At 67.2% G+C, this 54651-nt stretch carries 61 protein-coding genes and 3 tRNA genes (1 of these 64 only partly in view); 42 read left to right on the top strand and 22 right to left on the bottom strand.

The window, feature by feature from the left end:
• From KBZ14_RS11640 to KBZ14_RS11630, 3 genes are all read right to left on the bottom strand, one after another.
• Positions 1-217, bottom strand: partial view of an AbrB family transcriptional regulator gene (locus tag KBZ14_RS11640; protein WP_255118496.1) — the 5' portion only. It extends 152 nt beyond the left edge of the window; only the first 217 of its 369 coding nucleotides appear in the window; the start codon lies at positions 215-217; the stop codon falls past the left edge of the window.
• 75 nt (positions 218-292) lie between these two features.
• Positions 293-661, bottom strand: coding sequence for an AbrB family transcriptional regulator (locus KBZ14_RS11635; protein WP_255118495.1), 369 nt, complete (start codon positions 659-661; stop codon positions 293-295).
• 80 nt (positions 662-741) lie between these two features.
• Complete coding sequence (locus KBZ14_RS11630) at positions 742-2145, bottom strand: TolC family protein (protein WP_255118494.1); 1404 nt, start codon at positions 2143-2145, stop codon at positions 742-744.
• A 133-nt stretch (positions 2146-2278) separates the two neighbouring features.
• Between KBZ14_RS11630 and KBZ14_RS11625 the strand changes: the two genes are divergently transcribed.
• The 7 genes from KBZ14_RS11625 to KBZ14_RS11600 all read left to right on the top strand — a co-directional run bounded on the left by KBZ14_RS11625 (position 2279) and on the right by KBZ14_RS11600 (position 7569).
• Positions 2279-3439 carry a hypothetical protein gene (locus KBZ14_RS11625; RefSeq protein ID WP_255118493.1) on the top strand — a complete coding sequence of 387 codons (1161 nt, stop codon included), beginning with the start codon at positions 2279-2281 and terminating at the stop codon, positions 3437-3439.
• Entirely contained in the window at positions 3436-3609 is a 174-nt protein-coding gene (locus KBZ14_RS11620; protein WP_255118492.1) for a hypothetical protein, read from the top strand. Before KBZ14_RS11625 ends, KBZ14_RS11620 begins: the two co-directional genes overlap by 4 nt.
• A 1-nt stretch (position 3610) precedes the next feature.
• Positions 3611-4714 (top strand): aromatic acid exporter family protein, encoded by a 1104-nt coding sequence (locus KBZ14_RS11615; RefSeq protein WP_255118491.1) that lies wholly within the window; start codon positions 3611-3613, stop codon positions 4712-4714.
• Positions 4714-5301 carry a potassium channel family protein gene (locus tag KBZ14_RS11610; RefSeq protein ID WP_255118490.1) on the top strand — a complete coding sequence of 196 codons (588 nt, stop codon included), beginning with the start codon at positions 4714-4716 and terminating at the stop codon, positions 5299-5301. The genes KBZ14_RS11615 and KBZ14_RS11610 overlap by 1 nt, the downstream gene beginning before the upstream one ends.
• A gap of 480 nt (positions 5302-5781) precedes the next feature.
• Positions 5782-6822 carry a DUF4912 domain-containing protein gene (locus tag KBZ14_RS11605; RefSeq protein ID WP_255118489.1) on the top strand — a complete coding sequence of 347 codons (1041 nt, stop codon included), beginning with the start codon at positions 5782-5784 and terminating at the stop codon, positions 6820-6822.
• A gap of 219 nt (positions 6823-7041) precedes the next feature.
• Entirely contained in the window at positions 7042-7242 is a 201-nt protein-coding gene (locus KBZ14_RS15995) for a hypothetical protein (RefSeq protein ID WP_488657341.1), read from the top strand.
• Between the two features lie 102 nt (positions 7243-7344).
• A complete protein-coding gene (locus tag KBZ14_RS11600; protein ID WP_255118488.1) occupies positions 7345-7569 on the top strand; it encodes a Nif11 family protein in 225 nt (74 codons plus the stop codon).
• 11 nt (positions 7570-7580) lie between these two features.
• On the opposite strand, the gene KBZ14_RS11595 is transcribed toward KBZ14_RS11600, so the two are convergent.
• Positions 7581-7841 (bottom strand): cell division protein SepF, encoded by a 261-nt coding sequence (locus KBZ14_RS11595; protein WP_255118487.1) that lies wholly within the window; start codon positions 7839-7841, stop codon positions 7581-7583.
• Between the two features lie 149 nt (positions 7842-7990).
• Here KBZ14_RS11595 and KBZ14_RS11590 point away from each other — a divergent pair, with 149 nt between their 5' ends.
• Genes KBZ14_RS11590 through hypE form a run of 13 tightly spaced genes read left to right on the top strand, consistent with a single transcriptional unit; the run spans position 7991 to position 22446 of the window.
• The gene (locus KBZ14_RS11590; protein ID WP_255118486.1) at positions 7991-8431 is read left to right on the top strand and encodes an NAD(P)H-dependent oxidoreductase subunit E; all 441 of its coding nucleotides are present in this window, start codon (positions 7991-7993) and stop codon (positions 8429-8431) included.
• Complete coding sequence (locus tag KBZ14_RS11585) at positions 8428-9999, top strand: (2Fe-2S) ferredoxin domain-containing protein (RefSeq protein WP_255118485.1); 1572 nt, start codon at positions 8428-8430, stop codon at positions 9997-9999. The genes KBZ14_RS11590 and KBZ14_RS11585 overlap by 4 nt, the downstream gene beginning before the upstream one ends.
• Complete coding sequence (hoxU, locus tag KBZ14_RS11580; RefSeq protein ID WP_255118484.1) at positions 9996-10712, top strand: bidirectional hydrogenase complex protein HoxU; 717 nt, start codon at positions 9996-9998, stop codon at positions 10710-10712. Before KBZ14_RS11585 ends, hoxU begins: the two co-directional genes overlap by 4 nt.
• A complete protein-coding gene (locus KBZ14_RS11575; protein ID WP_255118483.1) occupies positions 10700-11272 on the top strand; it encodes an NADH-quinone oxidoreductase subunit B family protein in 573 nt (190 codons plus the stop codon). Before hoxU ends, KBZ14_RS11575 begins: the two co-directional genes overlap by 13 nt.
• A gap of 12 nt (positions 11273-11284) precedes the next feature.
• Positions 11285-12739 (top strand): Ni/Fe hydrogenase subunit alpha, encoded by a 1455-nt coding sequence (locus tag KBZ14_RS11570; protein WP_255118482.1) that lies wholly within the window; start codon positions 11285-11287, stop codon positions 12737-12739.
• Positions 12736-13188 carry a hydrogenase maturation protease gene (locus KBZ14_RS11565; protein WP_255118481.1) on the top strand — a complete coding sequence of 151 codons (453 nt, stop codon included), beginning with the start codon at positions 12736-12738 and terminating at the stop codon, positions 13186-13188. Before KBZ14_RS11570 ends, KBZ14_RS11565 begins: the two co-directional genes overlap by 4 nt.
• Positions 13181-13528, top strand: a complete 348-nt coding sequence (locus tag KBZ14_RS11560; protein ID WP_255118480.1) for a hydrogenase maturation nickel metallochaperone HypA/HybF — start codon at positions 13181-13183, stop codon at positions 13526-13528. Before KBZ14_RS11565 ends, KBZ14_RS11560 begins: the two co-directional genes overlap by 8 nt.
• Complete coding sequence (gene hypB / locus KBZ14_RS11555) at positions 13529-14227, top strand: hydrogenase nickel incorporation protein HypB (RefSeq protein ID WP_255118479.1); 699 nt, start codon at positions 13529-13531, stop codon at positions 14225-14227.
• Positions 14211-16544 carry a carbamoyltransferase HypF gene (gene hypF, locus KBZ14_RS11550; protein WP_255118478.1) on the top strand — a complete coding sequence of 778 codons (2334 nt, stop codon included), beginning with the start codon at positions 14211-14213 and terminating at the stop codon, positions 16542-16544. The genes hypB and hypF overlap by 17 nt, the downstream gene beginning before the upstream one ends.
• 54 nt (positions 16545-16598) lie before the next feature.
• The gene (locus KBZ14_RS11545) at positions 16599-16757 is read left to right on the top strand and encodes a HypC/HybG/HupF family hydrogenase formation chaperone (protein WP_399211146.1); all 159 of its coding nucleotides are present in this window, start codon (positions 16599-16601) and stop codon (positions 16755-16757) included.
• Positions 16754-20344, top strand: coding sequence for a pyruvate:ferredoxin (flavodoxin) oxidoreductase (gene nifJ / locus KBZ14_RS11540; RefSeq protein WP_255118476.1), 3591 nt, complete (start codon positions 16754-16756; stop codon positions 20342-20344). Before KBZ14_RS11545 ends, nifJ begins: the two co-directional genes overlap by 4 nt.
• A complete protein-coding gene (gene hypD / locus KBZ14_RS11535; RefSeq protein WP_255118475.1) occupies positions 20341-21414 on the top strand; it encodes a hydrogenase formation protein HypD in 1074 nt (357 codons plus the stop codon). Before nifJ ends, hypD begins: the two co-directional genes overlap by 4 nt.
• Positions 21415-21417: 3 nt before the next feature.
• Positions 21418-22446, top strand: a complete 1029-nt coding sequence (gene hypE / locus KBZ14_RS11530; RefSeq protein WP_255118474.1) for a hydrogenase expression/formation protein HypE — start codon at positions 21418-21420, stop codon at positions 22444-22446.
• A gap of 22 nt (positions 22447-22468) precedes the next feature.
• Here hypE and KBZ14_RS11525 read toward each other — a convergent pair whose 3' ends face one another.
• From KBZ14_RS11525 to KBZ14_RS11510, 4 genes are all read right to left on the bottom strand, one after another.
• On the bottom strand, positions 22469-22654 hold the full coding sequence (locus KBZ14_RS11525) for a hypothetical protein (protein WP_315856148.1): 186 nt from the start codon (positions 22652-22654) through the stop codon (positions 22469-22471).
• Positions 22655-23173: 519 nt separating this feature from the next.
• The gene (gene gluQRS, locus KBZ14_RS11520; RefSeq protein ID WP_399211143.1) at positions 23174-24163 is read right to left on the bottom strand and encodes a tRNA glutamyl-Q(34) synthetase GluQRS; all 990 of its coding nucleotides are present in this window, start codon (positions 24161-24163) and stop codon (positions 23174-23176) included.
• A 48-nt stretch (positions 24164-24211) separates the two neighbouring features.
• The gene (locus tag KBZ14_RS11515) at positions 24212-24487 is read right to left on the bottom strand and encodes an HU family DNA-binding protein (protein WP_006911342.1); all 276 of its coding nucleotides are present in this window, start codon (positions 24485-24487) and stop codon (positions 24212-24214) included.
• Between the two features lie 186 nt (positions 24488-24673).
• On the bottom strand, positions 24674-25372 hold the full coding sequence (locus KBZ14_RS11510) for an MBL fold metallo-hydrolase (RefSeq protein WP_399211141.1): 699 nt from the start codon (positions 25370-25372) through the stop codon (positions 24674-24676).
• Between the two features lie 77 nt (positions 25373-25449).
• On the opposite strand from KBZ14_RS11510, the gene KBZ14_RS11505 reads away from it, so the two are divergent.
• Together KBZ14_RS11505 and KBZ14_RS11500 are read left to right on the top strand one after the other, a co-directional pair.
• On the top strand, positions 25450-27525 hold the full coding sequence (locus KBZ14_RS11505) for a glycogen debranching protein (RefSeq protein ID WP_255118472.1): 2076 nt from the start codon (positions 25450-25452) through the stop codon (positions 27523-27525).
• 393 nt (positions 27526-27918) lie between these two features.
• On the top strand, positions 27919-28152 hold the full coding sequence (locus KBZ14_RS11500; RefSeq protein ID WP_255118471.1) for a DUF2811 domain-containing protein: 234 nt from the start codon (positions 27919-27921) through the stop codon (positions 28150-28152).
• A 49-nt stretch (positions 28153-28201) separates the two neighbouring features.
• Here KBZ14_RS11500 and KBZ14_RS11495 read toward each other — a convergent pair.
• A tRNA-Gly gene (locus KBZ14_RS11495) sits at positions 28202-28272 on the bottom strand.
• An 87-nt stretch (positions 28273-28359) separates the two neighbouring features.
• Here KBZ14_RS11495 and KBZ14_RS11490 point away from each other — a divergent pair.
• The 5 genes from KBZ14_RS11490 to plsY are packed head-to-tail and all read left to right on the top strand — an operon-like array spanning position 28360 to position 32495.
• Positions 28360-29781 carry an MFS transporter gene (locus tag KBZ14_RS11490; RefSeq protein WP_255118470.1) on the top strand — a complete coding sequence of 474 codons (1422 nt, stop codon included), beginning with the start codon at positions 28360-28362 and terminating at the stop codon, positions 29779-29781.
• On the top strand, positions 29781-30551 hold the full coding sequence (locus tag KBZ14_RS11485; protein ID WP_255118469.1) for an MlaE family ABC transporter permease: 771 nt from the start codon (positions 29781-29783) through the stop codon (positions 30549-30551). The genes KBZ14_RS11490 and KBZ14_RS11485 overlap by 1 nt, the downstream gene beginning before the upstream one ends.
• Positions 30552-30553: 2 nt before the next feature.
• On the top strand, positions 30554-30946 hold the full coding sequence (locus tag KBZ14_RS11480) for a DUF3119 family protein (protein WP_255118468.1): 393 nt from the start codon (positions 30554-30556) through the stop codon (positions 30944-30946).
• Positions 30943-31857: a DUF3086 domain-containing protein gene (locus KBZ14_RS11475; RefSeq protein ID WP_255118467.1), complete on the top strand. Its 915-nt coding sequence runs from the start codon at positions 30943-30945 to the stop codon at positions 31855-31857. The genes KBZ14_RS11480 and KBZ14_RS11475 overlap by 4 nt, the downstream gene beginning before the upstream one ends.
• Entirely contained in the window at positions 31854-32495 is a 642-nt protein-coding gene (gene plsY / locus KBZ14_RS11470; RefSeq protein ID WP_255118466.1) for a glycerol-3-phosphate 1-O-acyltransferase PlsY, read from the top strand. The genes KBZ14_RS11475 and plsY overlap by 4 nt, the downstream gene beginning before the upstream one ends.
• A gap of 4 nt (positions 32496-32499) precedes the next feature.
• On the opposite strand, the gene proC is transcribed toward plsY, so the two are convergent.
• The 6 genes from proC to der are packed head-to-tail and all read right to left on the bottom strand — an operon-like array spanning position 32500 to position 37232.
• Positions 32500-33312, bottom strand: a complete 813-nt coding sequence (proC, locus tag KBZ14_RS11465; RefSeq protein ID WP_255118465.1) for a pyrroline-5-carboxylate reductase — start codon at positions 33310-33312, stop codon at positions 32500-32502.
• A 19-nt stretch (positions 33313-33331) separates the two neighbouring features.
• Positions 33332-33889 (bottom strand): cell division protein SepF, encoded by a 558-nt coding sequence (locus KBZ14_RS11460; RefSeq protein WP_255118464.1) that lies wholly within the window; start codon positions 33887-33889, stop codon positions 33332-33334.
• A 44-nt stretch (positions 33890-33933) separates the two neighbouring features.
• A complete protein-coding gene (locus KBZ14_RS11455) occupies positions 33934-34608 on the bottom strand; it encodes a YggS family pyridoxal phosphate-dependent enzyme (RefSeq protein WP_255118463.1) in 675 nt (224 codons plus the stop codon).
• A gap of 4 nt (positions 34609-34612) precedes the next feature.
• Positions 34613-34879, bottom strand: coding sequence for a PipX family protein (locus KBZ14_RS11450; RefSeq protein WP_255118462.1), 267 nt, complete (start codon positions 34877-34879; stop codon positions 34613-34615).
• Between the two features lie 24 nt (positions 34880-34903).
• Positions 34904-35836, bottom strand: coding sequence for a CbiQ family ECF transporter T component (locus tag KBZ14_RS11445; RefSeq protein ID WP_255118461.1), 933 nt, complete (start codon positions 35834-35836; stop codon positions 34904-34906).
• 31 nt (positions 35837-35867) lie between these two features.
• Positions 35868-37232, bottom strand: coding sequence for a ribosome biogenesis GTPase Der (gene der / locus KBZ14_RS11440; RefSeq protein ID WP_255118460.1), 1365 nt, complete (start codon positions 37230-37232; stop codon positions 35868-35870).
• Between the two features lie 104 nt (positions 37233-37336).
• Between der and KBZ14_RS11435 the strand changes: the two genes are divergently transcribed.
• Positions 37337-37462 (top strand): hypothetical protein, encoded by a 126-nt coding sequence (locus tag KBZ14_RS11435; protein WP_255118459.1) that lies wholly within the window; start codon positions 37337-37339, stop codon positions 37460-37462.
• 33 nt (positions 37463-37495) lie between these two features.
• Here KBZ14_RS11435 and KBZ14_RS11430 read toward each other — a convergent pair whose 3' ends face one another.
• On the bottom strand, positions 37496-37966 hold the full coding sequence (locus KBZ14_RS11430; protein WP_255118458.1) for a DUF1823 family protein: 471 nt from the start codon (positions 37964-37966) through the stop codon (positions 37496-37498).
• Between the two features lie 41 nt (positions 37967-38007).
• On the opposite strand from KBZ14_RS11430, the gene dusB reads away from it, so the two are divergent.
• Positions 38008-39018 carry a tRNA dihydrouridine synthase DusB gene (gene dusB / locus KBZ14_RS11425; protein WP_255118457.1) on the top strand — a complete coding sequence of 337 codons (1011 nt, stop codon included), beginning with the start codon at positions 38008-38010 and terminating at the stop codon, positions 39016-39018.
• Here the strand turns inward: dusB and KBZ14_RS11420 are convergent.
• Together KBZ14_RS11420 and cobI are read right to left on the bottom strand one after the other, a co-directional pair.
• Positions 39015-39635, bottom strand: a complete 621-nt coding sequence (locus KBZ14_RS11420; protein WP_255118456.1) for a DUF4079 domain-containing protein — start codon at positions 39633-39635, stop codon at positions 39015-39017. The two genes, dusB and KBZ14_RS11420, sit on opposite strands and share 4 nt — an antisense overlap.
• A gap of 4 nt (positions 39636-39639) precedes the next feature.
• Positions 39640-40404, bottom strand: a complete 765-nt coding sequence (gene cobI, locus KBZ14_RS11415) for a precorrin-2 C(20)-methyltransferase (protein ID WP_399211133.1) — start codon at positions 40402-40404, stop codon at positions 39640-39642.
• Between the two features lie 56 nt (positions 40405-40460).
• On the opposite strand from cobI, the gene KBZ14_RS11410 reads away from it, so the two are divergent.
• Positions 40461-41009: a 1,2-dihydroxy-3-keto-5-methylthiopentene dioxygenase gene (locus tag KBZ14_RS11410; RefSeq protein WP_255118455.1), complete on the top strand. Its 549-nt coding sequence runs from the start codon at positions 40461-40463 to the stop codon at positions 41007-41009.
• A gap of 44 nt (positions 41010-41053) precedes the next feature.
• Here the strand turns inward: KBZ14_RS11410 and KBZ14_RS11405 are convergent, their stop codons facing one another.
• Together KBZ14_RS11405 and aroQ are read right to left on the bottom strand one after the other, a co-directional pair.
• Positions 41054-41668 carry a MiaE family protein gene (locus KBZ14_RS11405; RefSeq protein ID WP_255118454.1) on the bottom strand — a complete coding sequence of 205 codons (615 nt, stop codon included), beginning with the start codon at positions 41666-41668 and terminating at the stop codon, positions 41054-41056.
• Positions 41665-42111: a type II 3-dehydroquinate dehydratase gene (gene aroQ, locus KBZ14_RS11400; protein WP_255118522.1), complete on the bottom strand. Its 447-nt coding sequence runs from the start codon at positions 42109-42111 to the stop codon at positions 41665-41667. The genes KBZ14_RS11405 and aroQ overlap by 4 nt, the downstream gene beginning before the upstream one ends.
• Before the next feature lie 139 nt (positions 42112-42250).
• Here aroQ and KBZ14_RS11395 point away from each other — a divergent pair.
• From KBZ14_RS11395 to KBZ14_RS11365, 7 genes are all read left to right on the top strand, one after another.
• Positions 42251-42332 (top strand) — tRNA-Tyr (locus KBZ14_RS11395).
• 10 nt (positions 42333-42342) lie between these two features.
• Positions 42343-42414, top strand: a tRNA-Thr gene (locus KBZ14_RS11390).
• Between the two features lie 82 nt (positions 42415-42496).
• Positions 42497-43057, top strand: coding sequence for a response regulator transcription factor (locus tag KBZ14_RS11385; RefSeq protein ID WP_255118453.1), 561 nt, complete (start codon positions 42497-42499; stop codon positions 43055-43057).
• Positions 43058-43071: 14 nt separating this feature from the next.
• The gene (locus tag KBZ14_RS11380) at positions 43072-45141 is read left to right on the top strand and encodes an ATP-binding protein (RefSeq protein WP_255118452.1); all 2070 of its coding nucleotides are present in this window, start codon (positions 43072-43074) and stop codon (positions 45139-45141) included.
• A gap of 102 nt (positions 45142-45243) precedes the next feature.
• On the top strand, positions 45244-46176 hold the full coding sequence (locus KBZ14_RS11375) for a hypothetical protein (RefSeq protein WP_255118451.1): 933 nt from the start codon (positions 45244-45246) through the stop codon (positions 46174-46176).
• Positions 46177-46199: 23 nt separating this feature from the next.
• Entirely contained in the window at positions 46200-47585 is a 1386-nt protein-coding gene (locus KBZ14_RS11370; protein ID WP_255118450.1) for an aldehyde dehydrogenase family protein, read from the top strand.
• An 80-nt stretch (positions 47586-47665) separates the two neighbouring features.
• Positions 47666-48745, top strand: a complete 1080-nt coding sequence (locus KBZ14_RS11365) for a LysM peptidoglycan-binding domain-containing protein (RefSeq protein ID WP_255118449.1) — start codon at positions 47666-47668, stop codon at positions 48743-48745.
• A 9-nt stretch (positions 48746-48754) separates the two neighbouring features.
• On the opposite strand, the gene KBZ14_RS11360 is transcribed toward KBZ14_RS11365, so the two are convergent.
• Together KBZ14_RS11360 and KBZ14_RS11355 are read right to left on the bottom strand one after the other, a co-directional pair.
• The gene (locus KBZ14_RS11360; RefSeq protein WP_255118448.1) at positions 48755-50275 is read right to left on the bottom strand and encodes a RecQ family ATP-dependent DNA helicase; all 1521 of its coding nucleotides are present in this window, start codon (positions 50273-50275) and stop codon (positions 48755-48757) included.
• Positions 50276-50304: 29 nt separating this feature from the next.
• Positions 50305-51348 carry a hypothetical protein gene (locus KBZ14_RS11355; RefSeq protein WP_255118447.1) on the bottom strand — a complete coding sequence of 348 codons (1044 nt, stop codon included), beginning with the start codon at positions 51346-51348 and terminating at the stop codon, positions 50305-50307.
• A 111-nt stretch (positions 51349-51459) separates the two neighbouring features.
• On the opposite strand from KBZ14_RS11355, the gene KBZ14_RS11350 reads away from it, so the two are divergent.
• The 5 genes from KBZ14_RS11350 (at position 51460) to KBZ14_RS11330 (ending at position 54500) form a co-directional block, all read left to right on the top strand.
• Positions 51460-51669 (top strand): photosystem I reaction center subunit IV, encoded by a 210-nt coding sequence (locus KBZ14_RS11350; RefSeq protein ID WP_190389246.1) that lies wholly within the window; start codon positions 51460-51462, stop codon positions 51667-51669.
• Between the two features lie 134 nt (positions 51670-51803).
• A complete protein-coding gene (locus tag KBZ14_RS11345; protein ID WP_255118521.1) occupies positions 51804-52649 on the top strand; it encodes a DNA-formamidopyrimidine glycosylase in 846 nt (281 codons plus the stop codon).
• Positions 52650-52760: 111 nt separating this feature from the next.
• Positions 52761-53381 carry a methylthioribulose 1-phosphate dehydratase gene (mtnB, locus tag KBZ14_RS11340; protein ID WP_255118520.1) on the top strand — a complete coding sequence of 207 codons (621 nt, stop codon included), beginning with the start codon at positions 52761-52763 and terminating at the stop codon, positions 53379-53381.
• Positions 53378-54106, top strand: a complete 729-nt coding sequence (gene mtnC, locus KBZ14_RS11335; protein WP_255118446.1) for an acireductone synthase — start codon at positions 53378-53380, stop codon at positions 54104-54106. Before mtnB ends, mtnC begins: the two co-directional genes overlap by 4 nt.
• Positions 54107-54110: 4 nt before the next feature.
• Positions 54111-54500, top strand: coding sequence for a nuclear transport factor 2 family protein (locus KBZ14_RS11330; RefSeq protein WP_255118445.1), 390 nt, complete (start codon positions 54111-54113; stop codon positions 54498-54500).
• Positions 54501-54651 lie beyond the last annotated feature (151 nt).

Raw genomic sequence — 54651 nt, 5'->3', positions numbered from 1 at the left:
TCAGCTTGCGACCACCCTTGCCAACGCCTTTGCCATCGCCACCACCCAGATTGAGACCCTTAGCCTCGAGCAGGGCTTCATAGAAAGCGGTGAAGTTCAGGCGCTCGCCACCGTCTTTCTTGGTGGACACGTAGCCGCAGCTGCGGACCAGATCGGATTTAGAGACGTCGCCGAGCTCCTTGACCTTGGCAAGAAGTTCAGATCCGGTGAGAGCCATGGTGCGGGAGTGATTCTGTAGAAGACCCTAGCAAGTAAGTGTCTGATTGCCAGCCCCAACCGCACACCCCCACGCTCACTCCTCCTCTTCAGACTCACCCAGCGGGACCAGGCGGATCTGCTTTTTGCCGAGCTTGATCTCAAACTCGTCGCCAGGCTTGAGGTCAAGCTGGGCGGTATAGGCCTTCCCCACCATGAGGTTGCCATTGAACTGCACCTTGGTGGTGTAGCTCAGGGAGCGGCCGCCCTTGCCGCGTCCGTTGCCAAGGCCACCCCCAAGGCTGATGCCCTTGGCTTCCAGCAGGGCTTCGTAGAACGCGGTGAAGTTCAGCCGTTCCGAGCCATCCTTCTTGCTGCCCACGTAGCCGCAGCTGCGGACCAGATCAGATTTGGAGGCGTCGCCCAGCTCCTTGACCCTGGCGAGGAGATCAGCACCTGTAAGCATCTTGCAACGATCACCAGAACCTCGACAGTAATTCAGCCATGCATGGCCTGCGAGGTGGCAACAAGACCGCTTGGAATGACCTAGGGCTTGCTGGCCGTTGATGGGTCGAGGCCCGTCTCCAATTCCAGGCCAGCCCGGCTGAGATTCCAGCGATGAACTGCCGTGGCCTCAGCAGAACGGGCCACCTGCAGATTGCGCTGGGCCAACAACAACTCAGTGATCGGGGCGATCCCTGCCCGGTAACGCAACAGGGCGTCTCTCACAGCTTCCGTCCCCGCCTTCGCTGCAGCGGCTGCCGCCTGCATCTGCTGCTGAGACGCTGCGTGGGTGGCGTACCAGGTCGTGACGCTCTGATTGATCGCTTGCTGAGCCTGCTCGATCGCCAGACTGCTCTGTTCGGCGCGGCGCCGTGCCAGAGCCGTGGACTCACGCGTCAGCCCCCCATCAAACAAGGGTTGACGCAGGCTCAGCACAGCACCCCAATCGTAAAAGCTGCCGTAGGCATTAGCGCTACTGCTCTGGGTAGGCAGGGACGCCGATCCACCGTTCACACTCACCTGAGGGCTGGCATTCAGCACCGGCACATTGAGCCAATCGCCATTGATTCCGGCCCCCAGCACCAACCCCAGCGTTGGCAAACGAGCCGCCCGAGCCAGTTGCACCCGTGCCAGCTGGGCCTGGCGCTGCTGTTGCAGGGCCTCAAGAGCGGGTCGCTCCTGCAAGGAGCGCCGCAAGGTGTCCGGCAACGGCAAAGACCAAGCGCCCCATGGCAGCAGGGGATCACTCACCTTCACCACCTGCTCCGCAGGGAGATTGATCACCCTGGCCAGGCCACTCAGGGCAATCTGCTGTTGAGCCTGAGCCTCCACCAGACCCTGGCGATCACTCTCCACCAAGGCATCAGCCTGGAGCGTGTCGATCCGGGCGGCCAGCCCCTGCTTGCGAATGGCCCAGGCATCGCGCTGCAGCTGAGTGGACACCTGCAACGACTGCTGCCAAACGGGGATCAACGCGCCGGCCAACTGTGCCTGGAGATAGGCACTCACGATGTCGAAGCGACTGCGCCGTTGTTGCTCCAACTGCTCGGCCTGGGAGGCCTTGAGACCCGCCGTGGCGACCTGCTGCAACGGCCCACGGCCAAAATCCAACAGTGAATAGTTGAGGGCCAGCCCCAGGTTCACAAACGTGTTCTGCACCACGGCATAGCCGTCGGCCCCCAACTCCAGGTTGAGATCTCCGATGCTGGGCAGATTCGAGATAAAGCCCACACTCGATCCCACCTGGGCGTAGGTACCAAGGGCTACCAGATCCAGCTTGGGCAAAAAGCGGGTGCGTGCCAGACCCAGCAGGGCCTTATTTTCCTCCACCACCAGGGTGGTGTTGCGCAGATTGAGCGATTGCGACAACCCCAGGGAGAGGGCCTGCTGGAGGCTGAGGTTGAGGGGTTGCAACGGCTGGGCCATGACGCGCTGCGGCACGGTCACCAACGCACTCACCGCCACCCCTGTAAGGAGCGCACCAAGCCCGAGCCAACGGCATCCGCAACAACGCAAACGGAGTGCCCCCAAAGTGCGCGTATCCTAAATCGACAAACTGACGATTACTCCCCGGCGCGCCATGACCCCTGTGGATTTGGCACCGCGCCTGTTGCCGATGGGCTTGGTGACATCCTTCGCCGTGATCTGGGCCGTGTCCCCTGGGGTGGATGTGGAAGTCGAGGGCAGTGGCGTGCTGCTCCAGCCGGATAGCCGCGTGGGCGTCTATGCCCGGTCCGCTGGGCAGGTGCAAAAGCTGTTCCACGCGGTGGGCGACCCGATTGCCGAGGGCGCCGTGGTGGCCAGCCTCGATCGCATCGACCAGGCCGCACCCGGCGGAGGCCTGGTGCTTGGCAATCCCGATGCTCTGCAGCGTCAAGGGGAAGCCCTGGCCAAGCAGCAAGCCGCCATTCGGGCTCAGATGAGCGCCATCAACCGCACCAACCAACCGGTGGCCAAACAACTCCAAGCCCTGGAGACCCTGCGGCAAGACGACGTGATCCCCCGCTACAGCCCCTTGTGGGTGGGAGCGCAAGACCTCTACCTGCGTAATCAGGCGCAGATCAAGGCCCTGGAGGGGCAGCTCGCGCAGCTCGACGTCAGCCGGGCGGAGCTCGATGGCCAACGGCTCAGCCAGGAGGTACTGGCCCCGCGTACTGGGACACTCCTGAGCCTCTCGGTCGCCCCCGGCCAGGCGGTGTTACCGGGCCAACGCATCGGCACGATTGGTGCCGGGCCGAATCAGGCGAGCCGGCCCCGAACGGCGGTAGGCCTGTTCAGCGATGCCGATGCCGCACGGCTCAAACCCGGAGATGAGATCAAACTCGATCCCGTGCTGCAAACCCGTGACCGCTACGGCGGCACCACCCAGCGCTACGGCTCGGTACTGGGGCGGATCCAGACCATCTCCCCCGCCAATGCCGATCTGGCGGAGGTGAGTCGTGTGGTGGGGGATCCCGAGCTGGCCTCCAGCCTGATGGCCCGCAGCCGCCAGGCCGCCTTGGGCGAGGGCGGCGACCCCTTATCCACAGCGGCCGACAAGGTGAGTGCCCCCGTGGTGTTGATCACCGTGGCCCTCGACAATGCCACCACCCCCAGCGGCCTGCGCTGGAGTAGCGGACGAGGCCCCGATCTACGCCTGGAGAACGGCACGCCCGCCAAGCTCAAGGCGTCCCTGGAACGGCGCTCCGTGGTGAGCTTTGTGTTGCCGTTCCTGCGCTGGTTGGGAGGGGCCCAGCGATGACACGCCGCTCATGGCTTCAACCCTGGCGACAACCCGCCCCATGGCTGGCGCTGTTGCTCCTGGCCATTGCCGCCGTGAGCAGCTCACCGCGGCTCTGGTTCTGGGTGGCCCTCTTGCTGGTGGTGCTGATCGTGGGCTGGGTCCAGGCCCTCAGGCCCCCCGGACCCTGAGATGGACAGCCTGGCCCTCAGGGCTGCCCTGGTGATCGGCCTGGCCGCGGGTCTCACCAGTGCCCTGGTTGGTGGTCTGGGCCTCAGTGGATCGCCGGTGGCCTACGGGGCTGTGATCGCCGCCCTGGTGGTGCGTCCGAACTTCAGCCGATGGCCCCTGGCCATCTACCCGGTGCTGCTGGTGATCTGCGGCGTGGGTCTGGGGATTGGCGTACTCGCCAGCAAGGTGATGGCCGGAGCACCCCAGGTGTTCGTGTTTGGGCTCGTGGCCGCTTTGATGCAACTACTGGCCCTGCTGCTGCCCGACAAGCTGCGCATGCTGAGCAACGTACTGGCCGTGGTGGGGGTTCTGCCCCTGCTGAGCAACGCACCGAGCTTCAGCGCCAGCGGCGATGAACTCGTGGGCATCGCCACGGGCTTGGCCGTAGGAACCGTGACGCAACTGGCCCTGACACCGGCAGGGCTCCCACCTGTTGAGCCCCCAGAGCAGCACGAAGCGATGCCGGAGACCAGTGCCGGCCAACGGCTCCGCCAGGGGCTGCAATCACCGTTCTTCTGGCGCAAGTTGGTGTTCGCCAGCCTGGCGCTGGCCATGGGCGAGGGCATCGGAGCCGTAACCCCCAAATACCTCTACTTCGGTGTTGTGCTCTTGCTGAACGACAGCATCGGCGACACGCTGCTGCGGGTGCGCGATCGCCTGGTGGGGGTGAGCCTGGGCATCCTGATGCCCCTCCTAGTGTTCAACACCATCGGCCTCAGCAGCTTGGCCAATGGCCTGGTACTGGGGGGCACCGCCGCCCTGGTGGCAGCGCTGGGCCGCAGCGATCACCTGAGAACAGCGCTGATATCCAGCGGTGTGGCGTTTGTGGGCTACGGCCCGCTGGTGGCCTGGTACATCCCCCACCGCTGGATCGACTACGCCCTGGGTTGTGGCCTGGCGCTGGCCATCGGCCTGCTGTTGTTTCCCAACTCCGCCCTGCGGCGCTATCACCAGCTCAAGGACGATCCCACCCATTCCAGCGCCGAACTATCGAGCCTCCTGCCGGCCGCCCGGGAGGAAGCCCGTTGGCTGGGCCTACCTCCTCCAGAAGCCCTGCAACGTTGATGGCGACACGCACCTGGCTCCCCGTCCTCACGGCCACAAGCGCCGCAGGCTGGGTGCTGGCCCACCAGCCCAGGGCCCTAGCGGCGGGAGCAGACACCGCCCTCTGCCAGGGCGGCAATGCAGCCATGGGGATCGGCCTTCAGCTGGGATTGGCCATTGCCCTGTTGATCAGCACCTCCATCGTCCACACCTTGGTGACGGTGATTCAGGTCGATGGACTGCAACAACCCTGGCTGGAGTCTTGGTGCCGCCGCCACAGCTGGTGCCGCCTGCTGGTGATTCTCGCCATGGCGCTGATCACTGCCGGAGCCCTAATTGTGGAGATTGGCCTGTGGGGATTGCTCTATTGGGGCCTGGGCCTGATCCAGGGCCTCGAGGCGAGCCTGTATTTCTCTGGGATCACGTTCACCACCGTGGGCTACGGCGACATGACCCTGCACGGCTGCTGGCAGCTCCTGAGCGTGGGAGAAGCCATCAACGGGGTGCTGATGGCGGGATGGAGCACCGCGCAGCTGGTGTATGTGGTGCAGAGAACGCAGACCTTGAGACTGGACTACAAACGCTCGCTGCATGATCTGAATCCTTGATCATCGATTGGCTAGCCCTTGACTGCGGTGCGAGCCGTGCCCGCAGGGCCTTAGACGCTCCGATGTGCCATGGCCTTGCCCCTACCGAGTGGCCTCCTGCAACTTCTCATCACTGACGTGCACGTTGAGGGATCGCGGCAAGCTAGGGCCAAAGCTTTAAATCGCATTCGGTCAGCAACGCCAAGCAGTGCCACTGCGGCCTCGTTTGCCACCAGCAAGGGCCTCCATCCAAGCAACCTGAGTGGCGCGGGTGGCGGCGAAGCGGGGGGCACTGCTCCCCCTATCAGCAGGAGCCAACAAAACTCCCCCGCTCACAGGATTTGGCCTGGCGGATATTGCCTCCATGTGCAGCAGAACGCTGCACGTCCCAGGGCCGACATTGTTCCGCACAGAATGGCACACGGTCGTGATCCGCTGACACACAAGCCGGGACAAACACCTCCGACCAGACCATGGACGGAGCATGAGCACGAAACCGCGATGACGGCAGCACCGCGAACCCTGGCCCAGATCGTGGATATGACGCTGCGCCCCCTGAGAAATGCGGCCCGCGCCCTCAAGAGCCAGCGCCTTGCAGAGTCCACCAATGCAATAGACCAACCAGACATCTCCACTGCGGCAACATCCAATCCGAGCGGAGCACCATCCCGAGAAGCCAGCACCCATGTGGTGTTCCTGCCCCGCGATCCCCAGTGGGGCTACTGCTTCTGGTCCATCGATGCAGCCGACCAGGATCGGGCCCGCGCGCTCGGAGCCACGCTCCTCTGCCTGCGCCTGGAGGATGTGACCGGCCTCGACAGCAACCGGGCCCATCCCCATGCCCTGATGGAACTGGTGGTGGACCAGAAGGCCCATGAGTGGTACTTGCCGGTGCCGGTGGCCGATCGTGACTACCGCATCGAACTGGGCTACCGCCTTGTCAATGGGGGCTGGCTCGCCCTCGCCGTGTCCTCCACGGCACGGGTGCCGGGCCACGGGCCCAGCGAGGTGGTGGCCGATGCTTTTGTGCCCTTCTCCCTCACCACTGCCCCCGCGGCCACGGCCTCACCGCTCCCTGCCAGCGGTGGCGTGACCCACGAGCGGATGTATCAAGAAGCCACCCGCAGCCTGCGCTGGATGGGTCGCGGTTCCGAGCTGTGGCAGGAAGGCACGGCCAGCTCCACCGATTCGGGTTCCCTCCACGACTCGGGCATCGGCCGGTGGGCCAGCGGCCGCCACGAATCCGGTGCTGGTGGCGTGCTGCGGCAGCGCTCCTTCTGGCTGGTGGCGGATGCGGAACTGATCGTGTATGGCGCCACAGACCCTGGCGCCAGCCTCAGCATCGGGGATCAGTCTGTGCCCCTGGACGAGGACGGCACCTTCCGCCTACAGGTGCCCTTTCGCGATGGCGAACAGGTGTATCCCATCACCGCCATTGCCGCCGATGGTGAACAGAAGCGCTCAATTCGCCTGAACTTCAGCCGCTCCACCCCCGAGGCCAACATGAACAGCAAAGATCAGGCTGTTCAAACCTGGTTTTAAGGCGATGCGATTCACCCCTCAATCTGCTCTGGCGATCACAACGCCAGAGCAGGATATTTGCCACCAAGACAGAATCTGAACCACCCGACCGACCTTCGGTGTCCAGTTTCCAGTACCCAGCACTACATGTTCAGAAAGTCTTTCGGCTCACAGTTGTTGCAGAGTAACCAGCTGCTCAGCGGCAGCCCCTAGGGTCGCAAAACACGGCGCAACAGAACCATGGCCCCCTTGGAGCGCAGACTTGATCCGTCTGCTTTGAAGTGGCAGGACGATGGGGAACTCGCCCCCAACGACGTATTCGCGCTGATCTGCCGCCTGCGCGCAGTGGAACCTGGTGAACACAGCAACGAGCTCTGGCGGCTCGGACAGAAGTATCCCCAGACCACATCCCGGAGTGACAACGGAGACCAGGCCGCCTGAATCGTGTCACCTGCGGCGACACACATCTGGTCACATCTCATGGCCCGACAGGAAAACGTGAGTCATATCGGCTCGCGAAGCTTAGGGCGTTGGAGATGACCCATGAGCTGGAGCGAACTCGAGCGGCTGGTGAGTGCCGCTGAAACCAGAGCCGAAGTGCGGCGAGCGGTGCGGCGCTGCACCAGCAGCCAAGACCTGATCACAGCGGCCCGAACCCTGGGCTTCCGCATCACGGCCGCCGATCTCAAGATTGCGGAGGTGAAGCACCGGGTGGAGCACCGCAACCGCAGGCTCCAGCAGCACCAGAGATCCCTCGGAGCCGCCTGAGCGCAGCAGCGTTAATCCCGCAACACCCGCACCACTTGGGGAGCAAACAAAAACACCTGCTCCCCCACCCGCTCGGAGTGGCCATCGATCGCGAGCACGCCGCCGGAGAGGAAATCCACAGTGCGTTGGGCAACCTCCGGTTCCAGGGAGGCGGTGTCGAGCACCAGGGTTTTCTGCTCACGCACCAGCACAAGGGCGGAGCAAGCCTCATCAAACGAGAGGGGGGTCACCAGGGCAATTTCGGTGCTGAGGCTGCGGAATGGGGTTTGCATGCCTGCAAGCTGACGCTCTCCACAACCCTTGACCGTTCACGACACAACCTGTCGTGAGCGCAGCGCATCACGACCGGTATCAACGCGGTTGTGCTGCTGCCACACCAGCGGTGCATTCCTAACTTGAAGGCACCGGGCTGATCCCAGCCATGGCCGAGAGCTACCCCGAACTCGAGCCCGTGCTGCAGCGCCACGAGCACCGGGCCGACGGCCTGATTGAGGTCTTGAATCGCGCCCAGGAACTCTATCGCCATCTCACCCCACCCCTATTGCGCCACATCGCGCGGCAACTGCACCTGCCCTTCAGTCGGGTCCAGGGCACAGCCAGCTTCTACCACCTGTTTCGCTTCTCGCCTCCGGCACGTCATCGCTGTTTGGTCTGTACCGGTACGGCCTGTCATGTGAAGGGCGCGGCCAGCCTGTTGGCCGCCCTGCAACGGGAACCCCTGAACACCTGGGGCATTGAGCTCGGCTCGGTGCGCTGCATCGGCACCTGCAGCGGTGCCCCGCTGGTGGTGGTGGACCAGCAGGTGTGGAATCAACAGAGCTGCGCATCGGTGCTGTCGGGCTTGCGGGAGCTGCGGCCATGAAGGCCTGCCTGCGGGTCTGCACCGCCGCCAGTTGCCGGAGCCGCGGCGGTGCCTCGCTGCAGCACAGCCTCAGCGAGGCCGTCGCCCGCGCCGGGCTCGAGCACGGCCTCAGGGTGAAAGGGGTGGGTTGCCTGGGCCCCTGCAGCGATGGGCCACTGCTGGCAATGGACGCCGACCCCAAAGCCCAAACGCAGCTCTACGGCTCCATTCCAGTCGCCGATGGTGCCCAGCTGGTCGCCAGCCTCATGGAGGCCGCCGCCCAGCACACCCTGGCTCACTGGTGCCCTGCTGGCGGCCTGCGGATTGATCTGAACCACCCCTTTTTCCAACTGCAACGGCGGCTGGTGTTGGAGCACTGTGGCCAGATCGATCCCACCTCCATCGAGGAGGCCCTAGCGGCCGGCGCCTACCGGCAACTGGAACGGGTTCTGCAGAACAACAACCCCGCAGCCGTGATCGAACAGGTGCGGCGCAGCGGCCTGAGGGGCCGGGGCGGGGCTGGCTATCCCACCGGGCTCAAGTGGGCCGCCGTGGCCCAGATGCCTGGCACCGAAAAGGTGGTGGTGTGCAACGCCGATGAGGGCGATCCCGGTGCCTTCATGGATCGCACCGTGCTGGAAGGCGATCCCCACACCGTGCTGGAGGGCATGGCCATCGCGGCCCACACCGTGGGGGCCAGCCGTGGCCTCATCTACGTGCGGGCGGAATACCCCCTAGCCATTGCCCGGCTGCGCACCGCCATCGCCGCGGCCCAGGGGCACGGCTGGCTGGGCACGGCGATCGCGGGGAGCCGTTGCAACTTTGATGTGGAGCTGCGGGTGGGGGCCGGCGCCTATGTATGCGGCGAGGAAACCGCCTTGATGCAGTCGATCGAGGGCAAACGCGGCATGCCGCGGCCCCGGCCGCCCTATCCGGCAGAGCGGGGGGTGTTCGGCCTGCCCACGCTGATCAACAACGTGGAAACCTTCGCCAATCTGCCGGCGCTGCTGCGCCTCGGCCTGGAGACCTACGGCCGGGGCACCAAGGTGTTCTCCCTCACCGGCCACGTGCGCCGGAGCGGCGTGATCGAGGTGCCGATGGGTACCAGCCTCCGCACGGTTGTAGAGACGATGGGCGGTGGGACGCCGGCGGGCAGAAGCATCAAGGCCGTGCAGACCGGTGGACCGTCCGGCGGCTGCGTTCCAGCCCACCAGCTGGACACGCCCGTGGACTACGAGAGCCTCCAATCCCTCGGCACGATCATGGGCTCCGGCGGCATGGTGGTGATGGACGACACCACCGACATGGTGGACATCGCCCGCTTCTTCATGGCGTTCAGCCGGGAGGAATCGTGCGGCAAGTGCGTTCCCTGCCGCGCCGGCACCGTGCAACTCGACAACCTGCTGGAGCAGATCCTGGATCGGCGGGCCACCCCAGAGGATCTCGAACAGCTGGAGAGCCTGTGCCGCATGGTGAAGGACACCAGCCTCTGCGGCTTGGGCCAGGGCGCCCCAAGGCCCGTACTCAGCACCCTGCGCCACTTCCGCGACGACTATCTGGCCCTAGTGCCGGTGGAGACCCGCCGATGAACCTCTACAGCCTGCGCATCGACGACCATGACGTGGCGATCGCGGCGGACTCCACCGTGCTGCAGGCGGCGCAGGAGGCGAGCATTGCCATCCCCACCCTCTGTTTCCTGGAGGGGTTGTCGGCGGTGGCGGCCTGCCGAATGTGCCTGGTGGAGGTGAGCGGCAACGACACACTCCTGCCGGCCTGCATCACCCCCGTGCAAGAGGGAATGCAGGTGCACACCGCTACCCCGCGCCTGCAGGACATCCGCCGCACGCTGATCGAGCTGCTGTTCACGGAGGGCAACCACGTGTGTGGCATCTGCGTGGCCAACGGCCACTGCGAACTGCAGAACCTGGCGGTGGAGGTGGGGATGGACCACAGCCGCCTGCCCTATCGCTTCCCCGATCGCCACGTGGATCTCTCCCACCCGCTATTCGGAATGGATCACAACCGCTGCGTGCTCTGCACCCGCTGTGTGCGGGTGTGCGACGAGGTGGAAGGGGCCCACGTGTGGGATGTGGGCTGGCGCGGCGAACACTGCCGGATCATTGCCGGGCTCGAGGAACCCTGGGGTGCCGTGGAGGCCTGCACCCACTGCGGCAAATGCGTGGAGGTGTGTCCCACCGGCGCCCTGTTCCACAGGGGTGATACCACCGACGAGAAGCACAGCGACCCAGCACGGCTCCAGGCACTGATGCAAGCCCGGCAGCAGCAGCGATGGAACCCGTGAGCCCCACGATCCCCCGCAAGCAACGGCTGGCCACCGTGTGGCTGGCGGGGTGCTCCGGTTGCCACATGTCGTTTCTCGACCTCGATGAATGGCTACTGGAACTCGCCCAGCAGGCCGACATCGTGTACAGCCCGGTGGCCTGCGACCGCAAGGACTACCCCGCAGCCGTGGACATCTGCCTGGTGGAGGGCGGGGTGGGCAATACCGACAACCTGGTCCTGATTCAGCAGGTGCGGGCCAACACCACGGTGCTGGTGTCCTTCGGTGACTGCGCCGTGACGGCGAACATCCCAGGGATGCGCAACATGTTGGAGGGTGCCGATCCCGTACTGCGGCGCGCCTACCTCGAGCTGGCTGATGGCAGTGGCCAACGGCCCCATGCCCCCGGAATCGTGCCCGAGCTGCTGGAGCGCGTGCTGCCCGTGCATGAGGTAGTGCCGGTCGACGTCTACCTGCCGGGCTGCCCGCCCTCGGCGAGCCGCATCCGGGCAGTGGTGGAGCCCTTGCTGCGGGGTGAATGGCCCGAGCTCAGCGGCCCCGACCTGATCCGCTTCGGTTGAGGACGCCGCGCCATGCACCCCGAATCCACTCCCCGCCGCATCACGATCGATCCGGTGACCCGCATCGAAGGGCACGCCAAGATCACGATTCAGCTCGATGGGAGCGGTGCCGTGGCCACGGCGCGCTTCCACGTGACCGAATACCGCGGGTTCGAGCGGTTCTGTGAGGGCCGTCCCTTCACCGAGATGGCGGCGATCACCGCACGCATCTGCGGCATCTGCCCGGTAAGCCATCTGCTGGCCGCGGCGAAAACCGGCGACAAGATCCTGGGCGTGGCGATCCCACCGGCGGCCGAACACCTGCGGCGCTTGATGAACCTGGCGCAACTCACCCAGAGCCATGCCCTCTCGTTCTTTCACCTCAGCAGCCCTGATTTCCTGTTGGGCTGGAACAGCGATCCAACCCAACGCAACCTGTTCGGCCTGATCGCCGCCAACCCCGACCTGGCCCGCGCCGGCATCCGCCTGCGCCAGTTCGGCCAGGGGGTGATTGAGGCCCTGGGGGGCCGCAAAATCCATGCCGCCTGGGCCGTGCCCGGCGGCGTGCGCAGCCCCCTCAGCCCGGCACTGCGCGACCAGATCCGGGCGGGACTGCCGGAAGCCTTCACCATTGCCGAGCGGGGCTTGAGCCTGTTCAAACAACTGCTCGACACCCAGCTGCAGGAGGAGCTGGAGGTGTTCGGCAACTTTCCCTCCCTATTTCTGGGGCTGGTAGGGAAGGACGGCAGCTGGGAGCACTACGGCGGCCGCCGCAGCGGTGGCATCCGGGTGATGGCCAGCGATGGCTCCCTGGTGGCCGACGGCCTCCAGGAGGACGACGTGGAGCAGTTCCTGGCAGAAGCCGTGGAGCCGTGGAGCTATCTGAAATTCCCCTACATCCAGGCCCTCGGCCCCCAGGCCGGCAGCTACCGGGTGGGCCCACTGGCACGGCTGAACCTATGCGACTGCATCGGCAGCGAACGGGCTGACCAGGAACTGCAGGAACTGCGCCAGCGGGGCGGACGGGTGGTGACCGCCTCGTTCCTCTATCACCTGGCACGGCTGATCGAGATCCTGGCCTGCCTGGAGCAGATGGAGCAGCTGCTCGACGATCCGCTGATCACCGCCACCCACGTGCGGGCCCGGGCGGGGGTGAACTGCCATGAGGCCATGGGGGTGAGCGAGGCACCGCGGGGCACCCTGTTCCACCACTACTGGGTGGATGCCAACGGGCTGATCGCGAAGGTGAACCTGATCATCGCCACCGGCCAGAACAACAGCGCCATGAACCGCACGATCACCCAGATCGCGCGCCATTACCTGGCCGATGGCAACCTCAGCGAGGCCATGCTCAACCGGGTGGAGGCGGGCATCCGCTGTTTTGATCCCTGCCTCTCCTGCTCCACCCATGCAGCCGGCCAGATGCCGCTACTGGTGCAGCTGATCGGCCCCGATGGAACCCTGCTGGAGGAGCGGCGGCGCGGATGAGCCAACACCTGGTGATCGGCTACGGCAACACCCTGCGTGGCGACGACGGCGTGGGCTGGCACATCGCCGCGGCCCTCGAAGCCCTCGCCCTGCCCCAGCTGGATGTGACGGCAGTGCATCAGCTCACCCCGGAGCTCGCAGCCCGGATGGCCAACGCCGACCAGGTGGTGTTCGTGGATGCGCACCACGGCACAGTGCGGCAGCCCCTGGCCCTGGAACCCCTGCAGGCCGGTGCACCCCCGCCCCCCTTCAGCCATCAGCTCTCGCCCCAGGCCCTGCTGCAACTGAGCCAGCAGCTCTACGGGCGCCAGCCCCAGGCCTGGCAGCTGCTGATCCCCGCCCAGGCCTGGGCCTACCGCCATGGCCTCTCAGCTGGGGCCACCGCCGCCATGGACGAGGCGATGGCGCTGTTGCTGGCCTGGATCCGGCGGGAGGCCGGCCATGCATGAACTGGCCCTGATGGAGGAGGTGCGCCAGCTGGCCGAACAGGAGCTAGTGCGTGCCGGAGCCCGGCAGATCCATCGGATGCAGCTCCGCATCGGCAGCCTCTCGGGGGTGAACCCCGAGGCCCTGCGCCTGGCCTTCGCCGTGGTGATGGCCGACGACAACCCCAACGGCGAACCCACCACCCTGGATCTCGAGGTGGTACCCACCCTGTGTTTCTGCCCACACTGCCAGCAGACCTTCGCCCCAGCGGACGTGATCCATGCCTGCCCCCGCTGCGGCGCCCTCTCCAGCCAGCTGCTGCAGGGCCGGGAGTTGGAACTGGTGCAGCTGGAGGTGTCCTAGATGTGCGGAACCTGTGGCTGCGCTGCCCCCCCCCGCCGGCTGATCACGCTGCAGCAGGGCCTGCTCAGCCGCAACGATCAGCAGGCAGCCCACAACCGCCGGCACTTCCGTAGCCACGGCCTGATGGCAGTGAATCTGCTGTCGGCACCGGGCTCGGGCAAAACCGCCCTGCTGGAGCAACTGGCCAGCCGCTGGCCCCAGCGGCCCCTGGGGGTGATCGTGGGCGACCTGGCCACCGACAACGACGCCCAGCGGCTGCTCCAGGCCGGGGCACGGGCCGTGCAGATCCGCACCGGCGACCTCTGCCACCTCGAGGCCGACCTGGTGGAGCGTGCGTTTGCCCAGCTCAACTGCAGCGGCATGAACCTGTTGGTGATTGAGAACGTGGGCAACCTGGTGTGCCCCACCGCCTTCGATCTGGGGGAACAGCTGCGGGTGGTGATGCTCTCGGTCACGGAAGGGGAGGACAAGCCCCTCAAGTACCCCGCCCTGTTCAAATCCGCTGATGCGGTGCTGATCAGCAAGGCCGACCTGGCCGAGGCGGTGGGATTCCAGCGACAGCAAGCACTGGACAACCTGCAGGCCGTAGCCCCCCAGGCCCGGCTATTCGAGCTGTCCGCCCGCAGCGGCCATGGCCTGGAGCCGTTCTCCCACTGGCTCCAGCAGCACCTACCAGCCGGCCATGGACAGCACCCCTGAACAACAGCTGCAGCTGCAGATCCAGGGCCTGGTGCAGGGGGTGGGCTTTCGGCCACGCCTGTATGGGCTGGCGCAGCAACTGGAGCTCCGGGGCTGGGTCCGCAACAGCCCCAGCGGCGTGGACGTACTTCTGGAGGGCCCAACCGCTCAGCTGCAGCGATTCCTGGCGGCGCTGCAGCAACACCTACCCCCCCATTGCCGCATCGACCAACTCCACCAGCACTGGAGGCCGGCCACTGGTGAGCTGACGGACTTCCAGATCGCACCATCGGCGCCGCAGCCTGGCCCGGGCACCGGCCAAGGCATCCAGCCGACCGTGGCCCTGACCTCCCCCGATCTGGCCATCTGCCCGGACTGCCTGGCGGACCTGCGCAACCCCCACAACCGCCGCTATCGCTACCCGCTGATCAGCTGCACCCATTGCGGCCCCCGCTACAGCGTGGTGGATCAACTGCCGTTCGAGCGCCACAACACCAGCCTGGCGGACTTTCCCCTCTGCCCCAGCTGTGAGCGCGAGTACGCCGATCCCGGCGATCGCCGTTTCCACGCCCAGACCATCAGCTGCCCCAGCTGCGGCCCTCAGCTGCGCTGGCAGGGCGACACCGGCACCGCCGCGGCCTGCATCAGCGCCGCCGTCAGCGCCCTGCAGAACGGCCAGATCGTGGCACTGCAAGGGATGGGGGGTTTCCAGCTACTGGTGGATGCCCGCAATCCCAAGGCCGTGGCAAGCCTGCGGCGCCGCAAGGGGCGCCCGGATCAACCCCTGGCCCTGATGGCCACCCGCGCCTGGGTGGACCAGCACTGCCAGCGGAGCCCCGAGGAAGCGGCGATCTTCGAGGGGCCTGCAGCACCGATCGTGCTGCTGCGCCGCAGCCGGCAGGGCTGGGCTGCAGTGGCGGAGGCCGTGGCGCCGGGCAGCCCCTGGCTAGGGGTGATGCGACCCACCAGCGGCCTGCACCAGCTGCTGCTGGAGCCCATGGGTGGGGTGGTGGTAGCCACCAGTGCCAACCGCTCCGGTGAACCGCTGTGCGTGGAGGCCGATGCCGATGCCACCCTGCTCAAGCAGCTAGCCGATGGGGTGTTGAGCCATGGGCTGCGGATCGTGAACCGGATCGACGACAGCGTTGTGCGGGTGGCCTGCCAACGGCCCTTGGTGCTGCGGCTGGGGCGGGGGCTCGCGCCCTGCGCGCTGCCCCGAACCACCAGCAGCCAAGCCCTCGCCCTTGGCGCCCAGGTGAAAGGCAACCTGGCCATGGGCCTGCCCGGCTGGTGGCTACTCAGCCCGGATCTCGGCAACCTGAGCAGCAGCGCCGGGGTGCAGCGCCTGCGCCACACCCTGGAGCAATGGCGTGGCCGCCATGGCCCCAGAGCCAGCACCATCGGCTGCGATCAGCACCCAGGCTATGCGTCGTCCCAACTGGCAGCAGCGCTGGCCAAGGCGGAACAGCTGCCACTGGGCCGGCTGCAGCACCACCACGCCCACCTGCTAGCGGTGATGGCGGAACACGGCCTGGAGGGCTCTGCCATCGGCGTGGCCTGGGATGGCGCGGGCCATGGGGCCGACGGCAGCCTCTGGGGAGGCGAATGCCTGCGGGTAAACGCTGGCGGCTACCAACGGCTGGCCCACCTGCGGCCCTTCCGCCTACCAGGGGGTGAGGCGGCCCTGCGGGAACCGCGCCGCGCCGCCCTGGGGCTGCTGATCGCCGCCTTCGGCGACCGGGGGGCAGCCCGCTGGTCGGCCTTCAGTGCCGAAGAGCTGGAGGTGCTGCAACGCGCCATGGCCAGCCAGCTCAACAGCCCGCTCTGTTCCAGCGTGGGACGCCTGTTTGATGGGGTAGCCGCCCTGCTGGGCCTGCCGCAGCGCTGCAGCTACGAGGGGCAAGCCGCCATGGCGCTGGAGGCCCTGGCCCTGGACGCCCCTACCAGCACCCCCGCCTACCCCCTGCCGCTGCGGCGCCCGCCAGGGCCGCAGCCATGGCAGCTGGATTGGCAACCCCTGCTGGAGGAGCTCCTGCGGGATCAGGCCAGTGGCGTTGCCGCCAGCGTGAGCGCCCTGGCCTTTCACCGGGCCCTGGCGGGCGCCGTGGCCGAGCTGGCCACCGCCCTGGAGTGCCGGCGCTTCCTGCTCAGCGGGGGGTGCTTTCAGAACCAGCTGCTGCTGGAGCTGAGCACCGCGGCACTAGAGCAACGGGGCATCGAACCCCTCTGGCCCCAGCAGCTCCCCTGCAACGACGGAGCCCTGGCCATCGGCCAGCTGATGGGCCTGGCCGATGGCCCCGAACTCCACACCAGCCGCCCCCAGGAACCCTGCCTATAACCGGGGCAGCCCCGCAGCTGGCGAGCGATGTGCCTGGCGGTACCGGGTGAACTCGTGAGCATCAACGAGCACCACGATCCCCTGTGGCGCACGGGGGATGTGAGTTTCGGCGGCGTGCTGCGCCAGGTGAGCCTGGCCTGCGTACCCGAGGCCCAGCTGGGCGACCAGCTGCTGGTGCACGTGGGCATGGCCCTTGCGGTGCTGGAGCCATGAGCCCCCCTCGCGCCTGGATCGATGGCAACGAAGCCGTGGCGCGGGTGGCCTACCGCCTGAACGAGGTGATGGCGATCTACCCGATCACCCCCGCCTCCCCCATGGGCGAATGGGCCGATGCCTGGGCTGCCGAGGGGCACCCCAACCTGTGGGGCAGCGTACCGGCGGTGGTGGAGATGCAGAGCGAGGCCGGCGCCGCCGGCGTGGTGCATGGCGCCCTGCAGGCGGGTGCCCTCACCACCACCTTCACGGCCTCCCAGGGATTGCTGTTGATGATCCCGAACCTCTACAAGATCGCCGGCGAACTCACCGCCGCAGTGATCCACGTGGCATCCCGGGCCCTGGCCACCTCGGGCCTCTCGATCTTCGGCGACCACAGCGATGTGATGGCCACCCGCGGCACGGGCTGCGGCCTGCTGTTCGCCGCCTCGGTGCAGGAGGCCGGCGACTTCGCCGCCATCGCCACCGCCGCCACCCTGGCGAGCCGAGTGCCGCTGCTGCACGTGTTCGACGGCTTCCGCACCTCCCACGAAATCCAGGCGGTGGAGCTGCTCGATGACACCACCCTCCAGGACCTGATCCCCGCTGCGCTGATCGCCGCCCACAGGGCCCGCGGGCTCTCACCCGATCACCCGCAGATCCGCGGCACCAGCCAGAACCCGGATGTTTGCTTTCAGGCCCGCGAGGCGACGAATCGCTTCCACGACGCCACACCGCTGCTGGTGCAGGAGGCCATGGACCGCTTTGGCGCGCTCACGGGTCGCCATTACGCCCTCTTCGACTACCAGGGCCACCCCGCCGCCGAACGGGTGCTGGTGCTGATGGGATCCGGCTGCGGTGCCGCCAGCGAAGCGATGGAGGCGCTCCTGGCGCGGGGAGAACGGGTGGGGCTGCTGCATGTGCGGCTGTTTCGACCCCTGGCGAGCCAGCAGCTGGTGGGCGCCCTGCCAGCCAGCACCCAGGCCATCGCCGTACTGGATCGCTGCAAGGAACCGGGCAGCGGCGGCGAGCCCCTCTATCTGGATGTGGTGGCTGCCGTGGCCGAGCACTGGCCCGGCCCCAAGCCCGGTGTGGTGGGGGGGCGCTATGGACTGGCGTCCAAGGAGTTCACCCCCGCCATGGTGAAGGCGGTGCTCGACAACCTGGCCGCCTCGCCGCCCAAGAACCACTTCACCGTGGGCATCACCGACGACGTGACCCACCACTCCCTGGAGGTGGACCCCAGCTTCGACACCGAACACCCGGACACCTTCCGGGCCGTGTTCTACGGCCTGGGGTCCGATGGCACCGTGGGCGCCAACAAAAACGCCATCAAGATCATCGGCGAGGCCACAGGCCTGCACACCCAGGGCTATTTCGTCTACGACTCAAAGAAGGCGGGATCAGTCACCGTTTCACACCTGCGCTTCGGGCCCCAGCCGATCCGCTCCACCTACCTGATCCGCCGAGCCCAGCTGGTGGCCTGCCACCACTGGGATTTCCTGGAGCAGTTCGATGTGATGGACCTGGCGGCTCCCGGCGCCACCCTGCTGCTGAACAGTCCCTGGCCGCCGGAGCAGTGCTGGCCCCACATCCCCGCCCAGGTGCAGGCCCAGATCCGGGCCAAGGGCCTGCGGGTGTTCGCCCTGAATGCCTCGGCCATCGCCCAGGAGCACGGCCTAGGGCACACCATCAACACGGTGATGCAGGTGGGCTTCTTCGCCGTGGCCGCGGTGATGCCGATGTCGGCGGCCCTCAGCGCGATCCGCAGCGCCATCCAACACAGCTATGGCCACAAGGGGGAGGCGATCGTGGCCCGCAACCTGGGGGCAGTGGAGGCGGCCCTGGGCGGCCTGCGGGAGATCACGCCCACCCCTGGAGTTGCCGATCGGGGGGCCATGGCCCCTGAGCCACTCCCCTGCCCTGCCCACCTGGCCACGGCACCCGCCGTGGTGCGAGAGCTGGTGCTGCCCCAGCTGCAACGCCGGGCCGATGCCCTGCCGGTGAGCGCCCTCCCCTGCGACGGCAGCTTTGCCAGCGGCACGGCCCAGTGGGAGAAGCGCAACATCGCCGAGGCGATCCCGGTGTGGGAGCCAGACCTGTGCGTGCAGTGCGGCAAGTGCGTGATGGTGTGCCCCCACGCCGTGATCCGCGCCACGGTGGTGGAGCCTGCGGCCCTGGCCAGCGCCCCCGAGGGCTTCCGCTCGGCACCCGCCCGCGACCGCCACTGGCAGGGGCAGAGCTTCACCATCCAGGTGGCCGGGGAGGACTGCACCGGTTGCCGCCTGTGCGTGGAGGTGTGCCCAGCCCGCGATCGGCAGGCCCCCCAGCGCAAGGCCCTCAACATGGAGCCCCAGCGACCCTTGCGCACCCAGAGCCGCAACCACTGGGAATTCTTTCTGGCCCTGCCCCAACCCGACCGGCGGGAGCTGAACCTGCACCACATCGGCCAGCAGCAACTACAACAGCCGCTGTTCGAGTTCTCGGGTGCCTGCGCCGGCTGCGGCGAAACCCCCTATCTCAAGCTCGCCAGCCAGCTGTTCGGCGATCGCATGGTGATCGCCAACGCCACGGGGTGTTCCTCGATCTATGGCGGCAACCTGCCCACCACTCCCTGGAGCACCAATGCCGAGGGCCGCGGCCCTGCCTGGAGCAATTCCCTGTTTGAAGACAACGCTGAATTCGGCCTCGGCTTTCACGTGGCCTTCAACCAGCGCCGCAGCCGGGCCGAGCAACTGCTGAGGGGCCTGGCTGATCACCTGCCCCAGACCCTCGTGGATGGACTGCTGGAGGCTGATCAGGGCGATGAGGCCGGCATCCACGAGCAGCGCGAGCGGGTGGGCCAGCTGAAGCAGCAACTGAGCCGCTGGCGGGATGCCGAGGGCAGCACAGCCCTAGCCAACGCCAACGCCAACGCCGCGGAACTCGAACAGCTGGCCGACGACCTCGTGAAGCGCAGTGTGTGGATCGTGGGCGGCGACGGCTGGGCCTACGACATCGGCTTCGGCGGCATCGACCACCTGTTCGCCTCCAACCACGACGTGAACCTGCTGGTGCTGGACACCGAGGTGTATTCGAACACCGGGGGACAAATGTCGAAAGCAACGCCCAAGGGCGCCGTGGCCCCCTTCGCCAGCAGCGGCAAGAGCACCACCAAAAAAGATCTCGGCCTGATCGCGATGACCTACGGCCAGGTGTACGTGGCCAGCGTGGCCATGGGGGCCAGAGATGAGCACACCCTGCGGGCCTTCCTGGAGGCCGAATCCTTCCCCGGGCCTTCGCTGATCCTGGCCTACTGCCACTGCATCGCCCACGGCATCGACATGGCTAAGGGCATGGCGCAGCAAAAGTTGGCGGTGGATTCCGGCCGCTGGCTGCTCTACCGCCATGATCCCCGTCGCCGGCAGCAGGGCCTGGCGCCGCTAGTGGTGGATTCGCACTCCCCCAGCGTGCCCCTAGCGGAAGCCATGGCGAGCGAAAACCGCTTTCGCAGGCTGCACTCCAGCCATCCAGAGCGGGCGCGCGCCCTCAGCCGCGAGGCGGAAGAGGAGCAGCAACTTCGCTGGAATCTCTACCAGCGCCTGGCGGGCGAGGTGCCGCGGCCGTGAGCAGCTCCAGTCCTGAGCAGTTGCTGGCGGAGATCCGGCACCATTGCACCCAGTCCTGGACCCTGATGGAGGTGTGCGGCGGCCAAACCCACGCCCTGCTGCGCCACGGCATCGACCAGCTGCTGCCCGCCGAGATTCACCTGATCCACGGCCCCGGCTGCCCGGTGTGCGTTACCGCCAGCGAGCGGATCGACCAGGCCCTGGAGCTGGCAGCCCGGCCCGAGGTGATCCTCTGCTCCTTCGGCGACATGCTGCGGGTGCCGGGCCGCCAGGGCCGCAACCTGCTGGCGGTGCGCGCCGAGGGCGGCGATGTGCGCGTGGTGTACAGCCCCCTCGACGTTCTCGCCGTGGCCCAACAACATCCCGATCGGCTGGTGGTGTTCCTGGCCGTTGGCTTCGAAACCACGGCTCCCGCCACAGCCCTACTGGCCAGGCGAGCCCTGCTGGCGGGAGTCCCCAACCTGACCTTGCTGGTGTGCCACGTGCGGGTGCCCCCGGTGCTGCACGCCATGCTGAACGCCCCCCAGTGCCAGGTGCAGGGCCTGCTGGCGGCGGGCAACGTCTGCGCAGTGATGGGCCAGGCGGAGTACAATGCCCTGGCCGCGGAGCACCGGCGCCCGATTGTGGTGACGGGCTTCAGCGCCATGGAGCTGCTCCAGGGAATCCTCCAGGCCGTGGACCAGCTGGAGCGGGGCGCGCACCGGGTGGAGAACGGCTACCGCCGGGCCGCCGCCGAGCAGGGCAACCACGCCGCCCAGGCCCTGATCCAGCAGGTGTTCCACCCGATCGACTGCCAATGGCGCGGCCTGGGCTGGATTCCGGGCGGCGGCCTGGCCCTGCGAGAGCCCTTTGCCAGCCTGGCCGTGGAGCGGCGGGTGGCCCCGCCAGTTAGCGCACCAGCCTCACCGGAGCAGGCCCAAGGCTGCATCAGCGGCCTGGTGCTCCAGGGCCTGGCCCGCCCCAGCGCCTGCCCGCACTTCCGCCGGCCCTGCACCCCCGAACAACCGCTGGGGGCACCGATGGTGTCGAGTGAAGGCGCCTGTGCCGCCTACTACCGCTACCAGCGCTGAGCCATGACCTGGAGCAACGGCGATGGGGACGCGATCCAGCTGGGCCATGGCGGCGGCGGACGCCTCAGCCAGCAGCTGATCCGCGAGCTGCTTCTGCCGGCGCTGGGGACCAGCGATGGCGTGCTGCATGATGCCGCCCTGCTGCCCGCCCAGCCGGGCCGGCTGGCCTTCACCACCGACTCCTACGTGGTGCGCCCGCTGATCTTCCCCGGCGGTGATATTGGGCGCCTGGCAGTGCTGGGCAGCATCAACGACCTGGCCATGGCCGGAGCGATCCCCGTGGCCCTGAGCCTGGGGCTGATCCTCGAGGAAGGACTGCCCATCGCCACCCTGAACACCGTGGTGGCCTCGATCCAGCGGGCTGCAGTGGAGTGTGGTGTGGCGGTGGTGACCGGCGACACCAAGGTGGTGGAACGGGGCAAGGGCGACGGCCTGTTCATCAACACCAGTGCCGTGGGCCGGGTGGACCACAACCTGTGCATTCACCCACCCGCTGTGATGGCCGGCGATGCGGTGCTGGTGAGCGGTGATCTGGGCCGGCACGGGGTGGCGATCCTGGCAGCCCGGGATCACCTGGGCTTCCGCACCACCCTCCGCAGTGATCTGGCCTCCCTGCTGCCACCGGTGCAGGCCCTGCTGGCGGCAGGGCTGGAGCTGCACTGCCTGCGGGACCTCACCCGGGGCGGCCTGGCCAGCGCCATCGATGAAATCGCCACCAGCGCCGGCTGGGCCATTGAGCTCCAGGAACCGGCCATCCCGGTGGGGGCCGAGGTGAGCGGTGCCTGCCAGCTGCTGGGGCTCGATCCGCTGGCCATGGCCAACGAGGGGCGCATGGTGGTGGTGTTGCCCCAGTCCCAGGCGGAGGAGGCGCTGACGCTGCTGCGCCAGGTGGAGAGCTCAGCCGCCCAGATCGGCACCGTGCTGACCGCTGCCAGCCCTAACAATCCGTGGCCTGTGCAACTGCGCAGTGAGCTGGGGGTGCTGCGGCCCCTCGATCTGGGCCAGGGGGAACAATTGCCCCGCATCTGTTGAGGGGAGGCACCCCGCCGCGGCGTCAGGTCCAGTTGCCGCCGAACATGTCGTCGTAGCCCTCGTAAGGGTCGAACTCAGCCCAGCCCGGGCTGGCCTCATCGAACAGGCCGTAGCGAGCGGCTTCGTCATCGGCGAGGGTGTTGCCCGTGGGGCGGGTATCGCAACTCACTCCACCATCGGGTGTGGGCTGGCAGTTCTCGAACGCCACTCCGGCCCTGACAGGCAGCGCAGCCAAGGGGAGCAGCATCGCAGCCACCAGCGCCCATCCAGCTCGGGGTGAACGGCTGCAGCGTCTGTGGGAGGCCATGGGCTCACCTGAGATAATGGGCAGCGGATGCGTGCCTGAAGCGATGTATACAGACTGGACCGCCGTTGCGCTGCTCCTACTCACTGCCACACCCCTCCTGGTGGTGGTGGCCACAGCCGCCTTCTTCATCTGGCGCCAGAAGTCCAAGCGCTGAGATCGCCCCGGAAGCCGCCCGTCCAGCCTCTGGTCGCCAGGGGCGGTGACGCCGTCAGCAGCCCGGGGCTCTCCAAGCGAGGCACGGCCCCCTGGCCAACGCACGTCAAACAGGTGCGGGAGCGCAGGGCTGTGATCCTCAGAACCCCACTGCCACCGCAGCTGGGGCAAGTGTCGCCATGGTCAGTATCTGCTTGCGCCATCAACCTGCTCAGTTTGTTGGAACCAGTGTGGTGCGATTTCCACCACTTGATCCCGAAAGGTTCCTTAAGTCTTGAGGTCTTCCGCGGCCCCGGGAGCCAAGGCCTGCAAGCACCGTTCCAGCCCAGCGAGATCCAACTGTTGCCGTAACTCGTTGGCGCTAAGGCAGCTGCCCACCGGCACCAGATTCAGGCTGGACGCCAGCAGCCCCACCACCGCAGCAGCCTCCAGTCCCCCCTCGCGCAGGGACTGGAGGCCGAGCCCCCCCTCGCGCTTGGAGAGCCGCTGGCCCTCGCTATCGCACCAGAGCGGCACGTGCCAGTACACCGGCACCGCGCCCCCCAGACGCCGCATCACCGCCACCTGGGGCGCAGTGGAGCACCACAGATCGCTGCCGCGCACCACATCGGTGATGCCCAGGCTGAGCTCATCCACGGCCGTGGCGAGGTGATAGGCCAGGTAGCCATCGGCCCGACGCAGCACCACATCCCCCACGTCCGTGGTGGCATCCCGTTGGCCACAAGCGGCCAACCGCTCCGTCCAGCAGAGCAGGCCGGGCTGCTGCGCCAGGCGCCAGCTGGGCAGGCGCCCCTGCTCCACGCCCCAGCGGGGCGGCTGGCCGCGACAGAACCCGGGATATACGGGCGATCCACCGTGGGGGGCCGAGATATCGCCCAGCAGACGACGGCTGCAGCGACAGGGATAGAGCACCCCTGCCCGCCGCAGGCTGGAGAGCACGCTGGCGTACAGCCCCCGCCGCTCGCTCTGGCGAATCACCGGGCCGTCCCAGGCCAATCCCAGCCAGGCCAGGTCCTTGAGGATGCCCTCCTCCGCCCCCGGACGGTTGCGGGGGGTGTCGAGATCGTCCAGGCGCAGCAGCCATTCCCCCCCCTGCAGGCGCGTGACCAACCAGGAGAGCAGTGCCGTGCGCAGATTGCCCAGGTGCAGCGCGCCGGTAGGTGACGGGGCGTAGCGCCCCCGCCGTTCCTGGGGATGCAGACGCGCCGCCTGCGCCAACTGATCGCGCAGGCCGTTCGGGAGGGGGATCTGGCTCACGGCATAAAAAAAGGCGGCCCAAGGCCGCCCTTCACCGTTCAGCAGGCTTCAGCCCTGAACGCGGTCCTTGAACATTTTGCCGGCGGTGAAGGCGGGCACGCGCTTGGCGGGAATCTTGATTTTCTCGCCGGTCTTGGGGTTCAGTCCCTGACGGGCAGAGCGCTCGCGAGGCTCAAAGGAGCCGAAACCCAGGATCGACACTTTCTTGCCTTCCACCACCGAGTCGATGATGGTTTCAATGGCGGCATCGACGACCTGGGAGACGTCGGTCTTGGTCAGCTCGGTGCGGGCAGCCACGAGGTTGACGAGGTCAGCTTTGTTCATCGGAGTGGGGGAAAGCCTCTGGGTTCAGTAGCAGCCGGGCGAATCGGGAACTCCGACCGCCACTGGATTCAGCGCGCCAATGGTATGGGGGCTGGCGGAGACCGGCAACAGGCAAAGGCCTTCCAGTGGCACGATTTTGGCACTTTTCTTGGCGAAACGCCTCAAAAAGCACCCCTCAGCAGCCACTCAACCCGCTGCAGAGCGCGCCAAGGCCTCCAGATCCACCCCATCCAGCAGGGGGCGCGCTGCCTTGATCAACTTGTCCCCACGCAAGGCCCCCAGGCCAGCCCCACTGGCCAGCCAGTCGGGCGAGCCAGCGGGCAACCAGGCCCTGAGCTGCTCAAGGCTGCGCAGCCAGCGGTGCCAGTGAAAGCTGCGGGCTGTGCGCAGTGGTGCCGCCTGGCCCGGAGCCGTGGGGCTCAACAGCCGTCCGCAGAACAACACGTCTCCGGCTGGCCGCGACGCCAGCAGCACGCAGGCTCCCGGCGTGGGGCCGGGGGTCCAGAGCAGGCGCAGCTGCTCGCCCAGCTGATGATGCTCGGCGAAGGTGTCCACCCGCTGCACCCCAGGCAGCAGATAGGCCTCCTGCTCCTGGAGCAGCACGGGCCAATCCAATGCCTCCTGAAAACGGCGGCAGCGGCCATGGCCCTCGCGGCTGGTGAGCACGATCCGGCCAGCGGCTCGCCCCTGCAGGAAGGCGAGGTTGGCCTCGGTATAGCCCGGGCAATCGATCAACACGCCGCCACCAGCACCACCCCCCTCCAACTCCAGCCACCAGGCACTGCCGCCCTGACTGTCACGACTGGGCGCAAACAACCACAGCCCCGCCTGCACCTCCTGGGGAGGGCGGCCGGCATCCCTGGAACCTGGAACCATGGTGGACATGTCGGAACCGTTCTGAACCACAGCCTGGTGGAAAACCAGAGCCAGCCCTAGCTTGGGCGGGCAGCCCGCTGGCTCCTTTGGGATCGATCCACCTCGGACAACCCTGGCCCCTGGGGGCGAGCGCCACGGCGAGGGGCGTCAATTTCTCGCTGGTGGCCCCTGCCGCCACCCGCGTGGAATTGCTGCTGTTCGCCCAGGGCAATGCACCGGAACCAGAACAGGTGGTGGAGCTGGACAGCTCCCACCGCTCGGGCGATCTCTGGCATGTGGAGGTGGAAGGCGTTGGCATCGGCTGCTGCTACGCCTACCGGGTGTTCGGCCCCCTGCAGCCGGGCCGCCATGGCTTCAACCCATCGAAGCTGCTGCTGGATCCCTGCGCCCGCGCCATCACGGGCTGGGACGTGTACAAACGGGCCGAAGCGGTGGGGGCCATCCCCAACACGGCCAGCTGCCTGAAAGGGGTTGTTACCGAACGGGACCGCTTTGATTTCAGCGCGGCGCCACGGCCCCGCCACAATTGGCAGCGCACGGTGATCTACGAGCTGCATGTGGGCGGCTTCAGCCGAGGCACAGGCAGCCCCGTGAGCCCGGACAAACAGGGCACGTACCTCGGCCTGATTGAGGCCATCCCTTACCTGAAGGAGCTGGGCATCACCACGGTGGAACTACTACCGGTGATGGCCTTCGATCCCCACGATGCCCCGGCCGGCCGCCTGAACTACTGGGGCTACAGCCCCATCAGCTGGATGGCTCCGCACCAGGCCTACCAGCACGGCAACGACCCCCTGCAGATCCGCCAGCAAGTGCGCGCGCTGGTGACCGCCTGTCACCACGCTGGACTCGAGGTGCTGGTGGATGTGGTGTACAACCACACCTGTGAAGGGAACCAGGCAGGCCCCACCCTCAGCTGGCGCGGCCTCGACGACCGCCTCTACTACCACCAGAACGCCAAAGGCGACTATCTGGACGTGAGTGGATGCGGCAACTCCATTGCCGCCAACCGCCCCCTAGTGCGGCGCTTGATCCTGGAATCCATGCGCTGCTGGGCGCTGGAACTGGGGGTGGATGGCTTCCGCTTCGATCTGGGCATTGCCCTCAGCCGCGGCGACGAACTCGCCCCGCTCGACAACCCGCCCCTGTTTGAGGACATCGAGGCCGATCCCGAGCTGGCCGATCTCAAACTGGTTAGCGAACCGTGGGACTGCGGCGGCCTTTACCGCCTGGCCGATTTCCCCGCCAAGCGAATCGGCGCCTGGAACGGTCGCTTCCGCGACGACGTGCGGCGCTTCTGGAAAGGCGACGAGAAGTGCTGCTGGGCCATGGGACAACGGCTCTCCGGCAATCCGGATCTGTTCGGCAACCATCCGGCACCGCTGGGCCGCAGCATCTGCTTCCTCACCGCCCACGACGGCTTCACCCTGGCGGATCTCGTGAGCTACAGCCAGAAACACAACTTGGCCAACGGCGAGGAGAACCGCGACGGCGACAACCACAACAACAGCTGGAACCACGGCGCTGAAGGACCCTGCAACGATCCAGCCATCAACGCTCTGCGGGAACGCCAACTGCGCAACCTGCTCAGCTCGCTGCTGCTGGCCCCGGGGGTACCGATGCTGCTGATGGGCGATGAGGTGCGCCGCAGCCAGGGGGGCAACAACAACGCCTGGTGCCAGGACAATCCCCTGGGCTGGATGCACTGGCAACCGAACGACGACGACCGTGCCCTGCGCCAGTTTGTGCAGCGCCTGATCGCCTTGCGCCACCACCTCTGCGGACTGCTCAACCCGGAGGTGCCCCACGCGGAGGGCACACAACTGCGGCTGGACATCCCTGGCCATCTAAGCCGGGAGTGGCATGGCATCGAGCTGGGACAACCGGACTGGGCCAGCTGGTCGCACACCCTGGCCTGGAGCCTCAGCGATCACCGCCACGGCCCCTTGCTGTGGGCCGGGCTCAACGCCTACGTAACGCCCATGGACTTCCAGCTGCCCGCCTGCCCCGCTGGCTGGCTGCGAGTGATCGACACCTCCCTGCCAGCAGGCCAGGACCTACCGGCCCAACCAGAAAGCTGGACGGCCACCTCGGCGCCCGTGGCCAGCAACAGCCTGATGCTGCTGGTGGCCGCCCCCTTGCTGAACGGACATCCGCTCTGACTGCCTACCTCGCCCCGCCGTCAATGGGTCTGGCGCAGCAAAATCGCCACTGATCGCGATTACTGGCGCTGACACTGGCGATCGATCAGCAGCCCTAAAGAGCGAATCACCCCACACCCCGGAGACCATTCTCCCCAGGTTTTCCACAGATCCCGATGGCAAGACTCACGCCACCGCAGGAGGGCACGCCCATTGATCCGGAAAACGGTTCTCCACTTGACAGCACCAACGGCGCCAGAAGCGCTGCGGCAACACCAGGGCTCAGCATGCACCAAAAGCACTGCAACAGCTCGCCATCCCAGCACCACCCTCGCAAGACTCGGACCGAGACCGGCAGTTGACGGGGAGAGCTCGGCCGTGGGGTGATGGATTCTTGATCCCATAGGCAGCTGAATGACGGGAGTTCCTGATGCGATGGCGCCCCATGTAACTGTGGAAAACGAATTCCCAGAGGATCTCTTTCAGGCGATGGCGGGCTTCATTGGCGGCCATCCCGAATGGGATCAATACCGGCTGCTCCAATCCGCCGTGGCGAGCTTTCTGTTTCAACAGGGCTGCAAGGAGCAGGCCGTGGTTCAGCACTACCTCAACGGCCTGTTTGAACATCCCCTGATTCCCCAGCTCTGAGGGCAGGTGATGTCTGCGGGCTCTACGAACACCCTGAGGACTTGATCGAAGCGGGCTGCGGGAATCGAACCCGCATCATCAGCTTGGAAGGCTGAGGTTTTACCACTAAACTAAGCCCGCGTCAGTACAGGAGTACTGCGGCATCGCCTCGCCCGACCTACGGCCTGGCTAGCTGCAGCATTATGACCTGCGTTCGGACCCGCGCCCTTGGCTTCCACCTCCGTGCCTGCCGCGCCTGAACGATCCACTCCCAGTGATGCTGCAAGCCTGCGGGGGATCGCCCGCCAGCGCCTGCTGTGGGCCTACGGCCTGGGGGATGCCGGCACCGGCATGGCCGCGTCCCTGATTGGCTTCTACCTGTTCATCTTCTACACAGCCGCTGCGGGATTGCCGCCCTGGATGGCTGGGCTGGTGCTGATGCTGGCCCGCCTCTGGGATGCCATCAACGACCCGGTGGTGGGCTGGCTCAGTGACAAGACCCAGAGCCGCTGGGGACCCCGCCTGCCCTGGATCGTGGGCAGTGCCGTGCCTCTGGGTGTGGCGATGGCCCTGATGTGGTGGCTGCCGCCCGGGAACCAGTGGGTGAAGTTCGCCGTGTTCGTGGCGATCTCCATCGTGGCCAACAGCCTCTACACCTGCGTCAACCTGCCCTACTCGGCCCTGGCCGCTGAACTCACCACCGACGTGTCGCTGCGCACGCGGTTGAACACCTCGCGCTTCACCGGCTCGATCATTGCCGGGCTGGTGGGGATCGTGCTTGGTGGGCTGCTGTTGCGCGACCACCAGAACGCCTCCAGCTACTGGCAGGTGGGGATGCTCTCAGGGCTACTGATCACGGCCTCCACCCTCCTGTGCGGCTGGGGCATCGCCCCGATGGCACGCCATTGCCAAAAACCCGAGGCCCAGAGCGGCACCACCCGCCGGCTGCTCAAGCGGGTGCGCCAGAACGGTCGCTTCGTGAGGGTGCTGGGGCTCTACCTGCTGCTGTGGTGTGCCCTGCAGATCATGCAGACCGCCGCGCTGATCTATCTGCCCGTGGTGATGCACGTGCCGGAGGGCTGGAGCAACTGGATCCTGCTGCCCTTCCAGGTGAGCACCCTGGTGGGCTTGCAGGTGTGGACCAGCGTGGCCCATCGCCGCGGCCGCATCCAGGCCCTGCATTGGGGCACCTGGCTATGGATCGCTGGCTGCCTCCTCGCCATGCTGCTGATCCCCCTCGACACGGCCATCGCCCCCCTGGGATCCCTGGCCAACGGCCTGCGACTGACAGCCCTGCTGGGGGCCATCCTGCTGGTGGGTCTGGGGGCCTCCACGGCCTACCTCATCCCCTGGGCCCTGCTGCCGGATGCCATCGATGCCGACCCGGAGAAACCGGCTGGCCAATACAGCGCCTGGATGGTGTTCACCCAGAAGATCTGCATCAGCTTTGCCCTGTTCTTCTTTGGCAACCTGATGAGCTTCAGCGGCTATGTGGCCAGCCGCGGCATCGTGCAACCCAACAGCGCCCTGGTGGCCATTCGGCTGTGCATGGGCATCATTCCCGCCGTTCTGGTGGTGCTGGGCCTGGTGGTGATGCGCCATTGGCCGGAGAAGGGCCTTCACCTCCAGCACCAAACGCCTGTGCACTGATGCAACGTTCCGTTCCCAAATGGCTGCGGCCCCGCTGGCTCACGCGCCTCGGTGAGAGCGCCCTGATCGGTGGGCAAGCTGTGGCCGCCATCGCCCGCGGCCAGGTGGGCTTCAACGACCTGATGGCCGAGCTGATGGAAGCCGGACCCGGCAGTTTTCTGATCGTGCTGATCACCGGACTGGCCGCCGGCACGGTGTTCAACATTCAGGTGGCCGCGGAGTTGAGCAAACAGGGTGCTGGCGCCACCGTGGGCGGGATCCTGGCCCTGGGGCTCGCACGCGAGATCGCGCCGATCCTCACCGCCACGCTGATGACCGGCAAGGTGGCCACGGCCTACGCCGCCCAGCTGGGCACCATGAAGGTGACTGAACAGATCGACGCCATCACCATGCTGCGCACCGATCCGGTGCAGTACCTGGTGGTGCCTCGGGTGCTGGCGATGTTGATCATGACCCCGGTGCAGTGCCTCCTGTTCTTCTGGGTGGCGGTGTGGTCGGGTCAGCTGAGCAGCACCGCCCTCTACAACATCCCGCCCTCGGTGTTCTGGAACTCCGTGCGCACCTGGATGGAGCCCTCAGACCTGCCGGGCATGCTGGTGAAGGCCGTGGTGTTCGGCCTTCAGATCGCCGTGATTGCCTGCGGCTGGGGGCTCACCACCCGGGGCGGCCCCAAGGAGGTGGGCACCAGCACCACGGGCGCCGTGGTGATGATTCTGGTGACCGTGTCCCTGATGGATGTGGTGCTCACCCAACTGCTCTTTGGCGACTGACCATGACACCGGCCGAACCACTGCCCAACCCCAACGATGGCGTGATCCTGGCGCCGCGGCCCTGGGTCCCCCTGGGGGTGGTGGCCCTGGGCCTCGCCTGCCTGGTGCTCAACCCCTGGGCGGCCCTGGTGGTGAGCCTGTTCGGCCTGGTGCTGCTGCTGCAGAGCCAGCTACTGCGCCTTCAGTTCAGCTGCACGGAACTGCTGGTGTGGCGGGGCACGAGCGTGCTGCGGCGCTTCCCCTACAGCGAGTGGCTGGGCTGGAAGCTGTTCTGGCAGCCGGTGCCGGTGCTGTTCTATTTCCGCGAACAGCGCAGCATTCACCTGTTGCCGGTGTTGTTTGATGCCACCACCCTGCGCGAACAGCTCAACCAACACCTGAGCCATCTGCAATGAGCGACACCCCCATCGCCCCCATCCCGGAGCCCTCAAGCGAGACAGCCGCTCCCTGGATCGACCTGGCCCTCAGCGAGCTACGCCAGAAGCGCACCGCCCTGGAGGAGGAGATCCAGGAGCTGGAGCGGCGGCGCGCCCAACTGCAACAGGAGATCACCAGCACGTTTGCCGGGCAGTCGGATGCCATCGCCCGCCGGCTCAAGGGCTTCCAGGACTACCTGGTGGGAGCGCTGCAGGAACTGGCGGTGTCCGCCGAGCAGATGGAACTGGTGGTGCAGCCACTGGTAGTGCAGCCCTCTCCCCTGGATCAGGCGGCCGCTGCAGCCCCTGCTGAGGCGGCAGCAAGCGCCGCAGCCCCTGCTGCCGCCGGGCTGTTCAGCCAGGACGAAGACCTGATCCGCGCCCGCCTGGCGGAGTTCCAAGGCCAGCCAGACTTCTATGCCGATCCCTGGAAGCTGCGCCGCAGCCTGGAGCCGTCGGCTGCGGCTCTGCTGGAGGACTGGTTCCTGAGCCAGGCGGGGCGAGGCGCCCAGCCAAGTACCGGCAGCCGCAACCGCAATGCCCTGGTCACCGCCGCCGCCATCGCCATCCTCGGGGAGCTCTATGGCGAGCGCTTCCAGACCCTGGTGCTGGCGGGGCAGCCCGAACGGCTAGGGGAATGGCGCCGCGGCCTGCAGGACTGCCTGGGCCTCAACCGTGAAGACTTCGGCCCAAACAGTGGCGTGGTGCTGTTCGAGCGGGCCGACGCCCTGATCGAGCGGGCCGATCGGCTCGAGGAACGGGGCGAACTGCCCTTCATCGTGGTGGATGCCGCCGAGCAGGTGGTGGACGTACCAGTGCTGCAATTCCCCGTGTGGCTGGCCTTCGCCGCTGCCCCATCCGAACTCGCCTTGGAGGACGACCTGCTGTGATCCTGATTCTCTGCACCCTGGTGGCGGGCTATCTGCTGGGCTCAATCCCCAGCGGTTATCTGGCGGGTCGCTGGCTCCGGGGCGTTGACATCCGCACCCTCGGATCCGGCTCCACCGGGGCCACCAACGTGCTGCGCCAGTTCGGCAAAGCCCCTGCCCTGGTGGTGTTTCTGGTGGATGTGCTCAAGGGCTCAGCCGCGGTGCTGCTGGCCAAGGCCCTGCTGCAACCCCTGGACATCACCCCCACCAGCGACTGGTGGGTGGTGGCCACAGGCCTGGCCGCCCTGGCGGGGCACATCTGGCCGGTGTGGCTGGGGGGCCGCGGTGGCAAGGCTGTGGCCACTGGCCTGGGCATGCTGCTGGGCCTCAACTGGCCGGTGGGACTGGCCTGCTTCGGCATCTTCCTGGCGGTGATCAGCCTTAGCCGGATCGTGTCGCTCTCCAGCGTGATCGCCGCCCTCAGCCTGCCGCTGCTGATGTTGGGCTCCTTTGCCAGCAGCGGCACCGGCCTGCGCCCGGCCTACCTCGCCCTGGCCCTCGTGGCGGCGGTGCTGGTGATCTGGCGCCACCGGAGCAACATCGAACGCCTGCTGGCCGGCACCGAACCCAGACTGGGCCAGAAGAAGCTCGAAGGCTGAGGGCTCAGGCCAGCTGGCGGCTGCGCTCTGCCGCCGCCAGCACCGCCTCGAGCAGAGCGGAACGCAGGCCGGCCCTCTCCAGCTGGCGTAGGCCTGCGATCGTGGTGCCCCCGGGGCTGGTCACCATGTCCTTGAGCTGGCCGGGATGCAACGCCTGCTGATCCAGAAGGGCCGCCGTACCGGCCAGGGTGCGATGGGCTAGGTGCTGGGCCAACTGCCGCGGCAAGCCGGCGGCCACGGCACCATCAGCCATGGCTTCCGCCATCAAGGCCACAAAGGCAGGGCCTGATGAGGTGAGGGCCAGGAAACCATCCAGCTGGGGCTCAGGCAGCTCGAACACATCACCAACCTGGCGGAACAGCTGCAACACCCAGGTCCGCTGCTCCAGGCTGATGCCCTCGCCCCAGGCCAGCCCCGTGAGGCCCGCCCCCACCAGGCAGGGGGTGTTAGGAACGGCCCGCACGATGCGGCGGCCCGGGAACAAGCGCTGCAGGCGCTGCAGGGTCACCCCCGCCAACACCGACACCAGCAGCTGGGGTTCAGCGGGGGGGGGCGGGACTGTCGCGGCCACAACATCGAGCAACTGGGGCTTCACCGCCAGCAACAGCGCAGGGGCCCCCCAGGCCTCCGCCGGATCGGTGGCCACCGCAAGGCCGGGCCGGGCCGCAGCAAGGCCCTCTACCGAGGCCTGCGTGGCCACCACGGCCCGCACGCCGGATTGGGGCACCAGGCCACTGTCGATCAAGGGATACAGCAAGGCCTGGGCCATGCGACCCAGGCCGATCACCCCGAAGGTGGTGGGGGAGAAGCTGCTCAAGGACTCCAGGGGCCGGAACTCAGCCGACGCTAACCCCGAAGTCCGAACGGCCCCAGGCGGGGCTGGGGGCGGCTTCCTGCTCGTGAGGCATCTGGCGGGACACGATCGTGGGGGAGGAGGCCTCCTCGCTGGCGGCGGTGGTCACCGTGACGCAGCTGGGAGCGAACAGAAAGATGCTCTCGCCCACGCGCTCTTGGTGACCGTCGATGGCGAAGGTGCCGCCGGCCACAAAATCCACCGCCCGCTGGGCCTGATCGGGCTCCATCATCGTGAGATTGAGGATCACCGTCTTGCGCTCACGCAGGGCCTGAATCGCCCGGGGCATCTCATCGAAGCTGCGGGGCTCCATCAGCGCCACTTCCGCAGCCGAGGAGGAAATTCCTGGCATGCCGATCACATTGCTACCAGCGAAGGGGTCCACCGCCTCGAAATCGCTGGTGAGGGCCAGGGCGCCCGAGCGAGTGGTGGTGCTGGTTTCGGGCACGTCGGACTGGTCGTACTCGAGATCGTCGTCGTCGTAACCGTCTAGGTAGTCGTCACCAGAGACAACAGCGCGCAGACGGGAGAACAACGACACCTTGGAACCTCGAGCTTGGCTATTGACCTGAATAGCGTCCCACGTCAGCCCTGGCAAGGTTTGGGACCAAACAAAACGGAACCAAGCCGCACCCAGGTGCTGCCGGCCGCCGCCGCCTCGGGCCAATCGCCACTCATGCCCATCGACAGCTCCGTTAGGCCCAGCTCCTGGGCCAAGGCTGCGCACTCGCCGAAGAGGGGGCGGCGCTGGTCGGCGCTGAGACCGAGGGGAGCCATGGTCATCAGCCCCACGATCCGCACCCCCGGCAACTGCTGGAACTGGGGCCACTGCTCCCGCAACTCCGGCGCAGAGAAGCCGGTTTTGCTGGGATCCGGGCGCAGTTTCACCTGCAGAAACAACGCAGGTCGGCAGCCCTCCTCAGCGGCGATGCGGGCCACCCGTGCCGCCAGGGCCAGGGAATCGAGAGAATGGATCGTGCCGAACTGGCGGAGCACGGGGCGCACCTTGTTGGCCTGCAGCCGGCCGATGAAGTGCCAATCCAGCGGCGGAAGATCGGCCAGGGCCTCCTGCTTGGGGATGGCCTCCTGCAGCCGACTCTCGGCAAAACTGCGCTGGCCCAGGCCCGCCAGGCTGCGAATGGCCTCCGCCGGATGCCCCTTGCTCACCGCCAGCAGGCGGGTACCGGGGTGGAGCTGGGCCCGAAGGGCCTGATACCGCTCCGCCAGGGACGCAGCAGCGGCGGCAGCGAACTCAGGCAAGGCTTCAGATGAAGGTCTGGTCGAACAATTGTCGCCAGCGGGCATGGGCTTCGGGCCCCTCCCGGCGGGCCCGGGCCAGGTTCTGTTCAGCCAGATGGCGCGCATCCATGAGCGGCAGCACTTCAAATTGAGCGCCGCGCTCCTGCAGGGTCACCACAAAAAACATGCGCTGGGCATAGAGCGTCGCGTAGAGATCGCGCCCTTCTCCGGCTTCAGCAACGCGATACAGCAAGCCAAACGTGGGGTGGTTGAGGTAGCGCTCCGTGCTCACGGGTTCTGTTGGGAGGGATACCAATCAGAAGGCACCGTACTTCCACCGCAGTCCCAGCATCACCACCAGGCCAACGCCAACCAGTAGCTGCAGGCCCTTGGAGGACACGCCATTGCGCTGCAACTGGGCGGGTGTGATCCAATGACCGCCCCTGGCCAACAGGGATTCCGCCCCCTGCTCGGCCCGCAACAACACATTGGCCAGCAGCCGCTCCCCCAAGGCCAACACCAGGCCGAGGGAGGCCTGCCATCCCAGGCGGCGCAAGTTCACCGAGCGCGTCGCAATCGAACGCAACAAATTTTGAAATTCCTCCTGTACCAGGGGCAGGAATCGCAGCGCCAGCAACAGCGTGAACCCCAGCCGATCCACCGGCACCCCTAGGGGCCGCAGGGGCGCCATACACCAGGCGAGCGCCCACACCAGGGCCTCCGGCGGCGTGGTGAGCAGCAACAGATTGGCGCTCTGAATGAGGGTGAACAGCAGAGTGGCGCCGTTGATGCCGAGCTCAGCGGAGCGGCGCGTGATCACCAGGGGCCCGAGGGGCACCGGCCCCAGCTGCAGCGGGCCCCAGCGCAGCAGCTCCCAGGGAGTGCCGCTGCGGCTGACCGGCTCGCCACCAGGCTGCGCCGGCGCCAGGCGCAGCTCCGCCGGCGGGCGCTGCAGCTGGGCAGGGGCCACGCCCCCTGCCGGCAGCAGGGCCGACAGCACGCCCACCAGCAGGGCCAGGGCCAACAACACCGGCAGGCTCTGCCGCCAGAGGCGCCAGGGCAAGCCGCTGAGGGCGGTAACCAACAACAGCAGCCCCACCAGGGCCAGGCGCCAGCCTGGCCCTGCCAGGATCGGGGTGAGCAGAAAGGCGAGGGTCCAGGCCAGCTTCAGGCGCGGATCCAGGCTCCGCAGCCAACTGCCCGTGCCATCGACGTACTGGCCGATGGGAAGCTGCCGCAACCAATCCATCTAGGCGTATCCCTGCGACAGCCCTCGCGCCTCAGCGGCCGCGGGCCTGCTGACGCGCCAGATCCTTCTCGGCATCGCGCTCCTGCTTGCCACGCCAGAAGAGCTTGAGGGGAGAACCTTCAAAACCGAGGCCTTCGCGGATCTGCCGTTCGACGTAGCGACGGTAGGTGTCACCGAACAGCTTGGGGTCGTTCACGAACAGGGTGAAGCTCGGGGGCCGTGTGGCCACCTGGGTGCCGTAGTAAATGCGGCCCTGGCGACCACCCCGGCTGGTGGGGGGCGAACGCCAGCTCACCGCCTCACGCAACACCTCATTCACCACCGAGGTACTCACCCGACGGCGGTGTTGCTCAACCGCCACCGTGGCGATGGCAAAGATGCTGTCCACCCGCTGGCCGGTGAGGGCGGAGGTGAAGACCATGGGGGCCCAGTCCAGGAAATAGAGCATGGAGCGCAGCTCCTTCTCCATGGCCGGCATGGTGTGGCTGTCCTTTTCGATGGCGTCCCACTTGTTCACCACGATCACGCAGGCGCGGCCGTCTTCTTCAATCCGCCCCGCTAGGCGCTGATCCTGCTCGGTAACGCCATCGAGGGCATCGATCACCAGCACGCACACATCGGAGCGCTCGATCGCCTTGAAGCTGCGGTTGATGCCGAAGTATTCGGGGCCGTAGCTGACACTGCGGCGGCGGCGAATACCGGCGGTGTCGATCAGCTTCCAGGGCTTGCCCTCGCGCACGATGGTGGTGTCAATCGTGTCGCGGGTGGTGCCACGAATCGGGCTCACGATCGCCCGCTTCTCCCCGCACACCGCATTGAGGAGGCTGGACTTACCCACGTTGGGGCGGCCGATGATCGCCATCTGAATCGGCTCTTCGCCCTCCTGCTCCTCCACGGGCGGCAGATAGCCCACCACCTTGTCGAGCAGATCACCGGTGCCGGCACCGTGAATCGCGGACACGGGATAGGGCTCACCCAGGCCCAGGCTCCAGAACTCCGCCGCCATGGCCAAGCCGGCATCGGGCGACTCGCACTTGTTCACCGCCAGCAGCACGGGCACCTTCTGGCCCCGCAGCCATTCGGCGATGGATTCATCGGCCGCCGTCAGGCCCTGCTGGCCGTCGGCGATCACCACCGCCACGGCAGCTTCCGCCAGGGCCAGGTTGGCCTGCTCGCGGATCTCCGGCAGGAATTCACTGTCGTCGTCGAACACCAGGCCGCCGGTATCCACCACGCGGAAGGTGCGATCCCCCCAGTAGCCCTCCTGGTAGGTGCGATCGCGCGTCACGCCGGGTTCGTCGTGCACGATCGCCTCACGGCTCTTGCACAGACGGTTGACCAGGGTGGATTTGCCCACATTGGGCCGCCCAATGATGGCGACGACAGGAAGCGCCAAAACGGCTTATCTCAACAACTTGTCCTGTTGTCGACCCTACAGGCCAGTGAAGCCGTATTCCTTTCGAGTGTCTCGGGTCGGGACATCACGAGTCTCGCCAGGGCGTGGGGTTCTGTCTCCCTGCCTCGCCCACGCGAGCCTCCGCCATGGTGGACCTCATCACCACAATCGTGGTCGACCTGTCCGACCGGAAGCTCTACGCCTACAACCACCAACAGCAGCTGGTGTAGAGCAAGCATCCATCGATCACCATCCAGGTGTGATCAGCTGATCGGCCGATCGCCGGGATGGCCCAACACCGGATCGGCGGGCTGATCCAGCAAGGGAGGCACCGGCCCTGTAGCGGGCAGGGGCTCACCCAACTCCGCCAGGTGGGCCAGCAGCCAGTTCACCGCTGTGGCGCGGCGGGTGCGGCGCGGGTAGAGCTCGCCGATGCGGTAACCAGCGAAGCCCAGCTGCTCCTTGAGCAGTTGTTTGTGCTCCTTGGCGATGGAGCGGGTGAGCTTCACGCTGGGGGGCCGCTCGGCGATGAACTGGGGCTCGATCGGAAACGACTCCCGCCAATCCGCCCCCGTAGCCGGGCCCGCGCTCCAAGTGCCGGAACCATCGGGCCAGTACCCCAGGCGCGGCCAGATCAGCTCACACACGAAGCGATCACTGGTGCGATCAGTCAGCACCGCCTCCAGCAGCACACGGCTCAGGGGGTAGGGATCGGGCGTAGTGGCGGCTTCCACAGGGTGCTGGCGGCCTGGAGCCCCTCCAGAATGGCGCCACGATGACCAGCCCTCCCATCCCTTCGCCGGATCTGGTGCTGCCCGGAAACGGCACGGCACGGCGCCTGCGCTGCCGGGTGCTGCAATCGCCCCTAGCCGGCGTGAGCGATCGCATCTTCCGGGGGCTGGTGCGGCGCTGGGCCCCCGATGCCCTGCTGTTCACCGAGATGGTGAATGCCACCAGCCTGGAGCTGGGATTCGGGCTGCAGAAAGTGGAGGAGCTCCACCAGGAAGCTGGCCCCATTGGGGTGCAGCTGTTCGATCACCGGCCAGAGGCCATGGCCGAGGCCGCGCGGCGGGCGGAAGCCAGCGGCGCCTTCCTGATCGACATCAACATGGGCTGCCCGGTGAAGAAGATCGCCAAAAAGGGCGGCGGCAGCGGCCTGATCCGCGACCCCGATCTGGCGGCATGCATCGTGGACACCGTGGCCGCGGCCGTGCAGATCCCCGTGACGGTGAAGACGCGCCTGGGCTGGTGCGGGGCGCCCAACGCCAGTGCCGTGGCCTGGTGCCGCCAGCTGGAGGACGCCGGCGCCCAGCTGCTGACCCTGCATGGCCGCACCCGCGAGCAGGGCTTCAAGGGCCAGGCCGACTGGTCCACCATCGCCGCAGTGAAGGCAGCCCTCACCATCCCCGTGATCGCCAACGGCGATGTGAATAGCCCCGAGGATGCCCTGCGCTGTCTGGAGATCACGGGCACCGATGGCGTGATGGTTGGCAGGGGCACCATGGGCGCCCCCTGGCTGGTGGGCCAGATCGATGCGGCCCTCAGCGGCCGGCCCATTCCCCCCACCCCCGCGGCCCGCGAGCGCATCCAGCTGGCCGCCGAACAGCTCGCGGCCCTGGTGGCTGCCAAGGGCGACCACGGGCTGCTGATCGCCCGCAAACACATGGGCTGGACTTGCCAGGGCTTCCCCCGCGCACCCCAGCTGCGCCATGCCCTGATGCGCGCGCCCACCCCAGCAGACGCCCAGGAGCTGCTGGAGCGGGCACAGGAGTCGCTGATGGGCTAACCGCCAGCTCCCATCTGCCATAGGTCGCGGCTGCCGGTGATGGCCTGAACCGCCAGGAGCACCGCCATCAGCACCGCCGCACTCACGTGCAGCCGCCGCAGCCGCAGGGAGCTGGCGATCTCGGGCTTGGCCGCCATGCCAAACAGCAGTAGGCCGCAGAGCAGCCAACCGCTCCAGTAGTGGGAGCCCCAGAAAGCGGCGCCCAGGGGATTGTCGCTGAGGCGCCACACCTCCGGCTGCAGGCCCAGGGCCAGCAGGGCGAACCAGCAGAGCAAGGCAAAGGCAGCCCGCAGGCCCGGCGCCTTCACCCACCACAGGGCCAGACAGCTACCCAGACAGCCCGCCACCACTGCCAACAGGGGCAGCAAGCGCACCACGGGCACCGCGTGCACCCCGTAGCTCCACACCAGGGCGATCAGCACCGCCACCACCGTGCCGCTGGTCACCCAGCGGCCGTGGTCGGCGTGTTCCACCGGCACTAGGGCGGGCTGCTGGGTGATGCCCAGCCGCTGCTCGCGCACCAGGATCCCCAGCCGGATCGTGGCCCCCACCACCGGGTACACGAACAGGATCATCAGTACCGGGTGCAGCAGGGCGAACCAGTGGGCAGGTGTCATGGGCTCAGGGCAGCACGTCCGGCCAAACCTGCCGAATCAACAGGAGTGAAAAGTAGGGCTGCTCGTTGCCGGGCACCTCGGCCGCAGGCGCCAGCAGCTGGTCGGGCCAGCCCACCCGCTGGGCGAACAACGCCGTTGCCAACAGGCACCGGGCCTCCAGGATCGGCCGCACCCAGGCCCAGCGGTGCCCCAGCTTGAGAAGGGCCAGCACCATGGCGGTGTCCCGGGCGTTGTCCAGCAACGCCTCCATCTGCGCGGGGGTTTCAGGGGTGGGGCGCACCAGCAGGGCGTCCTGCTGCAGGGCCAGCGGCCAGCGGCCAGCCGCGGCGGCGGCAGCCACCGCCGTGATGCCAGGGATTACCGCCACCGGGCAGGTGGGATGCCGCTCGGCCAGGGCCAAGAGGGCATAGGAGGCGCTGGCGAACAGGGAGGCATCGCCCTCACACAGCAGCACAACGGCCTGGCCGGCCGCCACCTCGGCGGCCAGGGCATCGGCAGCGGCGTGCCAGGCGAGCCGGCGCGGTTCCGCCTCGCTCACCATCGGGAACAGCAGCGGCAGCCGGCGCTGATCGGGGCGAATCCAGGGGGCCGCAATGCGGGCCGCCATGCCCTCCGACTCCGGTCGCGCCACGGGGTAGGCCACCACCGCCGCCGCCCCGATGGTGCGCACGGCCGCCACGGTGAGCAGGTTGGGATCCCCAGGCCCCACACCCACCAAGGTGAGCCCAGCCTGCAGTGCCGGGGCTCTCAGTGGATCGGCCGAGCTCACGCGGGGGGTCACTGCAGGCCCCTTTCTAGGGTGGAGCAGCTGTGCGGATCGGCCCGATGAGTCATCTGCAGATCTTTCCGGCCATGGCCGCTGAAGATCCAATTCCAACCCTGGCCAGCAACGATCCCAGCCTGATCGCCGAAGCCCTGGCGGAACGGGGCATCGGCTTTGAGCGCTGGGAAGCCCCCGTGAACCTGGCTGCCGATGCCGACCCCACCGCCATCCTGGCCGCCTACGCCGCCCAGATCGCGCGGGTGCAGGCGAGCGGCACTTACCCCACGGTGGATGCCATCCGGATGACACCGGAGCACCCGGAGCGGGCGGCCCTGCGCCAGAAATTCCTCTCCGAGCACATCCACGCGGAAGATGAGGTGCGCTTCTTCGTGGAAGGGCGCGGCCTGTTCTGCCTGCACATCGGCGAGGAGGTGCTGCAGGTGCTCTGCGAAACAGGCGACTGGATCAGCGTGCCCGCCGGCACCAAGCACTGGTTCGACATGGGCAGCGCTCCCCAGTTCTGCGCGATCCGCTTCTTCGACAATCCTGAGGGCTGGGTAGCCCAGTTCAGTGGCGATCCCATCGCCCAGCGGTTCCCGCTGCTGGATTGAAGAGTGCTGGGGAGGATTCCCAGGCTCGGTTTCGGCTGGCAGACCTAATCGGCCAGTCCCACCGAATGCATGCGGACCTCCTCCGGGTTCAGCAACACGCCGCTCAGTGCCTGCGCCTCCACAGCCGCCAGCTCCTGCAGCCGCGCCACGGTGGCCTCGCGCCCGTAGCGCTCTTCGCAGAGCAGCCAATAGAGGCCGAAGTGGCGGGCTTCACTGGCTAGCAGGTCGGCGTAGAGATCGCGCAGCTCCGGCTCCAGGCTGTGGGCCGCCAGCAGCGCCATGCGTTCATGGCTGCGGGCCTCAATCAAGCCGGCCACCAGGAAGGAATCCAGCATGCGGTGGGGCTCACCCTTGCGAACCGCCGCCGTGAGCTGGGCCCCATACCCGGGCGCGGGCAGCGGCCTCAGGGCCATGCCGCGCCGCTGCAGGAGCTGCAGCACCAGCTCAAAGTGCTCCAACTCCTCCCGAGCCAGTGGGCTGAGCGCCGCCCCCAACCCTTCATCGGAGGGGTAGCGGAACATCAGCTGCAGGGCCACACCAGCCGCCTTGCGCTCGCAATGGGCGTGATCGATCAGCACCAGATCCGGCCGGGCCTTGGCCTGCTCCAGCCAGCTAACACTGCTGGGGGCCACCAGCCACTTCACCCGGGCGGTGCTCATGCTGGGGCCTGGGCGTGCAGGTGGGCCACCAGCCCCTCAAGGGCCAGGCTGTAGCTGGTGGGGCCGAAGCCACCGATCACCCCCACGGCCCTGTCGGCCAGAAAGGAGTGGTGCCGAAAAGGCTCGCGGGCGTACACGTTGCTCAGGTGCAGCTCCACATAGGGAATGGCCACCCCCAGCAGGGCATCGCGCAGGGCCACGGAGGTGTGGGTGAACGCTCCGGCGTTGATCAGGATGCCGTCCGCGGCGGCGCGGGCCGCATGGATGCGGTCCACCAGGGCGCCTTCATGGTTGCTCTGGAAGCACTCCAACTCCACCCCCAAGGCTCCGGCCCGCTCGGCCAGGGCCGCCTCGATCTGGGCCAGGGTTTGGGCGCCATAGAGCCCAGGCTCCCGCAGGCCCAGCAGGTTGAGGTTGGGACCGTTGAGCAGCAACACGCGCATGGATTGCACCGGCGGGAGGGATTGCACCGGCGAACCGGACGCCACTGCGGTCGATCGTAAAGAGAGGAGCCAAGGCCCGCTCCCCCTGAGTTCTGCGGGGGGCCGCCAGGCCGGCTGGTAAATTCTTGGGGTGTGGTTCGGGTCGGTGCCCGAGTGGTTAATGGGGGCGGACTGTAAATCCGCTGGCTCTGCCTACGCTGGTTCAAATCCAGCCCGGCCCACCTTCCACATGCCCTTGTAGCTCAGCGGTAGAGCACTCCCTTGGTAAGGGAGAGGTCACGAGTTCAAGTCTCGTCAAGGGCTTTCAAATCATGGCCATCCCTCAGAGCAAAAGGCCAAAGTTGTGGGTACGTTCCATTGTGATGGCACGTACCCAGAGCGGCCCTTGCGCTGTCTGATCGTCGAAGACCAGCTGATGTTCCTACAGCTCCTGCGCTCGATGCTTCAGGCGCTGCCGGGGATCGAGATCAGCGCCGTGGCCAGCAGCCAAGCAGAGGCCCTGGCCTACTGCCAGACCGACCCACCCGACCTGCTGCTCCTGGATCTCTCCTTGCCGGACGGGGATGGCATTGCCGTGGCGGACAGCCTCGCCCAGCTGAATCCCAGGGCCCAGCTGGTGGTGCTCTCCGGCCAGGCCTCCAGCTTCATCTGTCCGGCACACCTGCAGCCCATGGTGCGGGGCGTGGTGGACAAGACCGCCGCCTTCAGCACACTCCAGCAGGTGATCGCCACCTGCCTGGACCAACCGAAGCCGCAACTCACCCCGCGGCAACAGCAGATCTACGGCCTGATCGGCCAGGGACTGAGCAACAAGGAGATCGCCCGGGCCACCGCCCTCACCGTGGCCACCGTGGAAACCCACCGCAAGGCCATCGCCCAGAAGCTGGGGGTGCGGGGTGCCGAACTGATCCGGCAGGCAGCCCTGTTGGGCGAGCTCAGCCCATAGCCTGGAGACGACCGATGAACGCCTGGCCCCAGCGATTGGGAAGCAGGCTGGGCCTGGCGACCGGGCTGCAACTGCTGCTGGTGGCAGGCAGCCTCAGTGGCCTCACCTATGCGCTAGGCCAGCGCAGCGGCCTGCAGGTGAGCGAGCTCTATCGGCGCAATGCCTCGATCCGGGAGCTATCGGAACGGCTCTCACAGAAGCTCAGCTTTCCTCGCACCATCAACGATCTCAACCTGCTGGAGGTCACCACCAACCCCGAAACCCTGAAGGATTTCAACCATCTCAGCCAGGTGTTCTGGCGCCAGATGCAGGTGTTTCCCGTGCCCTACATCAACTACGGCAGCGCCGGCGGCGAGTTCATCGGCATTGAACGCACCGATGACGGCCAGCTGCTGCTGAATGAAGACACCCCAAAACTGGGCCGTGGAACCCTCGGCGTTTACGCCATGGAGCGCAACGGCAAGCGGGGGAAGCTGCTGGAGACGATCCCCGGCATGAACGCCTTCCACGAGGAGGCCTGGTACGCCGACACAGTGAAATCCGGCAAGCCCACATGGAGCTCGATCTACTCCTGGGAGGACAAGCCGGAGATCTTCTCGATCTCCTACAACGCGCCGATTTATGGACCGGGCCAACGCTTAATCGGCGTGATTGGGGTGGACATGGTGCTCAGTCAACTGAGCACCTGGTTGCAAGGCGTGTGGCGATACCGCGATGGCCTGGCTCTGATCGTGGAGCCCGACGGCAGGCTGGTGGCCAGCTCAAGGCCCAGCTACACCCTGGAGCGCGTCAATGGCCGCTTGGCCCGCGCCGCCCTCCAGAACGTGAAGGATCCCCTGGCCCAGGAGCTCCGGCGCGCCTTCTTTGAAGCGCACCCGGCGGAACCGCAGGCCCTGCGCACCACCGATCCCGAACGGGTGCGTGTGGGCAGGCATTCCTATGTGATCGAAGCCAGCCCCTGGGGACGGCAAGAAGGGCTCAACTGGCTCCTGCTCACCGCCATCGCTGCCGATTCCAGGGCCACCAACAGCGAGCGCGATGCCTGGGTGGCCCTGGCCGCCACCAGTGCAGCCCTGGCGGTAGCTCTGTGGGTGCTGAACCGACTGATCCGCTCCCTGCTCCTGCCCCTCAGGCAACTGCAGGGCGCTGCCCAGCAGGTGAGCCAGAGCCTCGAGGATCAGAACCCCCAGGCCACCCTGAGCCTGCAGAGCCAGCTCGGCCGTGATGCCGGCGAGGAGATGGCCAGCCTGGAGGCCTCCATCAGCCAGTTGGTGGCCCGCTTCAACACCCTCACCGGCGAACTCCGCCAAAGGGAAGAGAGCTTGCGCCAGTTGATGGAGCGCGAGCGCTACCGCGATGCCCAGACCCTGGCCCTGCTGAAGGACAAGCTGCGCAGCAGCCTCGAGGCGGCCGCGGTGGCCCACGAAATCAATCAGCCCCTCAGCGTGCTGCTGCTCAATAGCCAGCTCTTGCTGGAGCGGGCCCGGGCAGACGACGGCCGTGAACTCCCCGCCGCCTGGCGCGAACAACTCCACAGCATCCGGGACGAAGCCAACCGGGTGGTGGTGACCATCGAAAAGATGCGCAGCCTGCTGCGCAACGTGCAGACGGAGCACCAACGGCTCGACCTGCGGGCCGTCGCGCAAAGTGCCGTGCTGTATGCCCGCACCGGCACCGCCGCCGCCCGCCTCGGCATCGACAGCTCGGACCTGGATCAGAACCCAGCGGCACCAGCCTGGATCGAGGGCGACGCCGCCCAGATCCAGATCGCCATCGTGAACCTGCTGCGCAATGCGGCGGAAGCCGTGGCGGGGAGCACCACCAGCGCCCCATGGATCGGCGTCAGCCTGCAACGGGAGCAGCAGCAGTGGCGGCTCCAGGTGGCCGATAACGGCCCAGGCTTCCAGGGCGATGCCACCGTGGTGCACCCGCTGCACACCACCAAGAGCAACGGCAGCGGCCTGGGGCTGTTTGTGGTGCGCACCACCATGGAGAACCACCGCGGCAGCGTGGAACTGGGCACGAGTGCAAAGGGTGGAGCCCAGGTGGACCTGGTGTTTCAGGCCTTCACCACCACCGGCTGACACGGCCTACCCACCACTGGGCATTGATTCAGTGCATTAGTGCATGCACTCTTGGCATATCCCCCTCACGGGCCACAGCGGCTCCCAGTCGGCCCGATCGCCATGCCCGACATCCTCCTCGACGGGATCCCCGTGATCGATCTGCTGGAGATCACCCCCAGCACCCAAGAGGTGGCACTCCAGATCAAGCGCGATCAGAGCTCCGTGTCGCGCATTTACCGGCAGGTGAGCACCCGGCTGGGCCTCAATTTCGCCAAACAGCCCGACGGCCAGTACCGGGCCCTAGGCGACCACACCCTGCTTCAGGATCTGCGGCGTTCGTCGCAGCGGCTGCGGATCCACCAGGCGCCAGAGGATCTGCGTTGGGTGGGCTCCCCCTGGAACCGCGCCATCCAAACCATGACAAGCGATCGGCATCCGCCGGCCCTGGAGCGGCCCTGGTTTGGGGAGCAGCGCACCCTGGTGCTGCTGGAACAGCACGTGCTGGATCTGGCGGTGGTGTCGGTACTGGATCTGCTGCCCACGGCCCCCCTGAACACCGCCACCCTCCGGCAGAGGCAGCCCCTGGCCCTGGGGAACCTGGTGGCCCTGCCGCTGGTGCAGTACGAGCTGGCCGTCACCACCCACCCCCGGCATCCCCTGCAGCAGACCATCGATCTTGGCCCCGCCCGGTTTGCCGCCTATCCCTCCCTGGCCGCCAATCCAGCCGACTTTCCCCACACCAGCAGCGCCCTGCGGAGGCTGGGGCTCTGGCGCACACCCCACACCATCACCCGCTACACCTGGCAGCAGTGGGAGGGCAGCTGCAGTGATCAGCGCCACCTGGTGGTGACCCACCCGATCGGCCGGGCCTGGCTCCAGCCGCACCTGGAGTTAGCCCCACTGCCCTATGCCACCGGGATCATGGATGCCGATGTGATCCTGGTGCAGGCCGATCTGCTCGCCCATGCAGCCATCACACACTTGATCCAGGCGATCCAGCAGGCCTATCGGCAGCACTACCGTCACCTCACCGACCTGAGGTGGCTGCTCTGAACCCACCCAGAGCCCCAGCACCCATGGTCTCCAGCCCAACCCAGCCACCGATCACCGCCCTACGCCAACCGGTGAGCGACGGGCTGACACGCCCGCTGGCCTGGCGCCTGGCCCAGCTGGAACGACTGGAGCGGGCAGTGCGAACCCATGGCGATGCGGTGCTGGCCGCCCTCGCCCACGACCTGGGCAAGCCACCGGTTGAGGCCTACTTCGAGCTGGTGGCCGTGCAACAGGAGATTCAGCTCAGCCGCCGGGAGCTGCGGCGCTGGATGGCCCCACGCCGGGTGGGCGTGCCCCTGAGCCTCCAACCCGGCTCCGCGGAGGTGATCAGCGAACCCCTGGGCTGCGTGCTGATCATCGGCCCCTGGAACTACCCGTTCCACCTCTGCATCCAACCGCTGGTGAGTGCCCTGGCGGCGGGCAACACCGCCGTGCTGAAACCCTCGGAACAGGCACCGGCCACCGCGCAATTGATCGCCGATCTGATCACCACCGCCTTCCCTCCGGACACCGTGCAGGTGGTGCTGGGTGATGGCCACACGGCCCAGGCGCTGCTGCAGGAGCGGTTCGATCACATCTTTTTCACAGGCGGCGAGAGGGTGGGGCGGCTGGTGATGGCCGCCGCGGCCCAGCACCTCACCCCGGTGACCCTGGAGCTGGGGGGGAAAAGCCCGGCCGTGGTGCTGGCTGACGCCGACCTGACAGTGACGGCGCGGCGTCTGGTGTGGGGCAAGGCCCTCAACGCCGGACAAACCTGCATCGCGCCCGACTACCTACTGGTGCAGGAGGGGATCCGCGAGCCCCTGATCCGCCTGATGCAGGAGCGGCTCACGGCCTGCTTCGGCAACGATCCCCTCAACTCCCCCGACCTGGCCTCGATCGTGAACGCCAGCCAGTTCCAACGCCTGTCGGGGCTGCTGGAGGGCGCGCGCCAACGGGGGCAGATCCTCTGGGGGGGCCAGAGCGATGCCGGTCGGGGCCGCATCGCCCCCACCCTGATCGCGGTGGAGAGTCTCGACGACCCCCTGATGCAGGAGGAGCTGTTCGGGCCGCTGTTGCCCGTGCTCTCCATCCCCAACCTGGGGAGCGCCATCAGCCTGATCAACCAGCGGCCCAAACCCCTGGCGCTCTATCTCTTTTCCAGCCAGAGGGCAGCCCAGGAGCAGCTACTGCAGGGCACCAGTTCCGGTGGGGTGTGCTTCAACGACGTGATCATGCACGTGGGGGTACCAAACCTGCCCTTCGGGGGAGTGGGCGCCAGCGGCATGGGGGCGTACCACGGCAAAGCGGGCTTCGACACCTTCTCCCACCAACGCGCCGTGCTGCGGCGTCCCTTCCGCCTGGATACCCCTTTTCGCTACCCGCCCTACGGCGACCGGTTACCGCTGCTCCGCCGCCTGCTGGGCTGAATTGAATTCAGTGCCTCCCGGGGACTGGCGCAGCCCTCGGATCTCCTTAATGTTCAGCCCATCGCCCACCCACTCCCTCCATGCGCCGCTCCGCTGCCGCCCTGGTTCTCGCCCTGCTGCTGCCCCTGCCGGGCCTGGCCGGCGAGGTGGTGGTGAAGCCTGGCGAAACCCTCTCCGAAATTGCCGAGCGCTACGGCGTTTCCGTGCAACGGCTGATGCAGCTCAACGGCCTCAAGGATGCCAAGGACCTCTGGGCCGGCAGTCGCATCCAGGTGCCGGGTGCCGGTAGTGCCAGCCCCGGCCGCACCGGCGGCAGCGGCGGCAGCGGCGGTGCAGGCAACTACACGGTGAAGCCCGGCGAAACCCTCTCCGAAATTGCCGAGCGCTACGGCGTTTCCGTGCAGCGCCTAATGCAACTCAACGGCCTCAAGGACGCCAAGGATCTCTGGGCAGGCAGTCGGATCCAGGTGCCGGGACCGGCCAGCACGGCGCGCGCCACTGCCGCCAAGCCCGCGGTGAACCGCAACGCCAAGGAGCACAAGGTGATGCCGGGTGAGACCCTCTCGGAAATTGCGGATCTCTATGGCGTGCCCATGGAGCGGCTGGCCGGCCTCAACGGCCTGGCCAAACCCAATGCCTTGATGGCCGGCTCAACCCTGAAGCTGCGCACGGCCACCGCGCCGAAACCGGCCGCCAAGCCCGTCGCGGTGAAACCCGCCGCGGCCAAACCCGCAGCCCCTAAACCAGTGGTCGCCAAGCCCGTGGCCGCCAAACCAGCCGTGAAGCCTGCCGTTCAACCAACCGTCCAGCCCGTGGCCGCCAAGCCGGTGGTGCAGCCCACGCCGCAGGTCCAACCGGTGGCCATTGCCCCCAAGCCCGCCGCGGCGAAGCCGGTGGCCGCCACCGCCAAGCCCAGCACCCCCGACTGGCGCAGCTACGGCCCCCTGCAGGTGGACTGGGCGAACTGGCAGCCCATGGGCGGCAGCTTTGTGGCCCCCAGCCTTAACAGCGATGGTCAACCCCTCTACCTGGCCATTAACTGCAGTGCCCGCCGGCTCAATGCCACCGGTCAGTCCGGCACCTGGAAGAGCTGGGATGCCCCCCAGAGCGACTTTGAAGAGCAGTTGATCACCGATCTCTGCAAGGCCAAACAGAGCTGATCAGGCTGATCAGGCGGCGAGTTTCAGGGGCCAGGGCTGGCGCAGGAACCGGCGACCCGCCGGCTTGAGCCAGAGCCGCTGGCTACCGTCATCGCTCTCGCTGATCAGCTCTTCCTGCACCAGCCGCCGGGCCAGCCAACGCCAGCGGTCCACCTCCGCACCTTCAGCGGAGGCGAGGTCGTCCCCGAGGCTGCGCAGATCCGTGCCTCTGCGTTGCTCCAGCAACTCCAGCACCTGGCCCACCTCCTGAGACCAGTCCACCAGGGCAGGCCTGGAGAGGCAGCGATCGCAGCGGCCGCACGGGGGCACCAGCTCCCCCACAGCCAGCAGCAGTGCCTGCTCGCGGCAGCCCGGCCCCTCGGCCACCGCCTCCATGCGGCGGAGCTGCTGCTGGGACAGCTCCAGGCGTAGGGGATCGGGTGTGGTCTCGCTCCCCTGCTGGCCCGCGGACCGGATTGCCCAACCGAGGCTGGTGCGGTCGTCGGGGTCGAACAGCACCAGGCAGCGGGCCGGCAACCCATCCCGCCCGGCCCGGCCCGATTCCTGCAGATAGCCCTCGGCACTGGCGGGCAGATCCAGGTGCAGCACAAGGCCCACGTCCGGCCGATCCACCCCCATGCCAAAGGCCACGGTGGCCACCAGCACCGGCGCAGGATGCTCCTGGAAATGGGTCAACGAGAGGGAACGACTCTCCGGATCCATGCCAGCGTGATAGGCGATCGCCTCGATCCCCGCTTCCGAGAGCCGCTTGGCCCAGCTTTCTACCGAGCGACGGGTGCGGGCGTAGATCAACACCGCACCGCGGGCCAGGCCCAGGGCCTCCAACACGTCCGGCAGGGGATCCTTGGGGCGCCGCCGCATGGCATAGGAGAGGTTCTCCCGCCGGGCCGAGCGCACCTGGATCAACGGCCGCCGCAACTCCAGCATCCGAATCAGATCAGCCCGAACCCGGGGGGCAGCCGTGGCACTGAGGGCCACCAGGGGAACGCCCGGGCAGAGTTGCCGCAAGCTGCCGAGCCGGCGGTAGTCCGGGCGGAAATCGTGGCCCCAGGCGCTGATGCAGTGGGCCTCATCCACCGCCACCGCCACCAGATGTCCCTCGTCCTGAATCTCCTCCAGCAGGCGCCGGGTGGCCTCCACCCGCAGGCGCTCGGGTGCCAGGTAGAGCAGCCGCAGGCGGTTCTCGCGCACCCGCTCCAGCAACTGCCGCCGTCGTCCCGGATCCAGACCCTGATGCAGGCAGGCCGCAGGAATACCGCGGCGCTGCAGGTGCAGCACCTGGTCTTCCATCAGGGCAACCAGAGGTGACACCACCAACACCAGCCCCTCCCGCACCAGGGCCGGCAGCTGATAACACAGGGATTTGCCAGCCCCGGTGGGCAGAACGGCCAGGCAGTCCCGACCCTGGAGCATGGCCTCCACCACAGGCCGCTGGCCAGGCCGAAAACTGGGCCAGCCGAAATAGCTGAGTAGGGCCTGCTCGAGGGGATCGGAGCTCGCGTCAGGCGCTGGTGTGTTGGCGCGCCCCACCGTTCACCGCTGCTGCTCCTGGCGCGACCTTAACCGGCCTGTCCCACCACGGGGATAGGCGGAGCCTCCAGCTGATCCGGCGATTCCTCCACCAGCTGCAGCCTCACCCGCTTCCCACCGGCCAGTTCCCCGAGGGACACCCGCAAGGTGCTGCCACTGAGGGTCTGCAGGGCATTGAGCAGCTCCCGCAGGTGGGGGGTACTGCTGCCGCTCTCCACCCAGAGGCGCTCCTGCAGCCCCCCCAGGCGACGCCAGCTGGTATGCAACTTGAGCACGGCACTTTCCAGGGCCTGGGCCTGGCCCACCGCGTCCGCCAGCAACCCAAGGGCATCGAGCCGCTGAGCCTCCTGCATGGCCTTGGGGAGGTCGAGTTCCCCCTGCTGGAAGGCCCGCACCGCCAGGCCCGCTTCAGCGGCCTTGCTGAGCCAGCGGGCCGTGCTGGTCACATCCTTGACCCGCTCTAGCTCAGGCTCCTCGCGCAGCACCTTGCGCAGGTCGTCCTGCTGATCTTCCGGCAGTTTGGCCAGCTCTTTCACCAGGGGGGCCACAGCCCGCGGGGGTAGCAGGTTCTCAGCCGTGCGCTGGCGGATCTCCTCCGGCAGCAGGGGGCTGGTGGCGGCCGTGAATTCATCGGTGAGCTGACGCACCTGCTTGCGGGTGATCTGCTGGCCCTCGTTAGCGGCTTCGCCGATCATCAACTGCACTTCAGGGTCGGCCTGGGCCGTTTCCATGAAAGCCCGCTTGGAGAAGTTGTTCACGCTGGTCTGCTCGATCACCCCCTCACCGAGCATGGCGTCGGCGGATTCCGCCAGCTGAATCAGGGCATAGGCGCGGGTCTTGCTGATCTCCTGCTCCCGCAGCCACTGCAGGAAACCACCGCCCCGGCCCTCGCCGCCGCGGCGTTCCCGATCGCGCACGGCCTTGAGAATGCGCCCTCGCCAGATCTCGGTCTGGAGATCGAAGCGGTCGCACACCGCCCAGGCCTCCTCAATGCGGGCGAGAAACTCCATCGAGCTGATGGTGTCGCTCTCGGGATCTGGCAACTCGAGGCTGAGGGCCGGGGCCTCGGGCATGGGAGCTCTGGAACAGGGAGGTCGATGGTGCCACGTTTCGTGACGGCTGGCGGCTAGGCCCGTCGAGGGCGGGTACATTCGCTCTGACAGCCACACCTCATCAGCGCAGCGATGGCCATCTCCCGCGGCGACAAGGTGCGCATCAAGCGTCCTGAGTCCTATTGGTTCAACGAAGTCGGCACCGTCGCTTCGATCGACACCTCCGGTATCCGCTACCCCGTGGTGGTGCGCTTCGAGAAGGTGAACTACAACGGCTTCAGTGGTTCTGAAGGCGGCATCAACACCAACAACTTCGCCGAGAGCGAACTCGACAAGGCCTGATCCCACGGGCACGTCTGAAATCACCCCAGGTGACCCCCATCCCCGGCCTGGAGTCCAGGCCGGGGATCTTTGTGAAGAGGCCCCATGGGCTGCATGGCAGCCTGGCGGAACCCCATGCGCCACCTGGCCAGCCTTTGCCCGAACTGCCTGAGGTTGAAACCGTTCGCCGCGGCCTGGAACGCCAGGTGGTGGGCTTCGAGATCGCCCGGGTCGAGGTGCGGCGGGCCAGGGCCATTGCCGCTCCCCCAGAGCCTGTGCTGTTCTGCGCGGCCCTAGAGGGCTGTCGCGTAGAAGCCTGGAAACGGCGTGGCAAGTACCTGCTCGCGGAACTGAGCCAGGAGGGCCAAGACGCCGGCCATTGGGGAGTGCACCTGCGCATGACCGGCCAGTTCCTCTGGATGACGGATGCGCAGCCGCCCTGCTCCCACACGCGCGTTCAGATCTGGAATCGCAACGGCCAGGAGCTGCGCTTCGTAGACACCCGCAGCTTCGGCGAGATGTGGTGGGTGCCCCCCGGTGCCCCCCTGGAATCCGTGATCACCGGGCTCAAGAAACTCGGCCCAGAGCCCTTCAGCAACGCCTTCGATCCCAGCTATCTGAAATCGAAACTGGCAGGATCCATCCGCCCGATCAAGAACGCCCTGCTGGATCAGGCCCTGGTGGCTGGAGTGGGCAATATCTATGCCGATGAGTCGCTGTTCATGAGCGGCATTGCCCCGCACACCCCCAGTGGCCGGATAGGCCGCCCAAAACTGGAGAGGCTGCACGCCGCGCTTGTCGAGGTACTGGAAACCAGCATCGGCGTGGGCGGTACAACCTTCAGCGACTTTCGCGACCTCACCGGCACCAACGGCAACTACGGCAACGCGGCCTGGGTGTATCGCCGGAGCGGCGAACCTTGCCGGCTCTGTGGCACTCCCATCCGCCGCGACAAGCTCGGTGGGCGCAGCAGCCACTGGTGCCCCAGTTGCCAGAGCTGAACAACCCTCACCCCCCCTCGCGTCCCGGAAAGCGCACCGCCGCATCCCACAATGCCCTCAGACACGCGCCCGCCTGTGACCGAGGCCCTGGCCCCTAGCCTCACGGCCGCCATGGCGGAGATCCATCGCCGTGGCTGGTGCGACGGCACCGGCGGCAATTTCAGTTGTGTGGTGGAGCGGGATCCCCTGCAACTGCTGATGGCCCCGAGCGGGGTGCACAAGGGTCGGGTGGCCCCAGCAGATCTGATCAGCGTGGACCAGCGGGGCCAGGTGATTGCTGGCACCGGCAAGGCCAGCGCTGAAACGGCCCTGCACCTGGCAATCATCACCAGTTGCGACGCCGGGGCCGTGCTCCACACCCACTCCCAAGCCGGCACTCTGCTGTCGAACTGGGTGATCCGCAGTCGTACAACCAGCAGCGACCCTGGCACAGGGGAACTCGTGGTGGCCGATCTGGAAATGCTGAAGGGGCTGGAGGGCTTCCGCACCCACGCCACGGAGGCCCGGATTCCGGTGCTGGCCAATGATCAGGATCTGCCGCGACTGTCGATCAAAGCGAGGCTCCACCTCAGCGATGCGCCCCATGGGTTGCTGATCGCCGGCCATGGTCTCTATGCCTGGGGCCGTGATCTCGACACGGCCATGCGACACCTGGAGATCCTGGAGTTTCTGCTGGAGCAGCGCTGGCGGGAGCTGCTACTGGAGGCCATGCTCCAGGGAGCTGCACGATGACGCCTCTAGCCCCAGAGATCACCCACCTCCTGCTGGACATCGAGGGCACCACCTGCCCGGTGAGCTTTGTGGCCGAGGTGCTGTTCCCCTATGCCCGGGCACGACTGGCCAGCTACTGCGAGGCGAACGCCCATGATCCGGATCTACAGGATCTCGTTGAAGCCGTTGATCAGGCCTGGGCTAGCGACACCCACCCAGAGGCCATGGCACTGCGAGTTAGCCGGGGCGAGGGAACGGATGTGGTGCCCTATCTGGAGTGGCTGATCGACAATGATGTGAAACTCACTCCCCTCAAGGACCTGCAGGGCCGCATCTGGGAGGCCGGCTACAGCCAAGGCGACATCGTGGCACCCCTGTTCCACGATGTTCCCGCCGCACTCAAGCAGTGGCACCACCAACAGAAAGTTCTGGCGGTGTACTCGTCAGGGTCGGTGGCGGCTCAGCAGTTGCTTTACGGCCACTGCCAGGCAGGAGATCTCCGCGGGCTGTTCCGGCACTGGTTCGACACGCGCACCGGGCCAAAACAGGTGCCCGGCAGCTACACCGCCATCGCCGCCGCCATGGGGGCTGTGCCAGCCCAGGTGCTGTTCATCAGCGACTCGTTGGCGGAGATCACGGCCGCCGCAGAAGCGGGTATGGCAGCGCTCTTCAGCGACCGTGAGGGCAATCCCGGGCGCGATGCAGGCTTGTTTGAGAGGATCAGTGATTACAGCCAGATCACCTGAGCCGATGTCTCCCACCGATCGTGATCGCGACATCCTGAGCCTGAACCAGGCCATGCTCGAGAGCGTGGCAAAGGGCGACTGGAGAAGCTATGCAGCCTTTTGCGACGACGACCTGAGCTGCTTCGAAGCGGAAACCAACGGCGTGCTGGCGGAAGGCCTGCCGTTCCATCGCTACTACTTCGAGCTGCCCGCTGATAGCAACGCCAATCCGGTGAATGTGTCGATGGCACGCCCGCACCTGCGTTGGCTCAGCGAAGACGCCGTGGTGTTGAGCTACACCCGCCTTACCCAACGCCTGGCCGGTGGAGAACCGATGACGACCAGCTGCTGCGAAACCCGCGTCTGGCAGCGCCAAAACGGCACATGGAAGCAGGTGCACGTGCATCGTTCTTGACGGAATCGGCAGGGCTGATCCCGCCAACAAAAAAGCCACCCCTAGGGGTGGCTTTTCTATCTCTCCAGCAGCAGGCTTCAAGCCAGTACTACTGGTAAAGGGCTGACACACTGGTCAGCGGAGCAAATGTTTTACCTGGCATCGAGCTATT

Origin of the sequence: Synechococcus sp. HJ21-Hayes (genome assembly GCF_024345835.1) — a bacterium.
Taxonomy (GTDB): domain Bacteria; phylum Cyanobacteriota; class Cyanobacteriia; order PCC-6307; family Cyanobiaceae; genus Vulcanococcus.
Note: the sequence above shows the minus strand (reverse complement) of the source record. Positions and strands in the feature narration are given on the sequence as shown.

Excerpts from the sequence above, each read along its gene's own strand:
- KBZ14_RS11635 (WP_255118495.1), bottom strand. The coding sequence starts at position 661 with ATGCTTACAGGTGCTGATCTCCTCGCCAGGGTCAAGGAGCTGGGCGAC.
- KBZ14_RS11625 (WP_255118493.1), top strand. The coding sequence starts at position 2,279 with ATGACCCCTGTGGATTTGGCACCGCGCCTGTTGCCGATGGGCTTGGTG.
- KBZ14_RS11620 (WP_255118492.1), top strand. The coding sequence starts at position 3,436 with ATGACACGCCGCTCATGGCTTCAACCCTGGCGACAACCCGCCCCATGG.
- KBZ14_RS11615 (WP_255118491.1), top strand. The coding sequence starts at position 3,611 with ATGGACAGCCTGGCCCTCAGGGCTGCCCTGGTGATCGGCCTGGCCGCG.
- KBZ14_RS11610 (WP_255118490.1), top strand. The coding sequence starts at position 4,714 with ATGGCGACACGCACCTGGCTCCCCGTCCTCACGGCCACAAGCGCCGCA.
- KBZ14_RS11605 (WP_255118489.1), top strand. The coding sequence starts at position 5,782 with ATGACGGCAGCACCGCGAACCCTGGCCCAGATCGTGGATATGACGCTG.
- KBZ14_RS15995 (WP_488657341.1), top strand. The coding sequence starts at position 7,042 with ATGGCCCCCTTGGAGCGCAGACTTGATCCGTCTGCTTTGAAGTGGCAG.
- KBZ14_RS11600 (WP_255118488.1), top strand. The coding sequence starts at position 7,345 with ATGAGCTGGAGCGAACTCGAGCGGCTGGTGAGTGCCGCTGAAACCAGA.
- KBZ14_RS11595 (WP_255118487.1), bottom strand. The coding sequence starts at position 7,841 with ATGCAAACCCCATTCCGCAGCCTCAGCACCGAAATTGCCCTGGTGACC.
- KBZ14_RS11590 (WP_255118486.1), top strand. The coding sequence starts at position 7,991 with ATGGCCGAGAGCTACCCCGAACTCGAGCCCGTGCTGCAGCGCCACGAG.
- KBZ14_RS11585 (WP_255118485.1), top strand. The coding sequence starts at position 8,428 with ATGAAGGCCTGCCTGCGGGTCTGCACCGCCGCCAGTTGCCGGAGCCGC.
- hoxU (WP_255118484.1), top strand. The coding sequence starts at position 9,996 with ATGAACCTCTACAGCCTGCGCATCGACGACCATGACGTGGCGATCGCG.
- KBZ14_RS11575 (WP_255118483.1), top strand. The coding sequence starts at position 10,700 with ATGGAACCCGTGAGCCCCACGATCCCCCGCAAGCAACGGCTGGCCACC.
- KBZ14_RS11570 (WP_255118482.1), top strand. The coding sequence starts at position 11,285 with ATGCACCCCGAATCCACTCCCCGCCGCATCACGATCGATCCGGTGACC.
- KBZ14_RS11565 (WP_255118481.1), top strand. The coding sequence starts at position 12,736 with ATGAGCCAACACCTGGTGATCGGCTACGGCAACACCCTGCGTGGCGAC.
- KBZ14_RS11560 (WP_255118480.1), top strand. The coding sequence starts at position 13,181 with ATGCATGAACTGGCCCTGATGGAGGAGGTGCGCCAGCTGGCCGAACAG.
- hypB (WP_255118479.1), top strand. The coding sequence starts at position 13,529 with ATGTGCGGAACCTGTGGCTGCGCTGCCCCCCCCCGCCGGCTGATCACG.
- hypF (WP_255118478.1), top strand. The coding sequence starts at position 14,211 with ATGGACAGCACCCCTGAACAACAGCTGCAGCTGCAGATCCAGGGCCTG.
- nifJ (WP_255118476.1), top strand. The coding sequence starts at position 16,754 with ATGAGCCCCCCTCGCGCCTGGATCGATGGCAACGAAGCCGTGGCGCGG.
- hypE (WP_255118474.1), top strand. The coding sequence starts at position 21,418 with ATGACCTGGAGCAACGGCGATGGGGACGCGATCCAGCTGGGCCATGGC.
- KBZ14_RS11515 (WP_006911342.1), bottom strand. The coding sequence starts at position 24,487 with ATGAACAAAGCTGACCTCGTCAACCTCGTGGCTGCCCGCACCGAGCTG.
- KBZ14_RS11510 (WP_399211141.1), bottom strand. The coding sequence starts at position 25,372 with ATGTCCACCATGGTTCCAGGTTCCAGGGATGCCGGCCGCCCTCCCCAG.
- KBZ14_RS11500 (WP_255118471.1), top strand. The coding sequence starts at position 27,919 with ATGACGGGAGTTCCTGATGCGATGGCGCCCCATGTAACTGTGGAAAAC.
- KBZ14_RS11485 (WP_255118469.1), top strand. The coding sequence starts at position 29,781 with ATGCAACGTTCCGTTCCCAAATGGCTGCGGCCCCGCTGGCTCACGCGC.
- KBZ14_RS11480 (WP_255118468.1), top strand. The coding sequence starts at position 30,554 with ATGACACCGGCCGAACCACTGCCCAACCCCAACGATGGCGTGATCCTG.
- KBZ14_RS11475 (WP_255118467.1), top strand. The coding sequence starts at position 30,943 with ATGAGCGACACCCCCATCGCCCCCATCCCGGAGCCCTCAAGCGAGACA.
- KBZ14_RS11445 (WP_255118461.1), bottom strand. The coding sequence starts at position 35,836 with ATGGATTGGTTGCGGCAGCTTCCCATCGGCCAGTACGTCGATGGCACG.
- dusB (WP_255118457.1), top strand. The coding sequence starts at position 38,008 with ATGACCAGCCCTCCCATCCCTTCGCCGGATCTGGTGCTGCCCGGAAAC.
- KBZ14_RS11420 (WP_255118456.1), bottom strand. The coding sequence starts at position 39,635 with ATGACACCTGCCCACTGGTTCGCCCTGCTGCACCCGGTACTGATGATC.
- KBZ14_RS11410 (WP_255118455.1), top strand. The coding sequence starts at position 40,461 with ATGAGTCATCTGCAGATCTTTCCGGCCATGGCCGCTGAAGATCCAATT.
- KBZ14_RS11405 (WP_255118454.1), bottom strand. The coding sequence starts at position 41,668 with ATGAGCACCGCCCGGGTGAAGTGGCTGGTGGCCCCCAGCAGTGTTAGC.
- aroQ (WP_255118522.1), bottom strand. The coding sequence starts at position 42,111 with ATGCGCGTGTTGCTGCTCAACGGTCCCAACCTCAACCTGCTGGGCCTG.
- KBZ14_RS11380 (WP_255118452.1), top strand. The coding sequence starts at position 43,072 with ATGAACGCCTGGCCCCAGCGATTGGGAAGCAGGCTGGGCCTGGCGACC.
- KBZ14_RS11375 (WP_255118451.1), top strand. The coding sequence starts at position 45,244 with ATGCCCGACATCCTCCTCGACGGGATCCCCGTGATCGATCTGCTGGAG.
- KBZ14_RS11370 (WP_255118450.1), top strand. The coding sequence starts at position 46,200 with ATGGTCTCCAGCCCAACCCAGCCACCGATCACCGCCCTACGCCAACCG.
- KBZ14_RS11365 (WP_255118449.1), top strand. The coding sequence starts at position 47,666 with ATGCGCCGCTCCGCTGCCGCCCTGGTTCTCGCCCTGCTGCTGCCCCTG.
- KBZ14_RS11355 (WP_255118447.1), bottom strand. The coding sequence starts at position 51,348 with ATGCCCGAGGCCCCGGCCCTCAGCCTCGAGTTGCCAGATCCCGAGAGC.
- KBZ14_RS11350 (WP_190389246.1), top strand. The coding sequence starts at position 51,460 with ATGGCCATCTCCCGCGGCGACAAGGTGCGCATCAAGCGTCCTGAGTCC.
- mtnB (WP_255118520.1), top strand. The coding sequence starts at position 52,761 with ATGGCGGAGATCCATCGCCGTGGCTGGTGCGACGGCACCGGCGGCAAT.
- mtnC (WP_255118446.1), top strand. The coding sequence starts at position 53,378 with ATGACGCCTCTAGCCCCAGAGATCACCCACCTCCTGCTGGACATCGAG.
- KBZ14_RS11330 (WP_255118445.1), top strand. The coding sequence starts at position 54,111 with ATGTCTCCCACCGATCGTGATCGCGACATCCTGAGCCTGAACCAGGCC.